Source organism: Cytobacillus sp. T106 (genome assembly GCF_040492155.1).
GTDB classification, from domain to species: Bacteria; Bacillota; Bacilli; order Bacillales; family Cytobacillaceae; genus Bacillus_AB; species Bacillus_AB infantis.
In genome coordinates this window covers 57,672-115,342 of the sequence record NZ_JBEUMK010000012.1, presented here as the reverse complement: position 1 = coordinate 115,342, position 57,671 = coordinate 57,672, and the positions used below count along the sequence as shown (strand labels likewise).

53 protein-coding genes and 1 pseudogene (2 of these 54 cut by a window edge) are annotated in these 57,671 nt (G+C 45.9%); 37 read left to right on the top strand and 17 right to left on the bottom strand.

The window, feature by feature from the left end:
* The 5 genes from ABU165_RS19375 to ABU165_RS19355 all read left to right on the top strand — a co-directional run.
* Positions 1-252: the end of an MFS transporter gene (locus tag ABU165_RS19375; RefSeq protein ID WP_198018088.1), read on the top strand. 990 nt of this gene lie to the left of the window's left edge; 252 of the gene's 1,242 nt are visible here — the last part of the coding sequence; its start codon lies off the left edge, out of view; its stop codon occupies positions 250-252.
* A gap of 61 nt (positions 253-313) precedes the next feature.
* Complete coding sequence (locus ABU165_RS19370; RefSeq protein ID WP_318060609.1) at positions 314-793, top strand: NUDIX hydrolase; 480 nt, start codon at positions 314-316, stop codon at positions 791-793.
* Position 794: 1 nt separating this feature from the next.
* Positions 795-1,274, top strand: a complete 480-nt coding sequence (locus ABU165_RS19365; protein ID WP_129612296.1) for an NUDIX hydrolase — start codon at positions 795-797, stop codon at positions 1,272-1,274.
* Between the two features lie 62 nt (positions 1,275-1,336).
* Positions 1,337-1,720, top strand: coding sequence for a YhfM domain-containing protein (locus ABU165_RS19360; protein WP_318060608.1), 384 nt, complete (start codon positions 1,337-1,339; stop codon positions 1,718-1,720).
* 223 nt (positions 1,721-1,943) lie between these two features.
* Positions 1,944-2,405: an SRPBCC family protein gene (locus ABU165_RS19355; RefSeq protein WP_318060607.1), complete on the top strand. Its 462-nt coding sequence runs from the start codon at positions 1,944-1,946 to the stop codon at positions 2,403-2,405.
* 788 nt (positions 2,406-3,193) lie between these two features.
* Here ABU165_RS19355 and ABU165_RS19350 read toward each other — a convergent pair.
* The 3 genes from ABU165_RS19350 to ABU165_RS19340 all read right to left on the bottom strand — a co-directional run bounded on the left by ABU165_RS19350 (position 3,194) and on the right by ABU165_RS19340 (position 6,331).
* On the bottom strand, positions 3,194-4,111 hold the full coding sequence (locus tag ABU165_RS19350) for a nuclease-related domain-containing protein (protein WP_318060606.1): 918 nt from the start codon (positions 4,109-4,111) through the stop codon (positions 3,194-3,196).
* Positions 4,112-4,182: 71 nt separating this feature from the next.
* Entirely contained in the window at positions 4,183-5,757 is a 1,575-nt protein-coding gene (locus ABU165_RS19345; protein ID WP_318060605.1) for a histidine kinase N-terminal 7TM domain-containing diguanylate cyclase, read from the bottom strand.
* A gap of 148 nt (positions 5,758-5,905) precedes the next feature.
* Positions 5,906-6,331 carry a VOC family protein gene (locus ABU165_RS19340; protein WP_311224420.1) on the bottom strand — a complete coding sequence of 142 codons (426 nt, stop codon included), beginning with the start codon at positions 6,329-6,331 and terminating at the stop codon, positions 5,906-5,908.
* Positions 6,332-6,473: 142 nt separating this feature from the next.
* Between ABU165_RS19340 and ABU165_RS19335 the strand changes: the two genes are divergently transcribed.
* From ABU165_RS19335 to ABU165_RS19295, 9 genes are all read left to right on the top strand, one after another.
* A complete protein-coding gene (locus ABU165_RS19335) occupies positions 6,474-7,754 on the top strand; it encodes an MFS transporter (protein ID WP_009790806.1) in 1,281 nt (426 codons plus the stop codon).
* 152 nt (positions 7,755-7,906) lie between these two features.
* Positions 7,907-8,305 (top strand): MarR family winged helix-turn-helix transcriptional regulator, encoded by a 399-nt coding sequence (locus ABU165_RS19330; protein ID WP_318060604.1) that lies wholly within the window; start codon positions 7,907-7,909, stop codon positions 8,303-8,305.
* A gap of 30 nt (positions 8,306-8,335) precedes the next feature.
* Positions 8,336-9,934, top strand: coding sequence for an MDR family MFS transporter (locus tag ABU165_RS19325; protein WP_318060603.1), 1,599 nt, complete (start codon positions 8,336-8,338; stop codon positions 9,932-9,934).
* A gap of 117 nt (positions 9,935-10,051) precedes the next feature.
* The gene (gene kynU / locus ABU165_RS19320; protein WP_318060602.1) at positions 10,052-11,323 is read left to right on the top strand and encodes a kynureninase; all 1,272 of its coding nucleotides are present in this window, start codon (positions 10,052-10,054) and stop codon (positions 11,321-11,323) included.
* Positions 11,324-11,336: 13 nt separating this feature from the next.
* Positions 11,337-11,960 carry an arylformamidase gene (gene kynB, locus ABU165_RS19315; RefSeq protein WP_094767272.1) on the top strand — a complete coding sequence of 208 codons (624 nt, stop codon included), beginning with the start codon at positions 11,337-11,339 and terminating at the stop codon, positions 11,958-11,960.
* Between the two features lie 15 nt (positions 11,961-11,975).
* On the top strand, positions 11,976-12,674 hold the full coding sequence (locus ABU165_RS19310) for a tryptophan 2,3-dioxygenase family protein (RefSeq protein ID WP_306010464.1): 699 nt from the start codon (positions 11,976-11,978) through the stop codon (positions 12,672-12,674).
* A 272-nt stretch (positions 12,675-12,946) separates the two neighbouring features.
* The gene (helD, locus tag ABU165_RS19305) at positions 12,947-15,268 is read left to right on the top strand and encodes an RNA polymerase recycling motor HelD (protein WP_318060601.1); all 2,322 of its coding nucleotides are present in this window, start codon (positions 12,947-12,949) and stop codon (positions 15,266-15,268) included.
* Positions 15,269-15,394: 126 nt separating this feature from the next.
* The gene (locus ABU165_RS19300) at positions 15,395-15,742 is read left to right on the top strand and encodes a hypothetical protein (RefSeq protein WP_101547645.1); all 348 of its coding nucleotides are present in this window, start codon (positions 15,395-15,397) and stop codon (positions 15,740-15,742) included.
* A gap of 69 nt (positions 15,743-15,811) precedes the next feature.
* Positions 15,812-16,003: a hypothetical protein gene (locus ABU165_RS19295; RefSeq protein ID WP_009790816.1), complete on the top strand. Its 192-nt coding sequence runs from the start codon at positions 15,812-15,814 to the stop codon at positions 16,001-16,003.
* Positions 16,004-16,038: 35 nt separating this feature from the next.
* Here the strand turns inward: ABU165_RS19295 and ABU165_RS19290 are convergent, their stop codons facing one another.
* Complete coding sequence (locus ABU165_RS19290) at positions 16,039-17,415, bottom strand: dipeptidase (protein WP_318060600.1); 1,377 nt, start codon at positions 17,413-17,415, stop codon at positions 16,039-16,041.
* 218 nt (positions 17,416-17,633) lie between these two features.
* On the opposite strand from ABU165_RS19290, the gene ABU165_RS19285 reads away from it, so the two are divergent.
* The 13 genes from ABU165_RS19285 to paaX all read left to right on the top strand — a co-directional run bounded on the left by ABU165_RS19285 (position 17,634) and on the right by paaX (position 31,715).
* Positions 17,634-21,047, top strand: coding sequence for a hypothetical protein (locus ABU165_RS19285; RefSeq protein ID WP_318060599.1), 3,414 nt, complete (start codon positions 17,634-17,636; stop codon positions 21,045-21,047).
* A gap of 120 nt (positions 21,048-21,167) precedes the next feature.
* A complete protein-coding gene (locus ABU165_RS19280) occupies positions 21,168-21,923 on the top strand; it encodes a TraR/DksA C4-type zinc finger protein (protein ID WP_101547648.1) in 756 nt (251 codons plus the stop codon).
* A gap of 839 nt (positions 21,924-22,762) precedes the next feature.
* Positions 22,763-23,191, top strand: a complete 429-nt coding sequence (locus ABU165_RS19275) for a hypothetical protein (RefSeq protein WP_009790820.1) — start codon at positions 22,763-22,765, stop codon at positions 23,189-23,191.
* Positions 23,192-23,445: 254 nt separating this feature from the next.
* Positions 23,446-24,780: a phenylacetate--CoA ligase family protein gene (locus ABU165_RS19270; RefSeq protein ID WP_101547650.1), complete on the top strand. Its 1,335-nt coding sequence runs from the start codon at positions 23,446-23,448 to the stop codon at positions 24,778-24,780.
* A gap of 18 nt (positions 24,781-24,798) precedes the next feature.
* On the top strand, positions 24,799-25,755 hold the full coding sequence (gene paaA, locus ABU165_RS19265; RefSeq protein ID WP_148949559.1) for a 1,2-phenylacetyl-CoA epoxidase subunit PaaA: 957 nt from the start codon (positions 24,799-24,801) through the stop codon (positions 25,753-25,755).
* 15 nt (positions 25,756-25,770) lie between these two features.
* Complete coding sequence (gene paaB, locus ABU165_RS19260; RefSeq protein WP_148949558.1) at positions 25,771-26,136, top strand: 1,2-phenylacetyl-CoA epoxidase subunit PaaB; 366 nt, start codon at positions 25,771-25,773, stop codon at positions 26,134-26,136.
* The gene (gene paaC / locus ABU165_RS19255; RefSeq protein ID WP_187445382.1) at positions 26,105-26,932 is read left to right on the top strand and encodes a 1,2-phenylacetyl-CoA epoxidase subunit PaaC; all 828 of its coding nucleotides are present in this window, start codon (positions 26,105-26,107) and stop codon (positions 26,930-26,932) included. The genes paaB and paaC overlap by 32 nt, the downstream gene beginning before the upstream one ends.
* 16 nt (positions 26,933-26,948) lie before the next feature.
* Complete coding sequence (gene paaD / locus ABU165_RS19250; protein ID WP_148949557.1) at positions 26,949-27,449, top strand: 1,2-phenylacetyl-CoA epoxidase subunit PaaD; 501 nt, start codon at positions 26,949-26,951, stop codon at positions 27,447-27,449.
* Between the two features lie 37 nt (positions 27,450-27,486).
* On the top strand, positions 27,487-27,795 hold the full coding sequence (locus ABU165_RS19245; RefSeq protein WP_009790826.1) for an EthD family reductase: 309 nt from the start codon (positions 27,487-27,489) through the stop codon (positions 27,793-27,795).
* 13 nt (positions 27,796-27,808) lie between these two features.
* Positions 27,809-28,582 (top strand): enoyl-CoA hydratase/isomerase family protein, encoded by a 774-nt coding sequence (locus ABU165_RS19240; protein ID WP_318060598.1) that lies wholly within the window; start codon positions 27,809-27,811, stop codon positions 28,580-28,582.
* 70 nt (positions 28,583-28,652) lie between these two features.
* On the top strand, positions 28,653-29,507 hold the full coding sequence (locus tag ABU165_RS19235; RefSeq protein WP_318060597.1) for a 3-hydroxyacyl-CoA dehydrogenase: 855 nt from the start codon (positions 28,653-28,655) through the stop codon (positions 29,505-29,507).
* A 4-nt stretch (positions 29,508-29,511) separates the two neighbouring features.
* Positions 29,512-30,714 carry a thiolase family protein gene (locus tag ABU165_RS19230; RefSeq protein ID WP_318060596.1) on the top strand — a complete coding sequence of 401 codons (1,203 nt, stop codon included), beginning with the start codon at positions 29,512-29,514 and terminating at the stop codon, positions 30,712-30,714.
* 125 nt (positions 30,715-30,839) lie between these two features.
* Positions 30,840-31,715, top strand: coding sequence for a phenylacetic acid degradation operon negative regulatory protein PaaX (paaX, locus tag ABU165_RS19225; RefSeq protein WP_306010471.1), 876 nt, complete (start codon positions 30,840-30,842; stop codon positions 31,713-31,715).
* 402 nt (positions 31,716-32,117) lie between these two features.
* On the opposite strand, the gene ABU165_RS19220 is transcribed toward paaX, so the two are convergent.
* The 4 genes from ABU165_RS19220 to ABU165_RS19205 form a co-directional block, all read right to left on the bottom strand.
* Entirely contained in the window at positions 32,118-33,629 is a 1,512-nt protein-coding gene (locus ABU165_RS19220; protein ID WP_009790831.1) for a glycine betaine uptake BCCT transporter, read from the bottom strand.
* Positions 33,630-33,813: 184 nt separating this feature from the next.
* A complete protein-coding gene (gene sat, locus ABU165_RS19215; RefSeq protein WP_318060595.1) occupies positions 33,814-34,950 on the bottom strand; it encodes a sulfate adenylyltransferase in 1,137 nt (378 codons plus the stop codon).
* 5 nt (positions 34,951-34,955) lie between these two features.
* Complete coding sequence (cysC, locus tag ABU165_RS19210; RefSeq protein WP_009790834.1) at positions 34,956-35,594, bottom strand: adenylyl-sulfate kinase; 639 nt, start codon at positions 35,592-35,594, stop codon at positions 34,956-34,958.
* Positions 35,585-37,348 carry an SLC13 family permease gene (locus tag ABU165_RS19205; RefSeq protein ID WP_318060594.1) on the bottom strand — a complete coding sequence of 588 codons (1,764 nt, stop codon included), beginning with the start codon at positions 37,346-37,348 and terminating at the stop codon, positions 35,585-35,587. The genes cysC and ABU165_RS19205 overlap by 10 nt, the downstream gene beginning before the upstream one ends.
* Before the next feature lie 243 nt (positions 37,349-37,591).
* On the opposite strand from ABU165_RS19205, the gene wecB reads away from it, so the two are divergent.
* Genes wecB through ABU165_RS19185 form a run of 4 tightly spaced genes read left to right on the top strand, consistent with a single transcriptional unit; the run spans position 37,592 to position 41,400 of the window.
* Positions 37,592-38,683, top strand: coding sequence for a non-hydrolyzing UDP-N-acetylglucosamine 2-epimerase (gene wecB, locus ABU165_RS19200; protein ID WP_318060593.1), 1,092 nt, complete (start codon positions 37,592-37,594; stop codon positions 38,681-38,683).
* Positions 38,676-39,665: a polysaccharide biosynthesis protein gene (locus ABU165_RS19195; protein WP_318060592.1), complete on the top strand. Its 990-nt coding sequence runs from the start codon at positions 38,676-38,678 to the stop codon at positions 39,663-39,665. Before wecB ends, ABU165_RS19195 begins: the two co-directional genes overlap by 8 nt.
* Positions 39,662-40,489: an SDR family oxidoreductase gene (locus ABU165_RS19190; protein WP_318060591.1), complete on the top strand. Its 828-nt coding sequence runs from the start codon at positions 39,662-39,664 to the stop codon at positions 40,487-40,489. The genes ABU165_RS19195 and ABU165_RS19190 overlap by 4 nt, the downstream gene beginning before the upstream one ends.
* Positions 40,486-41,400, top strand: a complete 915-nt coding sequence (locus ABU165_RS19185) for an NAD-dependent epimerase/dehydratase family protein (RefSeq protein ID WP_318060590.1) — start codon at positions 40,486-40,488, stop codon at positions 41,398-41,400. Before ABU165_RS19190 ends, ABU165_RS19185 begins: the two co-directional genes overlap by 4 nt.
* A gap of 14 nt (positions 41,401-41,414) precedes the next feature.
* Here ABU165_RS19185 and ABU165_RS19180 read toward each other — a convergent pair whose 3' ends face one another.
* Positions 41,415-42,119 (bottom strand): glycosyltransferase, encoded by a 705-nt coding sequence (locus ABU165_RS19180; protein WP_318060589.1) that lies wholly within the window; start codon positions 42,117-42,119, stop codon positions 41,415-41,417.
* 158 nt (positions 42,120-42,277) lie between these two features.
* Here ABU165_RS19180 and ABU165_RS19175 point away from each other — a divergent pair, with 158 nt between their 5' ends.
* On the top strand, positions 42,278-43,507 hold the full coding sequence (locus tag ABU165_RS19175; protein ID WP_148949546.1) for a glycosyltransferase family 4 protein: 1,230 nt from the start codon (positions 42,278-42,280) through the stop codon (positions 43,505-43,507).
* A gap of 41 nt (positions 43,508-43,548) precedes the next feature.
* On the opposite strand, the gene ABU165_RS19170 is transcribed toward ABU165_RS19175, so the two are convergent.
* From ABU165_RS19170 to ABU165_RS19145, 6 genes are read right to left on the bottom strand one after another with little or no spacing between them, the layout of a single operon-like run.
* Positions 43,549-44,007: a dTDP-4-dehydrorhamnose 3,5-epimerase family protein gene (locus ABU165_RS19170; protein ID WP_009790843.1), complete on the bottom strand. Its 459-nt coding sequence runs from the start codon at positions 44,005-44,007 to the stop codon at positions 43,549-43,551.
* The gene (gene rfbD, locus ABU165_RS19165) at positions 43,997-44,848 is read right to left on the bottom strand and encodes a dTDP-4-dehydrorhamnose reductase (RefSeq protein ID WP_148949545.1); all 852 of its coding nucleotides are present in this window, start codon (positions 44,846-44,848) and stop codon (positions 43,997-43,999) included. The genes ABU165_RS19170 and rfbD overlap by 11 nt, the downstream gene beginning before the upstream one ends.
* Positions 44,845-45,801, bottom strand: a complete 957-nt coding sequence (gene rfbB, locus ABU165_RS19160; protein ID WP_148949544.1) for a dTDP-glucose 4,6-dehydratase — start codon at positions 45,799-45,801, stop codon at positions 44,845-44,847. Before rfbB ends, rfbD begins: the two co-directional genes overlap by 4 nt.
* A 2-nt stretch (positions 45,802-45,803) precedes the next feature.
* A complete protein-coding gene (rfbA, locus tag ABU165_RS19155; RefSeq protein WP_224951885.1) occupies positions 45,804-46,691 on the bottom strand; it encodes a glucose-1-phosphate thymidylyltransferase RfbA in 888 nt (295 codons plus the stop codon).
* Positions 46,692-46,731: 40 nt separating this feature from the next.
* The gene (locus tag ABU165_RS19150) at positions 46,732-47,370 is read right to left on the bottom strand and encodes an acetyltransferase (protein ID WP_318060588.1); all 639 of its coding nucleotides are present in this window, start codon (positions 47,368-47,370) and stop codon (positions 46,732-46,734) included.
* Positions 47,367-48,488 carry a DegT/DnrJ/EryC1/StrS family aminotransferase gene (locus tag ABU165_RS19145; protein WP_318060587.1) on the bottom strand — a complete coding sequence of 374 codons (1,122 nt, stop codon included), beginning with the start codon at positions 48,486-48,488 and terminating at the stop codon, positions 47,367-47,369. Before ABU165_RS19145 ends, ABU165_RS19150 begins: the two co-directional genes overlap by 4 nt.
* Before the next feature lie 1,137 nt (positions 48,489-49,625).
* On the opposite strand from ABU165_RS19145, the pseudogene ABU165_RS19140 reads away from it, so the two are divergent.
* From ABU165_RS19140 to ABU165_RS19130, 3 genes and pseudogenes are all read left to right on the top strand, one after another.
* Positions 49,626-50,426: pseudogene (locus tag ABU165_RS19140) on the top strand (hypothetical protein); the annotation flags it as partial.
* A gap of 99 nt (positions 50,427-50,525) precedes the next feature.
* Entirely contained in the window at positions 50,526-50,828 is a 303-nt protein-coding gene (locus ABU165_RS19135; RefSeq protein WP_222928999.1) for a hypothetical protein, read from the top strand.
* A 1,276-nt stretch (positions 50,829-52,104) separates the two neighbouring features.
* Positions 52,105-52,461, top strand: a complete 357-nt coding sequence (locus tag ABU165_RS19130) for a hypothetical protein (RefSeq protein ID WP_148949539.1) — start codon at positions 52,105-52,107, stop codon at positions 52,459-52,461.
* Between the two features lie 1,013 nt (positions 52,462-53,474).
* Here the strand turns inward: ABU165_RS19130 and ABU165_RS19125 are convergent.
* A complete protein-coding gene (locus ABU165_RS19125; protein ID WP_318060586.1) occupies positions 53,475-55,004 on the bottom strand; it encodes a glycosyltransferase in 1,530 nt (509 codons plus the stop codon).
* A 187-nt stretch (positions 55,005-55,191) separates the two neighbouring features.
* Between ABU165_RS19125 and ABU165_RS19120 the strand changes: the two genes are divergently transcribed.
* Positions 55,192-56,052, top strand: a complete 861-nt coding sequence (locus tag ABU165_RS19120; RefSeq protein WP_148949537.1) for a glycosyltransferase family 2 protein — start codon at positions 55,192-55,194, stop codon at positions 56,050-56,052.
* Between the two features lie 19 nt (positions 56,053-56,071).
* The gene (locus ABU165_RS19115; protein ID WP_148949536.1) at positions 56,072-56,812 is read left to right on the top strand and encodes a glycosyltransferase family 2 protein; all 741 of its coding nucleotides are present in this window, start codon (positions 56,072-56,074) and stop codon (positions 56,810-56,812) included.
* 86 nt (positions 56,813-56,898) lie between these two features.
* On the opposite strand, the gene ABU165_RS19110 is transcribed toward ABU165_RS19115, so the two are convergent.
* On the bottom strand, positions 56,899-57,671 hold the 3' portion of the coding sequence (locus ABU165_RS19110) for a coiled-coil domain-containing protein (RefSeq protein ID WP_318060585.1). It continues 79 nt past the right edge of the window; the window shows 773 of its 852 coding nt (coding positions 80-852); its start codon lies off the right edge, out of view; the stop codon is at positions 56,899-56,901.

Sequence of the window (57,671 nt, the reverse complement as noted above, 5' to 3'; positions counted from 1 at the left end):
CTTCAGGCCATCACCGCTAAATCGCTTCCTGCCCATTCAAGAGGAAAGCATCTATCAGTCCTTGGACTGGTGGGGGCGGTTGGAGGGATGATCTCCAGTTTATTTATCTGGGCAATGGCATATATACCGGAAATAGGGATTACTTTTATTTTTGTAGGAATGGGGATTTTTTTGGTGGGGGTTTATTGGAGGGTTTATCATATTTCTGAAGATACCCCTGAAATCCAACTTAAAATGACCAAAGTTGGATAGTATCTTGCGAAATAAACCTATGCGTTATAAAAAAGCCAACAAATTTTTCGGAGGTATATCTATGTCAGAAGTCGCAATAAGATGCACAGGCATTGCAGCAATCTTAATTAAAAAGCTTGAGAAGGAAAGCAAGGTATTGCTTTTAAAAAGAGCCGGAACTGTTTTGCCTGATGCCTGGTGCTATATTGGCGGCAGCATAGAGGATGGTGAAACCGCCTGGGAAGCGGCTTTAAGAGAGATAAAAGAAGAAACAGGCATCTCGCTGCCCTATCTATATGTATCCAACCAATACGATCAGATATACTCTGCGAAAGACAATTATATTTACATGGCGCCTGTTTTTGTCGGCTATGTTCCGGAGCATCAGGAAGTTATCTTAAATCATGAACATTCAGCTTATAGATGGATGTCATTTGCGGAAGCGATTGAAACCGCCTCATTGCCGGGGAATGATGCGGTTTTGATGAGTGTGGAAAGACACTTTGCTAAAAAGAGTCCTCCTGACTTTTTACGTGCAGGCAAACTGGTGGTAGCCCGCTGATATGAAATCAAAAATGCACCGGGCTTATGGTGTGTATGGCCTCTTTTTCAAGAAAAACAAACTCCTGGTGATAAACAAAAAAGGCGGTCCATACACCAATCGCTATGATCTGCCGGGAGGAAGCCTTGAGGATTCAGAAAGCCTGGCTATGGCTTTAAGGAGAGAGTTTCTTGAAGAAACAGGCTTAGAGATAGAATTCATCCGGAATATCGGCGTTATTGATTTCATGCTTCCTTGGGGTTGGAAGGAATATACCCATGTGCATCATATCTGTGTTTTTTATGAAGTCGAGGGGACTGGCAGACTGACTCAGCCGCTGGAGTTTGATGGTCAGGATTCGTTTGGAGCCTTGTGGCTTGCTGAGTATGAAGCAAGCTGGGATAATGCGTCGCCATTGGTGCTCAAAGCATTTGAATGGCTTAGGACTAAAAAGCTGAGTGTTGATGCAGAGTGCTATGATGATTGGGAAGTGAAGGGCTAGTCGAAAAATCTTGAAGTAACCTCTTGAATGGAAAAACGTCTAACCTGTTAGAGGTGATTTTTTTGAAAAAAAGACTCCTGATTATTTTGGCGGCATTTGTTCTTTTAGCCGGCTGGAACCTGTGGCCGGAGAAGGTTGAGAAAGTGGAAGTGTATAAGATGCATGCATTAGAAGGGGAAAGGTCCATTACAATTTCCGACACTAAATCAGTCCAGATATTTAGGAATGCCTTCAGGAACGCTAAGAAACAACCTGGTATCGCAGATATGGCGGAGCCGGATTACAAAGTAGCTATGGGGAATAAGATTTATTTTCTCTGGATTGGTGAAGGTCATGGGACAATTATGAATATTGATGATACACATAAAATCTATGCGCTTTCCCGTCGGTCCGTTGATAAGATTGGGAGAGTGTTAAGCAGGCAGGATAAGTTCTTATTTTTTTAGCTGAGTACAAACAGATATAGCTGCTTGCAGGTAAGGACATCCTGTATTAGTTAAAGCTTTCAGAGACCATGCAAGGAATATCTATACACCTCATTAAGAAGAAGAGTTATTTAGAAAAATTATTTGACTCCTTAACTGGAAAGGACAGTTCTCTTTGGAAGACTGTCCTTTTTTTGTTGTTGAGTTAAAATAGTGTTAATGAAAAAAATGAGGAGTCTCCATTATGCCAATCATCAGACATTCACAATTCATCAAAGCACCAATTAAAATATGTTTTGACCTTGCCAGAAGTGTTGAAGTACATACGCAAACAACATCTAGAACACAGGAAAGGGCAGTTGGAGGAGTGACCAGCGGATTGCTTGAAAAAGGCGATATGGTAACTTGGGAGGCCGTGCATTTCGGTATCAGACAGAGGCTGACGGCCAAAGTGACAGTTATGGAAAAGCCTTTTCGTTTTGTCGATATCATGGTGAAAGGCGCTTTCAAGTCGTTTGTTCATACTCATGAATTTTTCGAGGAAGCTGAAGGAACGGTGATGCTTGATACTTTCCAATATGAATCGCCTTTGGGACTGCTGGGAATTGCTGCTGATAAGCTGTTTTTGGAGAGGTATATGCGGGAGTTTATAGTGTTTAGGGCTGAGGGGTTGAGGGAGTTGGCTGAGAAGGGGGGAGGGCTTTAGGTTCTAACAAAATGATGGGGTTAGGCAGGTAAAAGATCATGACATTTAATCAAAATAAAAAGAGAATAATAGACAGGATGCGTCTCCACAGTCAAAAAATATCTGACAGAGATCCTAAATAAAGTATATGAAGCACTCTAACCAAAGAAAAGTATACTAGGGTGCATCAAAAAGAAGATTTGAGTCACTCTAATCAAAGAAAACTAGACTAGAGTGACTTAAAAAGAGGATATGAGTCACTCTGGTCAAAGAAAACCAGACTAGAGTGACTTAAAAAGAGGATATGAGTCACTCTGGTCAAAGAAAACCAGACTAGAGTGCCTCAAAAAGAGGATATGAATCACTCTGGCCAAAGAAAACCAGACTAGAGTGCCTCAAAAAGAGGATATGAATCACTCTGGCCAAAGAAAACTAGACTAGAGTGCCTCAAAAAGAGGGTATGAGTCACTCTGGTCAAAGAAAACCAGACTAGAGTGACTCAAAAAGAGGATATGAATCACTCTGGCCAAAGAAAACTAGACTAGAGTGCCTCAAAAAGAAGATATGAATCACTCCGACCAGAGAAAACTAGACGAGAGTCCCTCATGAAGAAAGTAAGAGTAACACTAGCCAGAGTAAACCTGAATCAGAGTATATCAAGAAGAGAAGAGTCACTCAACTTAACTAGTATTAAGAGTAAAAACAAACTAAATACTGAAAATTTAAAAAGAGGTTCCACGATGAAAACCAGAAACCTTGTACTACTACTCAACACCTTTTCATATATCCTTACTTCAATCCCCGAAAGTCTAACTGCGCTCTATAAAGTGAGAAGAATAGCCATGTCCTTTTAAATCATAATGGCTGGATAGTGCCTTCCGAATGGTTCTATTGCATTTAATAACCTCACACCACTCATAAATACCATTAGTCGTTACTTTCCTATCCGGAAAAAGTAGCTTATAATCTTCTGCAGCACGTATAATCGCTGTGGCATAGCTTTCTTTTCCTCCGCAGTGATTGCATTTCAGATTTTTCCCATCAAAGTACTCATACAGCACCCCACACCCCCTACACCCAATCCCCTTCCTCAACCCCTCCCACCCATACTCTGGCACAGATGAAAAAGGTGATTTATCAAGGTGGGCAGCGGCCAGTCTGTCTGCGAGTTTGGTATGTGCTGATGACAGTTTCAGTGAGGTATCCTTCTTTAGAGGACCGGCAAAGCGGTTGAGCTGCGGGTGGAATACGGCAGGGAGGTTGAGAGGGGCTTGATAGAGCTGGAATTCCGGGTTGATGAAGATGAGGTGGGATTGGATTTTGGTTTTGCAGCCTATTTCCTGGAGGAGCCGGCGGAACAGCTGCTCGTTTCTTTTGAGCTGCAGGAGGGGGTTTTTGATTTCGGTTTTTGAGGCGGTGAACCATTGGTCTCCTTCGGCCACAAAGTCGCCTTCGAAGTTTTTGACTTCAAAGAGATAAACGATGTATGCGGTGATCAGCAAAGAGTCGATTTGAAATAAGGTGTTGTTCATTTCCAGCAGCAAATCGTTTAAAATCAGGCCTCCTTCTGCTGCAGAGAGCAGCCATTCATCAAATTGAAGTTCGCCCTGGTAGCCTTTCTCTAAATTAGAATAGTAAGTCTCATCCTTAGTTGACAAATCCATACGGGAATTCAATGCCCTGAAAAGACGCAACTCACGGGGTTCTGTCCGGGTTTTTACAATCAATCATCATCACTCCTTTTGTCATATTTTAACATAATTAAAAAGAACAGGTGCAAATAAAAGCCTGTTCCCGCCTATACTTCCGTCAACTCTGTTTCCCTCACAAACCGCTGAACATTATTTCTTCCATTCCTTTTGGCAGCATACAAAGCCTGGTCTGCTTCTCTCATCAGAAATTGAATAGGATCGTCCAAAACCTGCGGAAAAAGAAACATATGTGAAACTCCTAAACTAAGCGTTGCATGCACATTAACCTGGCCCAACTTGGTGTACTGTTCTGCAACATTGAGTCGTATCGCTTCAGCTAAATCATAGGCTTCGTCAAAGGAAGTATCCGGGAGCAGAATGATAAATTCTTCCCCTCCGTATCTGCCTATCACATCCGCAGCGCGAATGCTCTCTTTGGCAACCCTCGCAACATGGGAGAGTACAAAATCCCCAGTCTCATGGCCATATTCATCATTAATTTTTTTAAAATGGTCGATGTCAAACATGATTAAGGAGACATCCCCCCCATTGGGACTGATGCCCCCCAGTGATTCCAGCGATTGCTTCATAAAATAAGTCCGGTTGTAAACTTGTGTCAGGCCGTCAATGGAAGCGAGTTCCTTCAGTTGTTCCTGTATCAGGATTTTTTCAGTAATGTTAACAAATGAAATAATCCGCCCAATTTGATGGCCATTTTTATCCTCGACATCTGACATTTGAACCTGGTGGTGGATTTTTTTTCCATCCTGAATCCACTCATAATCGCAGTCCATCCCATTCTCTATAATTTCCTCAAGTATGCGGAATCCGGAAAATGCCTCTTTAAATGGCTTGCCGATCACAGAAGGCTTGAGGAAGGGCATGATAGGAACCATCGCTGAGTTGTAATCAAGGATGGCTCCCTTCCGGTTCAGGACAATCACGCCTTCTTTCATTCTGTCAAAAACAGTATCTCTTAATATCGGGGTAACATCGAACATTTTGAAAGACATCAAAGCGACCCAGTGGAAAAGATAAGATAAGCTCATGGAAACGGGTCCAAGATCAATGCCATAGGGGCTCAGGTCGTTTAAGTAAAAATAATTTGCAAGAATCGGGAATACCAGACCGGCAGCCATGGCCATTAACTGGATTCTGAACAGGAGGGATGCACCTTTTAGCCGAAGAAGCAATGTCAGGACACTGACCGTCAGACAGATGAACATATAAAAAGCGTGAACATAAAAGAAAGGGCCATATTCCAGATCGGCAATCGGGAAGGGGGCATCATTTCTCAGCTCAACAGCCTTATAGTACAGATGGTGAAGGCCATTTGTGGCATGCATGAAGATGGTTGCACTGGGTAAAAGGAAAAGAATATAAATGACCCAGGGCTTCAGCTTTTGCCCGGCATATTCAGCACACATTAAGAAGATAAAGGCAGGAATAAAGGGCATGACAAGATATTCCATACTTAACCATAGTTTGATGCCCTTCAGTGTGGAACTGGACAGTTCAAATACATAGAAAAAGGAAAAGAGCGACGATAAGATGGTCGCGATGATATATGGTTTAACACCTGGAGCGCCTTTTAGCTTATAGAAGGCAAATAGGCATAAACATAAGCTCAAAACTCCTGAAAGAGCGACTAGCGATTTATATAAAATCAATTCATTGGTCATGTTATATACTCCAGTAGAATAAATCTTTTGATAGATTATTAATCATATAAAGTATACTTGAAGACCTATGAGACAGGAAAGGACTTTTGTCATTTAAAGGATGAAAAAGAAAAAACCGCCTCCTTTTTAACTGAGAAGGCGGTTTTGCTTATTCATTTGCGATCCCTGGATAATCACAGTACTCAATGATGGTTCCTTCTGTATCAGCAGGATTCAGATACACGAGCCTCCTGCCATGCTTGTTTGTCCTGAGGGAATCCTCAAGAATCCGGATTCCGCTGTTTTTCAGGTCAGCGATTGCCTCCATTAAATCAGGCACCCGGTAGGCGATATGGTGGACGCCTTTCCCTTTTTGCTTGATGAACCTGGCGATGGGGGAGGTTGTATTATTGGTAGGTGCCAGGAGTTCGATCCGGTCGCCATTAACCTCTAGTATGCAGACTTCGCTTTCGACTCCTGCTGCTTCACTTACATATCTGTCAATCAGTTCAGCATCCAATATGTGTGTGTAAAATTTGAGGGTGCTGTCTATATCTCGTACGGCTATTCCAATATGATCCATTATTTTTTCCACAAGTATGGCTCCTTTCATTCCCTAACAGTGTAAAGGATGGAAGCCTTGTTTACAATTCATCTGAAAAATTCACAAAAAATGTATAAAAAGCACTTGCAACGGTTTTGCTGAGAGACTATGATAGCTAAGGAAATTATTGTTTATGAAAAATTCTACAATGAAAGAAGATGTATATATGGCCCGATCAGCTTCGGCTGTCGATGCAAATGAGAAGCTCAGCATCCGCAATGGGATTGCTACTACTGTCATTTTGAACATCAGCACCAATTATTTTCCTCTGTTTGCGATCAGTGTACTTGGCGTTTCGAACTACCAGGTTGGATTGATCAGCTCCCTGCCTCAGTTTATAGGAATTTTTGCCATGGTGATCGGCTCCCTGCTTATAGGCAGGATGGAAGAAAAGAAGCGGCTTACTGCATACTCCTTCCTGGCCGCGCGTTTTTTCCTTTTAGCGATGTTTTTGCTTGTGTATCTGCCTGAGGAGATGAGAGGGTGGATATTTGTCCTCCTTGTCGGCCTGATGAATTTTCCAGGTTCGATTGCCAATTTGAGCTGGCAGTCCTTCATCGGCGATCTGATACCTGACAGCCGCCGGAGCGGTTTCTTCTCCGAGCGGAACAAAGTAATGACCATTGTCGGCATGCTTTCAACTTTCGCCATCGGCATTCTTCTGCAGCAGTTTGACCAGTCCAATTCTCTGCCTTTCCAGGTTTTATTTTTAGCCGCGTTTTTGATTGGACTGGCGGAAGTGTACTATTTGTTCAAGCATGAAGAGCCAAAGTCCAGCAGGAAAGCGGAGAAAAAACTAAGCATCGGCCTTCATGTTTTCAGGCACAAGCCTTTCTTGTTTTTTATCATCTGCAGTCTTTTCTTTAATTTCGGGTGGCAGATGGCCTGGTCGCTTTTCAGCATCTATCAGATCAAAATTGCCGGCGCCACGGCACTTTGGATCAGCCTTTTCACTGTTGCGAATCAGCTTGCCCAGATTGTGAGCTTTAAATGGTGGGGAAGGATGGCTGATAAACACACTAATGCGAAAATGATGATTCTTGTATCTTTGGGTATGGCATCGGCACCTGTGCTGACAATCCTCTCGCCGAATATGGTGTATCTGGTTATCGTCAATTTCTTTTCCGGTCTGTTTGTTTCAGGCACCGTGCTGCTGCTCTTCAACCAGCTGCTGGAGGTAACTGAAGAGGAAACACGCAGCATCTGTATTTCGAACTATAATATTCTGCTGGCCCTCGTCGCCTTCATTGCGCCGCAGTTTGGTGTATTCCTTCTTGAAGCGGCCGGCATGAATGCTGCTATGACAGTTTCTTCAGTCCTGAGAGGAGCAGGTGCGATATTCTTCTTGTGCCTATTCGTCTATTTAAGGAAATCAAAGGGACATTCATTAAAACTAGCCAGAAATATTTTTTAAAATAACCAAAACCAAAAGCTTGAAAAGCTTTTGGTTTTTTTATGTTGACAAAAAGAAAGCATAGGATTATAGTTGCTTAAGTTAATAGTTCACAAAGTTAATTATTTATCTGGTAAATGGAAGCAGGGGGGATACCAATTAGCAGGGATAGATTGATTTACGACCTGATTGCAACAGTGAGAGGAACTGTGAAGAAATCAAAAGCAGATTTTCATGGCCTTTTTGACGGGTATATTCCTTTTAATGAATTCCTTGTTCTCAGGAAGCTTGCAGAAAAAGGGGAAAGTAAGGTCTCCCAGCTGGCGGATGAGCTCGGGGTCTCAAGCAGCCATATAACAGCAGTCAGCGAAAAGCTGCTTAGCAAAGGACTGATCGTGCGGGGCGGAAGCGAACACGACAGAAGAATTGTATGCTTGTCCCTGACAGATGAGGGAAGAAAGATGGCAGCAGAGCTGGAGCAGGTTTCCAAGGATTATTTTGAAGAAAAGCTCCGTGATTTATCGGATGAAGAACTTGCTCTGACAAGCAGCCTGCTGGGCAGGGTCCACTAAAAAGAGACATCATAAGAGGTGAAGCAAATAATGGAACATTTGAGCCAAAAAGAAAAAATTACGATTATGATCGCCATCATTGCTGCAATGTTCTTTGCCGCAGTCAATCAGACAATCGTAGGCAACGCCCTTCCAAAAATCATATCCGACCTGGGCGGACTGGATTATTACAGCTGGGTTTTCACGATTTATATGCTGACCAGCGCCATTACAACCATACTTGTCGGGAAACTGTCTGATATTTATGGACGGAAGCCATTTATTTTAATTGGAATTATTATCTTTTCTATCGGCGCCTTTTTATCGGGAACGTCCTCTGATATCTTTGACCTGATTACATACCGCGGCATCCAGGGCTTTGGGGCCGGTATGATCATGTCTACTGCCTTTACTGCCGTAGGAGACCTTTTTGCGCCCCGCGAGAGAGGGAAGTGGCAGGGGGCGATGAGCGCTGTGTTCGGGATCTCCAGTGTCTTCGGCCCGACGCTCGGCGGTTATATTGTTGATAACCTGGAGTGGAAATGGGTATTCTGGGTATTCCTGCCGCTAGGCATTGTCGCACTTGCATTGATTTGGAAGCTGTTCCCGTCACAGGAAAAGAAAAAAGGGGAAAGCGTCGATTATGTTGGGGCAGTATTTTTGACAGCCACCATCGTTCTCACTTTATTAGGATTCTCCTGGGCAGGAACAAAATATGACTGGGGTTCATCACAGATTATCATGCTGTTCGGCGGTGCTGTGATTGCACTCATCTTGTTCATCCTAATCGAAAGAAAAGTCAAAACACCGATTCTGCCGCTATATTTATTTAAGAACGGTATCTTTACAATTTCAAATATCATTGGCTTCGTCATCGGGGTATCCATGTTTGGAGGCGTCATGTATGTGCCTTATTTCATCCAGGGTGTTCTTGGATATTCAGCCACACACTCAAGCTTCCTGACGATGGCCATGACTCTGGGGCTGGTTTTCGCCAGTGCCCTTGGCGGCCAGATCATCTCGAAGACAGGTAAATATAAGCTGCAGGCAATCATTGGGTTATGCATCTCTGCAGTAGGATTGTACTTATTATCACGGATGGATGCAGATACTTCCCAATATGCACTTGTTGGATTTCTGATTCTTGTAGGATTTGGTATCGGGATCGGCATGACGGTATTCACGCTGACTGTCCAGAATGCGGTTGAGCAGAAATTCCTGGGGGTTGCCACCGCGACATCCCAGCTTTTCCGCTCAGTCGGCGGAACTGTAGGTGTTGCTATAATGGGAACACTTTTGAATAACCGCATGGAAGACAAAATGACCACCATGTCACAGAATCAGAATACCAATAATATGGCTGCTTCTCCTGAGCTTGCGGGGAAACTGGAGTCTCTGAAGAACCCTCAGCTTCTCCTGGATCATGAGAAACTGGCCCTGGTTAAGTCTTCGCTGCCGGCAGAAGCTGCTTCCCTGTTCGAGCATATCATTTCAATGCTCAGGGAGGCGCTCAGCTATGCATTGTCGGGCGTGTTCTTATTTGTCACCATCACGATGCTGGTGGCAGTCATTCTGACCTTCTTCCTGAAGGAAATTCCTCTCAGGAGTGCAGCGGATACAAAGGCACCCGAGCCTGCAAAAGGTGAATAAATAAAAAGATGGGGGCCTGGCTGAGCCAGGTTCTTTTTCCATTTACCGGGTTAATTCAGAATATTGACAATACCCTTATTCTGGCTTACCTTTTAAGAAGAGCAGGGAGGGAATCACTTGGAACAATTAAGAGAGAGAGCAGATTATTTGGATAGCCAGGATCCGCTCCGCAAATTTGCAGAAGAATTTTACATAAAAGAAAATATGATTTATCTGGATGGCAATTCACTGGGGCTTTTATCATCAAGGGCAGAAAAAACACTCTTCGATATGCTTGATTCATGGAAAAACTTAGGCATAGACGGATGGATGAGCGGGGAGAATCCTTGGTACTATGTATCCGAAAGATTGGGGCATAGGTCAGCAGCGTTGGTTGGAGGAGAGCCTGGAGAAGTGATTGCAACCGCTTCCACCACAACGAATTTGCACCAGCTTGTCGCAACCTTTTTCAAGCCGGAAGGCAAGCGGACCAAAATATTGGCTGACGAATTGAACTTTCCATCGGATATCTATGCGCTGCAATCACAGCTCAAGCTGAAGGGTCTGCCGCCTGAAGAGCATCTCGTCCAGGTAAAGAGCAGGGATGGGAGAACAATCACTGAGGAAGATATCATAGAGGCGATGACGGATGAAATCTGCCTGATCATCCTTCCTACTGTTTTATATAGAAGCGGACAGCTTCTGGATATAGAACGGCTGACAAAGGAAGCCCACAAGAGGGGCATCCTTATCGGCTTTGATGCGTGTCACTCTGCTGGGGCGGTTCCGCACCATTTTTCAGAATGGGGCACAGATTTTGCTTATTGGTGCAGCTATAAATATATGAACGGCGGGCCTGGGGGAATCGGAGGCCTTTATGTGAATAAAAAGCATTTTGGCAAAATGCCGGGCTTATCCGGCTGGTTCGGGTCGGATAAAAGCCGGCAGTTCGATATGGAGCATACTTTCAAACCAGCTCATGATGCAGGCGCTTTTCAAATTGGGACGCCTCATATTTTAAGTGCCGCTCCGCTATTAGGCTCGCTCGATATGTTTGAGGAAGCCGGAATCGATAGAATCAGAGAAAAATCCTTGAAAGCTACCGGCTACCTGATAGAATTGGCAGAAACTTATCTGTCCGGTTATGGGCTTACAATCGGAACGCCGAGAGAAGATATGCGGCGGGGAGGGCATGTTGCTCTTGAGCACCCGGATGCTGCAAGGATCTGCAAAGCCTTAAAAGAAAAAGGTGTGGTGCCGGACTTCCGTTCTCCTAATATCATCAGGCTCGCACCGGTAGCCTTTTATACTTCGTACAATGATATCTGGAGGGCTGTGTCGATTCTAAAGGACATCATGGAGAACAGATTATACGAAAAATATGAAAACAAGCGAGAAATCATCGCATAAGGAGTCATAAAAGATGATCATTGATATTTCAAGGAAGCTTCACAAGGGGATGCCTGTCTGGCCGGGAGACACAGCGTTTGCCTATGAAGTCAGCTGGCCAAAGGAAGAGAGCGGCTCTGTGAATGTCGGGAAGCTGACCATGAGCATACACACAGGTACTCATGTGGATTCCCCTTTCCATTTTGACTCAGCAGGGAATCGGATGACCGATATACCGCTTGAAGTATATATAGGAAAAGCGTTAGTTGCCGATCTTGCAGGCGCAGCCAGCATCGGGAAAAAAGAGCTTGAAGGAATTGATCTTCACGGCGCTGAGAGGCTTCTATTAAGGACGGAGTCATGGAAGGATGCCTCTGTATTTCCGGAAGAAATCACTTTTTTAAATCCTGATATTGCACCATTTTTGGCTGAAAAAGGCGTCAAGCTTATTGGCATGGATGTGCCTTCTGTTGATAGGCTGGACAGTAAGGAGCTTCCCGCCCATCATGAGCTCCAGCGATGCGGGATCCATATACTCGAGGGGCTGGATTTAAGTGAAGCAGAGCCGGGGGTCTACGAATTGATCGCACTTCCCCTTCCGATTGAATATGCCGATGGAAGCCCGGTGCGCGCAGTCCTCAGAAAATATCCTGATTGAAATGGGAGTGATACAGTGAAAGAGGAAAGCAAACAGCTGTCTGACTATGAAAAATACATCCGCACACAAGAACTGCTCAGCCTTCAGAAGGAAGAAGAAGAGCTCTGCTGCGAGGATGAGCTTACTTTTCAGACAGTCCACCAGATTGCAGAGCTGCACTTCAAACTGATCCTTCAATATTTGGACCGGTCATGCAAGAGCATGCAAAAAGGAGATGCCGAAGGGGCAAGTCTTATGCTTGACCGGATCAATGAGCATTTGCGCCAGCTTCCGCCTGTTTTCGATCTCGTAAAAGCCATCACACCTGCCGATTATCATACGATCAGGCTGTTCCTTGGAAGGGGCAGCGGCCAGGACTCGCCGGGATTTAATGCTATTTTAAAAGAAGGACCTAAGCTTTGGGAACCGTTCGAAAGGCTGTTAAAGAAGGAAAACAGGACTCTGCTCCAGCTTTTAGAAACACCTGACGGCAATCGGACGCTTTATCGGCTTCTGAAGACTCTGCTGACATTTGACGAGTATTTCCAGACTTTCCGCCATTCCCATATCCAGCTGGTCAAAAGGATGATCGGCCTGCGGACGAAAAGCCTGAAGGGCATTCCAGCCCAGGCCCTGGAGCGCGGTGCCAGGCATGAATTTTATCCGCTTGCCTGGGATGCTGTCTGCAAGCTGACTGATCTTACAGGATCCAGCTATGATCCTAAGCCTTTATAGATAGTGAAAATAGGGCTCCTGCTGTTTTGCAGGAGCCCTGGCATTAGTTTTTATTGAAAAAGTGAACTGAATAGAGCAGATTCAAAAATACAAAAAAACAAGACCGGCTAAAAACAGCGGTCTTGTTTAATATATGTATTAGTGTTACAATGAAGAGCGGTCTAAAAAAGCCATTTGAAAATATATATCATTATCTAATTAAATAGTAACACAGAAACACAAGTGGTGTCAACTAAAAACGGCCGTAATTTTTTCCGGGGAGTGTTTTTTTTATGAGCAAACCAGGCGATAGCAAAGAAATGGAACAGCATCGGGTTAAAGAGATCATCGGGATTGCAGACAGCAAGATGCACAAGCTTTTGGGTAAAGGGTCTGCAGCAGGCTCAGATGTGCTTGAACTCAAAAAAACATTCTGGGAAGATGTTACAGTCAATCTGGATGAGCCGGATGATGTGATTGAGACATTTACGAGCATCAAGCAGCAGGCTGAACTTTTATCTGAAAGGGAAAGGACCAAAAGCCAGCTTGACCGGCAGCTGAGTACATTGGCAAAAATCAAGAATTCTCCTTATTTCGGAAGGATTGATTTCCATGAGGAAGGAGAAAAAGAGGAAGATGTCATCTATCTCGGAATATCCTCTCTTATGGATGAAAAAGATGAAAATTTTCTCGTCTATGATTGGCGGGCTCCGATTTCAAGCATGTATTATGATTATGCTCCCGGCCCCGCCCAATACCAAACGCCAGAAGGAACCATTGAAGGAGAAATGCTGCTGAAGCGGCAGTTCATCATCAGGGGCGGTAAGATTGAAGGAATGTTTGATACAGGGCTGACGATTGGGGACCAGCTTCTTCAGGAAGTTCTCGGCAATAAGGCGAGCACCCAGATGAAGTCGATTGTAGCGACCATTCAGAAAGAACAGAATGAAATTATCCGCAATGAAAACAGCAAGGTGCTGATTGTCCAGGGAGTCGCCGGAAGCGGGAAAACATCGGCTGCGCTCCAGCGTGTGGCCTATCTGCTTTACAGGCACAGAGGCACCCTTCAGGCGGACAATATTATGCTGTTTTCTCCCAATTCTCTTTTTAACAGCTATGTTTCCACCGTCCTTCCTGAACTTGGCGAGGAAAATATGTCACAGGCAACCTATCAGGAATATATAACGCGAAGCCTCGGCAGGGAGCTTGGTGTAGAAGATCCTTTTGATCAGCTGGAATCTATCCTTTCAGAAGAAGAGTCTCCTGAAAAAGAGATGAGGAAGAAGGCAATCAGGTTCAAGTCTGATACCGGATTTGTTGAAATGATTAATGCATATGCCGGGAAGCTCTCGGAGGAAGGGCTGCAATTTGAAGACCTGCGCTTCCGCGGCGCGACTCTTTTTTCCCATGAAGAGATCAGCCAGTATTTTTACTCACTGGATAAATCCATCTCCATCCCAAACCGGATGCAGCTGACTAAGGACTGGCTGCTGCAGGAGCTCCGGAAAATCCAAAAAGCAGAGCGAAAAAAAGAATGGGTGGAAGAGGAAATTCAGCTTCTTGATAAAATGGATTATCTGGAAGCCTTTAAAAAAGCACAGCAGAAGCAAAATAAAAACGGTGAGAACTTTGATGAATTTGAACAAGAGCAGAAGTTCCTTGAGAACATGGTGGTCAATAAAAGATTCAAAGGACTGAAAAGCAGGGTGAAGAACCTAAAATTTCTTGATGTATTCGCAACCTATGAGCAGCTTTTCCGCATAGATCACCTAATGGATGAATCTCTTTTACCGGAAAACTGGGATGCTGTCTGCGCGATTACCACAGCAAATTTGAATAGGGAAAGAATTCCATACGAAGATGCCACGCCATACTTATATCTGCAGTATCTCCTGGAAGGGAGAAAGCAGGATACGGGGATCAGGCATGTGTTCATTGATGAAGCACAGGATTATTCTCCTTTCCAGTTTGCTTATATCAAAGAGCTGTTTCCCTACAGCAGGCTCACTCTTTTGGGCGATGTGAACCAGGCGGTGTATACTCATTCCATCGGTGCTACGACGCTGTACCATGGCCATGAGGAAGAAGCGAAGACCATCGTGCTGACAAAAAGCTACCGCTCTTCCAGGCCAATTGTAGAATTTACAAGATCTTTTATCAGCGGCGGGGATCTTGTTGAGCCATTCAATCGGGAAGGAAGGCTTCCTGCTGTAATATTTGAAGAAGACAGGGAAGCTCTTCATGCTAAGATTGCTGAAACAGTGAATAGGCAGCTGAAAGAGGCTCATAAATCAATCAGCATTATCTGCAGAACGGCAAAAGAGAGCAAGGAAGCGTTTGAAGGCTTGAAGGAACTGCTGCCGGATGTGCGGCTGATCGAAAAGGGAACCCTCTCCTATGAAAAAGGCGTCACCATCATTCCGGCTTATTTGGCAAAAGGCATCGAGTTTGACACTGTCATTATTTATGATGCTTCTGCCTATGATCATGAAAGTGACCGGACCATTTTTTATACTGCCTGCACGAGGGCCATGCATGAGCTTGATATTCTATATACAGGCAGGAAAAATGATTTTATCCTTGAAGTGGACCCGAAATTATATACGACTAAGTAATTTCTTGAAGGCGTTGAGCACAGACTCAATGCCTTTTTCCATGTTTTGCAGATTAAAAAGAGGTTTTGGGCGTTTCCATTAGGGAAAAATGCGAAAGAGATGCCGGAAGGAGAGTGAAGATACATAATGGCTGAATCAAAAGTGGCAGGCGTATTTTCTTCTGCAGATGAAATCATCGGGAAAGCAGCGGATGCTTCATCCGCAGAAAGCTATATAGTGGTGTGCAGGGATAGTGAAGAGGGTGACAAGCTGAAAGAGAAAACAGGATTGCAGGTTGAAATGGTTAAACATTCACCTTCAAATGATGGTCCGGTCTTCCGGAATCTTGCTACAGCGTTTGAACCGGATGGAGAAGAACCGGCTCTTTCCAGTGTTCTTGGGAGACTTTCAGACCTTGGCCTGTCAGACGTGGACGCCCGGGAAGTCCTGGGGTATGCAGAAGATGGGCTGCTTGTACTCTTAAAAACAAACTGAACTATCGCGGTTTGGAGACCTTCCTTCCGGTGAAGGCAATCATATAGAATAAAAGAGGAGATGTTAGCAATGGAAAATTTTAAAATTGTTTACACATTTGAGAAAGGCCTGGAGGTCATTGAGGAGATTGAGGCCGAAAGCCGTTCTGAAGTTATTGGAAGGATCAAGGACCTTGAAGGATTTATTGAGTTTACCGACAAAGAGGAAAATTACCACCGTTTCAGCTTTGATGATGTAAAATTGGTTTCTATCAGGAAATAAAGAAAAGGCGCTGAAAAGCGCCTTTTCCTATGGTCTCAAAACCTTTCTTCCGACAGGTCAGCCCAGTAATGGCAGAGGGTCTGCATGCCTTTATCAAAGTTCTCAAGATGGAAGTGCTCATTGGGAGCATGGAAGTTTTCTTCCGGCAGACCGAAGCCCATCAGGACGACGGGCAGACCCAGAAGCTGGTCGAAAACGGAAACGATCGGGATCGATCCCCCTCCGCGGGTGAATGCCGCCGGCACACCGTATACTTTTTCATAAGCTTTTCCGGCAGTCTGGATGGCCGGGTGGTCAAATGGAGTAACATAAGGCGCTCCTTTGTCAAATAAGGAAACGCTCAGTTCTACACCAGGAGGAGTATGCTTTTTGATATGTTCCTCGAGCAGGCGGGCGATTTCATCTGGGTCCTGGTTGGGGACAAGGCGGCAGGTGATTTTGGCTGATGCCCGGGAAGGGATGACCGTTTTGATCCCTTCACCCTGGAAGCCTCCGCCGATTCCATTGATTTCCAAAGTCGGCCTGACCCAAAGCCTCTCAACAGTTGAGTACCCCGATTCCCCAAACAGCTCCTTTACGCCGGCTTGTGATTTAAAGCTGTCATCCTCTAAGCGAAGTGCATCATAAGCCTTTTTTTCCTGCTCGGTCAATGTTTCCACCTGATCATAGAAGCCGTCGACCAATATTTTACCGTCAAAATCATGAAAGGAAGACACAATTTTAGCCAAGGCATGTATCGGATTTTGCACCGCTCCTCCATATAAACCTGAATGCAGATCAGCATTTGCTCCTTTCAAGTCAATCTGCAGCCCGCAGAGCCCCCTTAGTCCATAGCATATGGAGGGCCTGCCTTTTTCCATCATGCTGGTATCCGAAATCACCGCTGCATCTGCAGAAAGGAGCTCTCTATGCTCCTCAGCGAATTTTGGCAGATTCGGACTCCCGATTTCCTCTTCACCTTCTATGCAAAACTTAAAATTGACAGGTGCATTTCCAGTCACCTTCAACAGTGCTTCAAAAGCTTTTATATGCATGAAGACCTGTCCTTTATCATCGCTCGCTCCCCTGGCAAAGATTTTCTCATCCCTGATTTTGGGATCGAAAGGCGCACTTTCCCAGAGCTCAAGCGGATCGGCCGGCTGGACATCATAATGGCCATATATCAGGACAGTCGGTCTGCTTTCATCCCTTATATAGTCTCCGTATACAACCGGATGGCCGGAAGTATCATAGATATTGACATTCTCAGCACCAGCTTTTTCAAGCGCTTTCGCCGTCCATTCTGCTGCCTTTCTGACATCTTCCTTATGATCAGGCAGGGCGCTGATGCTTGGAATCGATAAAAACTCCGTCAGCTCCTGCAGGTGGGTGTCGCGTTCTTTTTTCAAATAATCGAATACATTGTTTAGCATAGCAGCCTCCTATTTCTCTGTACGGGCTGGGTATATTCCCGCAGCCGGCAGAGCCTTCGCAAATAAATGCTTTATATTCTCCATAGCGGTTAAGAAAACCTCCCTCTTGCAAAAATTCTGTCAATTTTTTAAAAAATAGTTTTAAAAATGATTCATTTGGTGTAATATTACACCAAATGAATATGATGGAATTTTAATCCACAGAAGGGGGCATATCCTTGGGTTCTCTTACCAAAGAGCATGAAAAGCAAATTTTCCAAAAAGAACTGTATAAACTGAAAAAGCAGGAATTCATTGGTCCGGACGATTACAGCCGGGTGCTTGAAGCCCATCTTTCCTACTATCAGTCACTGGAATTGGATGCAGTGGAATTGAAAACGGCTGAGCAGCCGAAAAAGGAAGAGAAGGTGATCACTGCACCTGCGCCTGTATCTGTACCTGAAAAGCCTTCTGCTGAAGAAAAAACACGGAGCCCCGAGGAAGTGCGGGAACGGAATATATCAATGACGCTGAATCTCGGTGTTGTGCTGCTCCTGGTTGGAGGGCTTTTTGTCGCAACCAGCAATTGGGATGAAATGAGCGACTGGATGAAGAGCGGTTCCATCGCACTTGTTTCATTGCTGTTCTTCGGGATCTCCCTTGCAGCCGGGAAGCTTCTTGGAATACAAAAGACTGCTCTTGCCTTCAATGTGCTGGGGAGCTTGTTTCTGCCCATCTTTCTGCTGTCGGTAAGCTGGTTCGGTCTCATGGGCGAGTATTTATCTTTTTATGGTGAGGGGAGCTATTTTTATGCTGCTGCAGGAGCTTTAATCCTGGCTCCGTTTTATGGTTTCCTTGCCCGGCAAATGGGTTCAAGGCTTTTCGTCTGGTTTGCTTTCTCAGCATTAACATCGGCTGCCGGCTTCCTGCTGCTTGCACTGGGGGCAAGGCAGGATACCTTTTATTTAGGCATGATGATTTATAATGCGGGACTGATTGCCCTGTTCCTGAAGGGGCGGAAAAAGAGTATTTCTCCCCTGTTCTTTAGGGAGCTGGCTTATATCGTCCAGGCAAGCCTGATTTTGTCTACTGTTATGATGCTGGCTTTTTATCAGAATACTTTTAGTGTTGGCATCAATCTGCTTCTTGCAGCTGTTCTCTTTATGGCGAGTGTGTATGTTTCCGGCAGGAAGGAATATCATTATGCGTTCACACTGCTGATTGTTATGGGGATATACCAGCTGACGGAAAATTCCCTGCTGGAGTTTCTTAGCCCGGCAATTTATGCTGCTGCCGGTGCAGGGTTTATGTTCCTGCCAAAAATGCTCAGGGAAGATGAAGGCTGGAAGAAGATATTCAACTGGACGAGTGCAGCTGTGTCTCTTTTTGTCTTCTTATTGATAAGTGCAGAGGCAGCGCTGGCAGGATTGAATGAACCGTCCATTAGCATGCTCCTCGCTTACCTGATTCTTTCCGGCCAGTTTTTGTTTTTGGCTGAAGGAAAAAATGGTTTATTTGCTTATTTTAGCCCTGTTTTTCTATTCGCGGCATCATGGGAGCTGCTGTTATTGGCTGATAGATTTTTCTCATTCAAAAATTTTCTATTGCCTGTTTTTCTATCGGGCGCTGTTATATATGTTATATTCGGCATCCTTAAAACACCGGTATTTTTTCGTGTTATCAGCCAAAGTTCGCGTGATATCGGACTGGGTGTAATGGGCATCTGCATGCTGCTGTCCGCAAGCTTTGCCTGCTGGGGCAGGCTAGGCGTTATGCTGATGCTTCTCAGCGTCCTGTTCTGGATGTCCCGAACCGCTGAAAAAAGGCAGGAGTTCAACGAAGCTTTGTCATGGGCAGTTCCTTTGTCCTTTGCACTTGCCTTCTTCTCCTGGGGGGAATGGCTGCGGACCAGCTGGCCATTTTACAGAGAGACACTCGGATTTGCGATGAATGCAATCCTGGCTGCAGCCAGTTTGGCGACAGGCATGCTGCTGAATAGGAAAATTGAGCCGGCAAAGAGTAAATATATTTTTTTTATTTCACAGGCCTTTTATTCGGCAGCCGTTCTATCTGCGATCTTCCTCCCGCTGAATGAGTGGGCCAGAGCAGCGGTATTGGTTTGCGGAATAGGGATTTATTACAGACTTCATAAAGCAGTGAAAAATAGGCTGTCATCTTATCTGATGCCGGCAATCGTGTTTGCAGCATATTTTGCTCTTTTAACTGCCGTCAGCAAGGCTGTGCTCTTGCCTGAAATAGTCCGATGGATAGAGATTGTCATGCCGGGCATTGTCCTTGCCGGAATTTCGGCTTTCTTAAGGAATAAAGAACAAATGCTATTTCGTTCTTTTGCATGGTCAGCCCATATTTATCTTCCGTTTGCATTGGTTTTGACCTGGCTGCTACATAGTGAGCATGCTTTCATCAGTTTGGCTGCTGCAGGTGCGGTATATTGGATCAGTTCCCGGCAATCCCCTCGTGAGTGGCAGACGAAAGCCTTTTTGTACAGTGCTTGCTTTTCACTGTTTTTGTTTTTCTATTCGCTTGACCTTTTGATTTTTGAGGGAAGCAGCAGGCAGTATGTTTTTCTGCTCTCAAGCTTTGTGACCTACGGGCTTTCACGCCTAATGTCAGAGGAAGATCAAAAGCGGCTGCCTTATTATCTTGTCCCATTCTCCTTAATCGGCCTTGCATTCTCGGTGCTGGTGTATCCTTTTGGACTGGCGGAATTCTCCTTATCTGTGATATATGGTGCTGCTATCTTATATTATATCCACAGCAGAAGGTGGGAGCTCCTGAATGGTGTTCCGCTGGTCCTCATCTGGTTTGCATCTATGATGTATGTTACAGCATCTGGTATGGGATCTGTACTCTGGATGCTGGTTATGGGCGGAATGGGGGCTGTGTTGATCTTTATCGGCCAATTTCTTTACAAACAGCTTTATGAAATAACGGAACGGAGTTTGAGGTTTGACAGCTATACACCCGCCGGCCTGCTTTTCCTGGCAGGAATGTATCCGGCGGAAGGCGGAATTCTTACGGAAATGCTGCCGGGCATTCTCATTTCTTTGGCATTATGGTCTCAAGGCAGGCGGATGCCGCAGGAATGGGGCTGGATTCCTCCCGCTGCCGGTGCAATGTTTTTGCTTCAGCCATACTTTGCCCTTGTAGAATATTTGCCGATCCCTCAAGTGCTCAGCAGGGAGGCATATGTGCTTCCTTTCATTGCAGTTAGCATACTGATAAGACTGATCCTGAAGGGGCGTTTCCCGGACTTCATCAGCAAGCTTCAATGGGCAGTGCTTGCTGTGTCAGCCGTTCTTCTAGTGGAGGACGCTCTTGCAGGCTCAACCATTCAGGATGCCCTGATCATTGGAATTTTATCGCTGCTGTCCATTTTTGGCGGGCTGATCTGGAAGATCAAATCATATTTCTTCACAGGCTTTGCCGTTCTTTTACTTAATGTATTGATGCAATCCAGGCCGTTTTGGGGCAATCTGCCATGGTGGGCGTACCTTCTGATCGCCGGAAGCCTTTTGATTGCAGCTGCAAGCTATTATGAATGGAATAAGCAGAAAGTGGCAAAAGGTGAGACTGGCGTACTGGAACGTTTCCGAAAAAGGATCATCCAGGTTCTGAAAAAATGGAAATAAAGAAAGGGAGGGCCCAGCGGCCTTTCCTTTTTTGTTCATTTAACACTATTTAACACTCATGAGATTGCACCGTACATCCCAAAATATAGGTAGAACAAAACAGAAGGGAGAGATGGAATCTTGCTTACTAAAGACGAAATAGCAGCGTTCCGTTCCCAGCTATTGCATGAAAAAAAAGATCTCGAAGAAAGATTTCAGTCCAATGACAATTTCGACCTGACAAGGGACCATCCCCATGAATCCGTCGGGGAGCTGTCCAGCTACGATAACCATCCTGGCGACGAAGGAACTGAGCTATACGAACGCGAGAAAGACCTGGCGCTGAATGAGCACTATAAGCTTGAACTGAGCAATATACTCAAAGCGCTGCAGGCGATTGACCAGGGGACCTATGGCATTTGTGAAGTATGCCATAAAGAAATTCCAAAAGAACGCCTGGAAGCTCTGCCGAACACAACGTACTGCAAGGAGCACAGCCCTGACCAGGTTACTTCCCATGAAAGGCCGATCGAAGAAGGTGTGCTGATGCCTCCTTTCGGTAAATTCGATATGGACGAACAGGATGAAAATGTTTCATTCGATGCAGAGGACGCATGGCAGGAAGTCGAAAGCTGGGGGAACTCCGAAACGCCTTCCGACTTTATTGTTCCGCATGACCATTATAACGATACCAATATAGAAGCAGAGGAAAATATCGGTTATGTTGAGGATTATGAAAACTTCATCGGTACCGATATTGAAGGCAAGAACATCACAGTATACCCAAGTGCACAGCATGAAAGGTATGAAGAGGCCCTTGATGAAGAAGGCATCATGACAACCTTCGGCGACCTTCCTGCCTATGAACATGATCCATATGTCGAAGACGAAAGCTGACTCTTAGGAGTTGGCTTTTTTTTATGTGAAGGGTGCAGGACAAGTAGTTTTCCGTTTTCTTTGTGGCTCAACAGATACACCGTATCTGCCGAAAACAGGGGTTAATGATTTGGCATGGATTTTTTTCAAGGATATAATAAAAGAAACATAAAGGGATGAAAGATAATTTTTAGCCAAAAGGGAACTGGAACATTCTGAACAAGGAAAAAGCCGTACAGAGGTCTTAGAGGAGCAGACTAGAACCCCCTAAGCAGGAAAAAGAGGTATAGAGGGTCTTAACGGAGCGGAATAGGACCCTCTAAACCGAAAAAATCAAATCAGAGGGCCTCAAACGAGCGGAATGGAACCCTCTAAACTAAAATAATCAAATCAGAGGGCCTCAAACGAGCGAAATGGAACCCTCTAAACTGAAATAATCAAATCAGAGGGTCTCAAAAGAGCGAAATGGAACCTTCTAAACTGAAATAATCAAATCAGAGGGCCTCAAAAGAGCGAAATGGAACCCTCTAAACTGAAATAATCAAATCAGAGGGTCTCAAACGAGCGAAATGGAACCTTCTAAACCGAAAAAATCAAATCAGAGGGCCTCAAAAGAGCGGAATGGAACCCTCTAAACTGAAATAATTAAATCAGAGGTCCTCCAACGGTCAAACTCACCCCCTTCTGCTAAAAAATACAAAAAGCTTCCATCCAAACAGGCTGCTTTTTATTGAAACCATATAATCCTGATAACATACATACAAAAATGATTACATTACTTTTAAAAAAATGGAAGGTGCTTACAGACCAGTGCTGCGATGTTTTAAAAGAAGTATATAAAGCTGGGAGAATACAACTATATGAGCAAATTAAGCGGTATCGATTTTTCGCATTTTGAAAAGCAATCCATTGTCAATGTTATTATTGGCTCAAATTCTCTGCTTGAACTGGAGCTGACAGCAGGCGGCCTTGTCGCTGAGTGTCCATGGAGGCTCCAGCGCGAAAATAAAATCATGGCTGGAAGCAGTGATTCCCGTGAGGTTCCTGCCAATGTTCAGCTGAAAGAGTCTCTCATCGGCTGTCAGGTAATTGAAGTGATTTTTATGGAGGAAGTTAAAATGCTGCGCATCGCTTTTTCCGGCTCAATAGTTCTTGACTTATTTCATGACAGCTGCCATTTTGAGGGATGGGAATTATACAGTGAGGATGGGTTTACCTTTATTTCACTGCCTGAAGGGGACTTTTCTCTGCAGGAATTATGTACAACCCAAGGCCAATGCGGGGAATAGTGAGTTCAATCATATAGCCGGCAGGAGATCAAATTCTCCTGCCGGCTTTTAGATTCTATAAGGAAGCTTCGAATGAGTGACTGAAGACTGAGAAAAAAAGAATCCTCCATCTGGCATAATATTTAACGAGGATTGAATTTTCTGAAAAATAATTTGACAACGGATTTTTTTCAGGTTATCTTAATGGTATAACAGATATTAAACGAGACGATTTTTTTACGTTATATGACGGAAAGGGAATAGGAGGGTGCCCTTTGATTCTTCATAGCATTGAAAAATCGGGCAGAGATGTGATTGAAGCCGTTCAATTGGAAGGGCTTAAGATTACAGCAGCAAGAGTTTTTCACGAAGTGCCATTTTACAGGCAAAGATTTTCTGAAGCTAACCTGGTGCCACAGGATATTCAGACGCTAGAAGATCTAAAAAAACTGCCATTTACAGAGAAAGCAGATTTAAGGAGCCAGTACCCGTTCGGCCTTTTTGCTGCTCCGATGGATAAAGTGGTCCGTCTGCATGCTTCTTCTGGCACGAGCGGAAAGCCGACGGTTGTCGGCTATACAAAGAAGGATATTGAGATTTGGACAGAGCTGGTCGCCCGTGCCATTGCGCTGGGTGGCGGAAGACCTGGCGAACGGCTGCATAATGCATATGGATACGGCCTTTTTACGGGGGGCCTTGGATTGCATTATGGCAGCGAACATCTCGGAATGGCCACTGTACCTGTCTCAGGCGGCAACACGGAACGGCAGATCATGCTCATTCAGGATTTTAAACCTTCCGTTATATGCGGGACTCCTTCTTATATATTAAGTCTTGCTGAAAAGATGGAGGAAATGGGTATCGATCCTGCAAGTACTTCGCTGAAATACGGCATATTCGGAGCAGAGGCCTGGTCGGAAGAAATGCGTAAAGTTCTGGAGATGAAGCTCGCCATTAAAGCCTGCGACATTTACGGCTTAAGCGAGGTTATGGGTCCTGGCATCAGCATGGAATGCCATGAGGCACAGGATGGGCTGCATATCGCTGAGGATCATTTCATTGCGGAGGTGATCGATCCGGAAACTTTGGAAGCGCTTCCTTTTGGGAGTGAAGGGGAGCTGGTCTTCACAAGCATTTCAAAAGAAGCCTTTCCTGTTATCCGCTACCGGACCGGTGACATTGCCAGCCTGTCAAAGGAAACGTGCAAGTGCGGAAGGACCACTGCCAGGATGTCGAGAATAAGGGGCAGGATCGACGATATGCTGAACATTAATGGCGTGAATGTTTTTCCTTCCCAGATAGAAAGCTGTCTGGTTGGCCAGGAAGATATCTCCCCCCACTATCAGATTGCACTTCATTCCGGCAAGGCGCTCAAATCACTTGTCCTGCATCTTGAATTGGAGGAAAGGTCCTATTCAAAGATGGGCGGCGATTTACAGTCCGATTATGCGGAAGCTATCCGAATGAGGCTTAAAAACCATTTACAATCTCAATGCTATATTTCCATTTCCGTTGAACTTCATCCGCCGAAAAGCATTCCCCGGTCCGAGGGGAAAGCTGTGAGAATAATTAATAACAAAAATGCTCCTGAAGCTATAAGCGGGATTTAATAGAAGGAGGCTGACAATATGGCAGGACAGCTGTATTCTTCTTTAACCGAAGAGGAGAAGCTGGGAAACTTTATGGAAAGGATTTCTAATGGGGAAAAAATAGAGGCGGATGACTGGATGCCCGATGATTACAGGCTCACACTCATCAAGCTGATCAGCATGCACGGAATAAGCGAAATCATGGGTGCCCTGCCTGAAAAGGAATGGGTCCCTAAAGCGCCGACTCTAAAAAGGAAGCTTGGCATCATGGCCAAGGTCCAGGATGAAATGGGCCACGGACAGCTTTTGCTTCGGGTTGCAGAGGATCTGATGCTGCCGCTTAGCAAAAGCAGGGAACATATAATGGAAGATCTTTTTACAGGGAAGCTCAAATTCCACAATGTCTTTCATATGGAGGCTCCTACATGGGGGGACGCCGGGCTTATAGGCTGGCTGGTCGACGGTGCAGCGATCATCACCCAAACGAATATGCTTGGTTCATCTTATGGACCTTATGCAAGAGCATTAAAACGAATCTGCGCTGAAGAGGTTTTCCATGCCCAGCATGGTGAGGCGATCATCATGGCATTGGCCGAGGGGACAGAAAAGCAGAGAGAAATGGTTCAGGATGCTGTCAATCGCTGGTGGGAAGCATTATTGATGTTTTTCGGCCCGGCAGATGCCCGGGCGACCGGTACGTCCAAGCAGGATATTACGATTAAGTATAAGATCAGGACGAAAACAAATGAAGAGCTGCGGCAGGATTTCTTTTCGAAGTATGTGCCAAGGATCCTTTCACTCGGACTGACTATACCGGATCCGACCCTGGGATACAGTGAAGAAACAGGATGGACATATAAACAGCCTGACTGGAGCCGCTTTAAAGAAATTATCAGCAACAGCGGCCCGAAATCGGCTGAAAGGCTGAGTCTGCGCCGGGATGCCTATCAGTCCTCCCAATGGGTCCGGGATGCACTGAGTGTGCAGGCTAATTAAGAAAGGAGGGAGCATGTGCCTGCTTCTGAATTTTACAGTGAATACGAAGTGTTCAGCAAAAAAACGGATACGGCACCAATGCAGCATCAATTTTCGCTGATGGCGCCAAATGAAGAGCTTGCCCTTGTTTTTGCACAGGAAAATTTCATGAGAAGAGAGCCGGTTGCTGACATCTGGGTCGTCAAGCGTTCACAGATACGCAAGATGGATCCGGAGGAGAGGCTCACCCTTCAGCGGCTCGATAACAAGGATTACAGGACTGCAAAAGGATACGGATATTTAAAGAAGAAATGGCGCCAGTACGAACAGAATATGCTGGATGAAAAAGAAATTCTTTCTTGGGGAGGGAATGGGAACATTGACAGGCGAACTGAAGGCTGAGCAGCCTGGAAATAAAGCTTCCAGGGCTGCCATTGAACTATTATACCAGCTCGCGGATGATGATTTCATCCTTTCATACCGCGGTTCAGAGTGGCTCGGCCTTGCTCCGCACATCGAAGAGGATGTTGCTTTTTCCTCTATCAGCCAGGACACCATGGGGCATGCCAGTATGTTTTATCAGATTCTGGAGGAAATGGGGGAGGGAAGTTCAGATAATCTCGCCCATTTAAGGAAGGCTGAAGAAAGAAGGAACAGCATCCTTGCCGAAAGGGCGAATGGGCCGGGCCATTATCTGCAGAATCCCCAGTATGATTGGGCTTTTGCTGTTGTCCGTAACTTTTTCTATGTATACGCAAAGAAAGTGAAAATGGAATCGCTGAAAACTTCCTCCTTTCTTCCGCTCCGGACAGCTGCCGTAAAAATAAGCATGGAGCTTCACTACCATCTTCTTCATTGGAAAACCTGGTTCCTGCAGCTGATGCAGGCCGGCGGGGAGGCGAGGAGGCGCATGGAGGAAGCGGCATCTGGCATCTATACCATGATGGGGGATCTCTTACATCTGGGTCCGCTTGCAGAAGAAATGCAGGCCGAGGGTCTGATAGCCGGGGAAGAGCAGCTGTTAATAAGCCTGGAAGCAAATCTGTCCTCCGTATTTGAAGCAGCCGGCTCTCTTTTCCCCCGCCAATTCGGGCTTGATTTGGGGAATGGAAGAGAAGGCCAGCATACAAAAGACTTAACAGAAGCTCTGGATACACTTTCTGAAGTGTACAGAAGCGACCCGGCAGCCTGCTGGTGAAAAAGGAAGTGCAGATATGGACAACGCCGGAAACGAGCTCGAGCAATCTATTCTTAGAGCACTGAATGTAGTCAAAGACCCGGAAATCCCGGCTGTCTCCATTATTGAACTTGGAATGGTCGAAAGAGTGCAGGTGGAGGAAGAAAGAATATTGATTGAACTCCTGCCTACCTTTCTGGGCTGCCCAGCCCTTGAAATGATTCAAAGCAGCGTTGAAGAACAACTAAGGTATTTGGATCTCGAACAGTCTGCTGAAGTGCGTTTCATCTATGATCCTCCCTGGACTTCTGACAGGATTTCTGAAAAGGGCAGAACGCATCTGAAAGAATTCGGCATCGCGCCGGCCCCGGAAAGAGTGGAAGAAACCGGAGTGTGGAAGGTGGATTGCCCTTACTGCGGCTCTCCTTACACCTCCCTTGAAAATATATTCGGGCCGACTGCCTGCAGGAGCCTGCTGTACTGCCGTGCATGCAGGAATCCTTTTGAAGCCATGAAGCCGGTATCCAGCCTTTTATAGGCAATAATAAACTTATAGATTGAAAGGATGATAGAAAATGGTAAAACTGATCGCGCTTTACAAACACCCCGAAAATAAGGAAGCCTTCGATGAGCATTATTTTAAGACGCATGCGCCACTTACAGCCAAGATACCAGGGCTTAGGGAAATGAAGGTTACCAGAATCACCGGCAGTCCCATGGGTGGAGAAGGCAAGTATTACCTTATGTGCGAAATGTTTTATGACAGTCATGAAGCACTCAAAGCTGCCATGAAAACGGACGAAGGAAAAGCCTCCGGAAAAGATGCCATGTCATTTGCAGGCGATATCATCACCCTGATGATCGGCGAAGAAACAGAAGAATAAGGGGGCGCGTCCCATGTATCAGACTATCATTTATGAAGCTGAAGGTAAGATTGCCTGGATCAGGCTCAACAGGCCGGAAAAGCTGAACGCTTTTACGGCAGATCTCAACAGTGAAATCGGGCAGGCTTTGCGGGAGGCGGGGTCTGACCCCAGGATAAGAGCGATTGTCATAACCGGTGAAGGCAGGGCTTTCTGTTCAGGGGAGGATCTGGGCAGTATCAGCGAAAACACAGATCATGGGGAAATTCTGCGGAAAAGGTACAACCCGATGGTCATGGAGCTGTATCATTGTGAAAAGCCTGTCATTGCAGCAGTAAATGGTGTTGCCGCAGGGGCCGGGATGAGCCTGGCGCTCGCCTGCGATTTCCGGCTTGTCTCGGATAAAGCAAGCTTCATTCAGTCTTTTATACATGTCGGCCTTATTCCTGATGCAGGCAATATGTTTTTCCTGCCCAGGCTGATTGGCCAGGCAAAAGCTTTGGAGCTTGCCTTGCTGGGGGAAAAAGTGACCGCTGAAGAGGCTTTGCGGCTGGGACTGGCGACAAGAGTTATCCCTCACGAAAGCTGGGAGGAAGGTGTAAGATTGTTCGCTGATAGAGCAGCCGCCCTCCCGACTGCAGCCGCAGGATTGATTAAAAAACAGCTTAAGGATTGCTGGAAACTGAATCTAAATGACTACCTGGAAGAAGACGCCAAAGGTCAGCGGATGGCCGGGCTGACGAGAGACCATCAGGAAGGTGTTCAGGCTTTTCTCGAGAAAAGGAAGGCAGCTTTTATAGGCATGTAGCACATGCTTACCATTTTGGCACTCGCTCTTGGGTGCTTTTTCTTTTCAATTCACTTACGGGGGGATAAGGATGAAAAAGATAGTGGTCATCGGCTCCGGGGTCATGGGCAGGGGCATTGCCTATGTTAGTGCAGCCAGCGGTTTCCAGACTGTCTTGGTTGATATCAGCGATGCCCAGCTAAAGGATGCTGAAAAAGAAATCTCATCTATTATGCAAAAAGGTGTGCAGAGGGGGAAGATGACAGAAAATGAGGTTTCAAACACTTGGGAGAAGCTGCATTTTTCAGTAAGCCTGGCAAGCAATGCTGCCGAGGCCGATCTCATCATTGAAGCAGTCCCTGAAAGGCTTGATATTAAGAGGAACATATTTGAAGTAATCGATCAGCATGCTTCAGAAGACTGCATTTTTGCTTCAAATACATCGACAATGAGCCCGACGGAAATCGGCTCTTTTACCGGGAGGCCGGACAAAGTGCTGGCCATGCATTTTTTCAACCCGGTCCATAAAATGCCTCTTGTAGAGATTGTCAAAGGGCTTGAGACGAGCGATGAATCTGTGGAATTTATACGCCAGACTGCCGAAGAGATGGGCAAAGAAACCGTCATCATCAATGAATTTCCCGGGTTTGTTACCAGCCGCATCAGCGCCCTCGTCGGCAATGAAGCCTTCTATATGCTGCAGGAAGGGGTAGGGACTGCTGAGGAAATCGATAAAGCAATAAAATTGGGGCTTCATTATCCTATGGGGCCATTTGAACTGGGGGATTTGGTAGGCCTGGATACAAGGCTGAACAATCTGAAATATCTTCATGAAAAGCTTGGTGAAAAATACAGGCCGGCACCTCTCCTGGAGCAGTACGTTAAAGCAGGCCGGCTTGGAAGGAAGTCCGGCCGCGGCGTATATGAATATGGGGAAAGGAGATGAGGTGATGAGGGAAGCTGTCATCATTGATGCTGTCCGCACTCCGATCGGCAGGTATAAAGGAAGCCTGAAAAATGTCCGGCCGGATGATCTTGCAGCTGTGGCGATAAAAGGATTGCTGGCAAGGAATCCCCGGGTCCTGCCTGCAGATATTGAGGAAGTTGTATTGGGAAATGCCAATCAGGCTGGTGAAGATAACCGGAATGTCGCCAGGATGGCGGCCCTTCTGGCAGGGCTGCCGGTCGAAACAGCAGGTACGACGGTTAATCGGCTCTGCGGTTCAGGTCTTGATGCGGTAAATTATGCGGCAAGAGCGATATTGGCCGGTGAAGGAGATATTTTTATCGCAGGGGGTACAGAAAGCATGACAAGAGCTCCCTTTGTCATGGCCAAGCCGGAAAATGAATTCCAGAGGGGGAACATGCAGCTTTACGACACAACGATCGGCTGGCGTTTTACAAACCCGGCATTGATGGAGATATATGGAGCAGAGTCGATGCCGGAAACGGCTGAAAATGTTGCAAAGAAATTCGGGTTAACCAGAGAAAGGCAGGACCTTTTTGCATTTGAAAGCCAGATGAAGGCGAAGGCAGCGATGAAGGAGGGAAGACTGACCGATGAAATCATCCCCGTTGAATTAATAAACAAAGGTGAGTCCAAAACCTTCTCAAATGATGAGCATCCGCGCCCGACTACTACCTTTGAGAAGCTTAGCCAGCTGAAGCCCCTGTTTTCCGGAGGCACAATAACGGCAGGAAATTCATCCGGCATCAATGATGGGGCCTCTGTCCTTTTGCTGATGAGTGCGGAAAAAGCGGCTGAGCTTGATCTTAGCCCGCTTGCCAAATACTCAGCTTCAGCGGTTGCGGGTGTTGACCCTTCTATCATGGGAATCGGCCCTGTGCCGGCAGTTAGAAAGGCTATTGAACGGGCCGGGATTTCAATCGAAAAGATAGACCTTATCGAGTTGAACGAGGCTTTTGCAGCCCAGTCGATTGCCTGCATTGAACAGCTTGGCCTTGATCCTGCCCGCGTTAATGTAAATGGAGGCGCCATCGCGTTTGGCCATCCCCTTGGAGCAAGCGGGGCCAGAATTTTGGCTTCACTTGTCCATGAAATGAAAAAAAGGAACAGCCGCTATGCCATGGCGGCGATGTGCGTCGGTGTAGGGCAGGGAATTGCATCGATCCTGGAGCGGTGGGAAGAATAAGAACCAGCTGTTTTAAAAATAAGAATTTTCATGTAATATATAGATATTGCACAAAAGAGGCCGGGCCATCCGGCTCTACAGCAAGGGACAGCATATGGCAGAGGGAAAGAAAAGGATGAAGAGCTTTGAATACAAGATCGATGATTTTTACATTGTATGGAGATTATATCTCACACTACGGAAGCAAAATCTGGATAGGCAGCCTGATCAGGCTTTTAAGTGAATTCGGCCATAATGACCAGTCGGTGAGGGCTGCAATTTCCAGAATGAATAAGCAAGGATGGGTGCAAGCCGAAAAGGCTGGCAATAAGAGCTATTATTCTTTGACCGATCGGGGCCAGAAAAGAATAGAAGAAGCGGGAAAGCGGATCTTCAAGCTTAAGCCTGAAGAGTGGGACGGCAAATGGCGCATGCTTATGTATACGATACCGGAAGAGATCAGATCTGTCAGGGATGAACTGAGAAAAGAGCTGGTCTGGAGCGGATTCGGCTCTTTTTCCAGCAGCTGCTGGATTTCTGCAAACAATCTGGAAAAGCAGGTTTCCGACTTGATTGATAAATATAAAATTGAAGATTATGTTGATTTCTTCATCGCTGAATATGAAGGCCCCCATGAGAACAGCAGGATTGTGGCGAAAAGCTGGGACCTGGACGAAATCAATGGGAAATACCAGAGCTTCATTAGTGAATACAGCGAGAAATATATTATCGCCAAAAGCAGGATCCAGAAAGGTCTTATGACAGATGCCGACTGTTTTGTAGAGAGGACGGGGCTTGTCCATGAATATAGGAAATTTCTTTTCGTCGATCCGGGCCTTCCCGCGGAGCTTCTTCCGGTTCAGTGGCTCGGGGCCCATGCTGCTTCGCTCTTCAGTGATTATTATAAAGAACTGGCGGAACCCGCCTCCCGGTTTTTCGAATCCGTTTTTAAAGACGGCAATGAAATTGGGAGCAGGGAAGATGATTATGACGTTTTGGATCATCCTTATATACTTGAATGAAAAAAAGAGACCTGTGAAGGTCTCTTTTTTTGGCTCTGTCTCGTAAAGAATGTTGCTTTCAATAGTAAAGATTAGTTTTCATAAAGAGAGATCTCTTCATGCCCCCCACAAGGTATCTTATGCTGGGCCCGCAGGACGCGGGTCATGCAGGCGTTGCCACAGGACGTGGCGCCTTTAGCCTGCACTTCTTAATTCTGAGCAAGCGCCCTCCGCTTTTCTATTGTCCAGATCCAGCGCCAGAGCCTCGAGTCATAAGCTACGCAAGAATTAAAGACAAAGATCGCCTTTTATTCTTGCGCGTCTTATGCTGGGCCCGCAGGACGCGGGTCATGCAGGCGCTGCCACAGGACGTGGCGCCTTTAGCCTGCGTTCCTTAATTCTGGGCAAGCGCCTTCCGCTTTTCTACTGCTTCCGTCTTTTTATCTGACCGATCCCCAGTTCTTTGGATTCCTTATACAATGCTTTGATAAGGGATATGGTCATGAGGGCCATGATGATTGAGAACGGGAGAGCGGCGACAATCATGGTATTCTGAAGTGCCTGCAGCCCGCCGCTGTACAGGAGTACAAGAGAAATGACGGCAAGCAGGATGCCCCACGTAAGTTTAATTCTGTTGCCGGGCGTATGGGACCCGTTTGTTGTCATCATGCCAAGGACATAGGTGCCGGAGTCAGCTGACGTAATGAAAAATGTACTGACAAGAATGATGGCAATGATGGAAAGGACCATTCCAAGCGGAAAGTTTGAGAATACAGCGAAAAGGGTTTCCTCGGTTGCCAGTCCGGAAATTGAAATATTCTTCACATGCTCAAGATACATGGCCGAGCCGCCGAATGTGGAAAACCACAGAAACCCGATGACAGTCGGCACGAGAAGGACGCCAAATACAAACTCCCTAATACTGCGTCCCTTGGAGACGCGGGCAATGAATATGCCGACGAAAGGCGACCAGGCAATCCACCAGGCCCAATAAAAGATTGTCCATCCATTAATCCACTCACGTGAGTCAGGATCCAATGGAGCAATCCGGAAGCTCATCTGAAGGAGAGACTGCAGATAGGTCCCGATTGTATTGGTGAACAAGTTCAGGATGAACAGGGTAGGGCCAATGAAAAACATGAGAACGAATAAGACCAGGGCCAGTCCCATGTTGGCATTGCTGAGAATCTTGATGCCTTTTCCAAGTCCCGACCAGGCGGAAATCATGAAAAGCACTGTCACGATGGATATGATGATCAGCTGCACAACAAAATTGGAAGGGATGTCAAAAAGGAAGGACAGGCCTCCGTTTATCTGGACAGCTCCAAAGCCAAGGGTGGTGGCTACACCAATCACGGTAGCAAGGACAGCGATAACATCGATGACCTTGCCCAGCGGGCCTTTAACGGCATCGCCGAAGATAGGCTTCAGGGTTGCGCTGATCAGTCCGGGTTCGCCATGCCTGAAGTTAAAATAGGCAAGTACAAGTGCGACAATCCCATAAATAGCCCAGGCGTGGATTCCCCAATGGAAGTAGGTAAACCTCATAGAATCTTTCAATGCTTCCGCAGTGCCGGTCTCTCCGGTTGGCGAGCTGACAGCATAATGGGAAAGAGGTTCGGCCGCTCCCCAGAAGACCAATCCGATACCCATCCCTGCGCTGAACAGCATGGCAAGCCAGGTAACCCTTGAAAACTCAGGCTTGTCCTCAGGTTTTCCAAGCTTCAGCCTGCCGATCGGGCTGATCAGGAAGTAGAGGCAGACAATGACCAGCAGTGTAACCAGAATAAGATAATACCATCCGAAAGCGTTGCTGATGAAGTCCTGGAGTCCGGCAGTCACACTTTCAAGCTGATTTGGTGCAAAAATGCCAACAAGTACAAGTACAAGTAATAATAGTACGGATATGTAGAATACCGCGAGTTTTTGCTTCAAAATTTATTCTCCCTTCTTTCACAGATAACAGGCCTTCTTCATCAGTCGAGCATATGTATATTGTTTTCGAACGCTGATGGATTATGTAATAAAGAAAGGCCCGTATCTAAAGTATTTTAGCAAAGCCCCCTGAAAAATAAAAGGAAGGGGGCTTCTTCAGCAGCTGAAGGCATATACGCCAGCTTCATTTCCTCATACCCTCCGAGAGTATGGCAAAAACCTCCGGACGGCTGAACTTGGAAGGAAGGGGCTGACCTTTCCTCAGCATTTCCCTCACCTTTGTCCCTGAAAGGTGGAGATGATGCTCTGGGCCGTGCGGACAGGTTTTGGCTGAAGCCATCTGATCGCAGGTTTTGCAGTAAAAGCTGTGTTCAAACGGCATGATGATGATTCCCAGCTCTTCTTCGGTAAACTGCAGGAAGATATTTTGAGCATCATAAGTCCCATAATAATTGCCGACACCGGCATGATCCCTTCCTACAATAAAATGTGTGCAGCCATAGTTTTTACGGACTATTGCATGAAAAATGGCCTCCCGCGGCCCCGCATATCTCATGCTCGCCGGAAATACGGCGAGTATAGCCCTGTCTGAAGGATAATAGTTGTCAAGAAGGACTTTGTAGCTTTTCATCCGCACATCTGCTGGGATATCATCTTTTTTCGTTTCTCCGACAAGGGGGTGCAGCAGCAGTCCATCAGTCATTTCCATGGCTGTTTTCTGGATGTGTTCGTGCGCCCGGTGAACAGGGTTCCGGGTCTGGAAGCCGGCTGTTGAGTTCCAGCCTTTACTGTGTATCTTTTCTCTCAATTCTGCAGGGGTGAATAGGTACTCTGCCCATTCCGGATCAGCAGGTGGGAATTTTACAAGGGTAACCTGGCCGGCCAAATAGACATCACCTCGCTCAAAAAGCTTCTGAACCCCCGGATGATGCCGGTCATCAGTCTGGAATACTTTTAATGCTTCCTCTCGTTTATCAGGCCGGTAGATTTCACTGAGCTCTATAAGACCATAGGTACTTCCCTTAAATGTAAGCCGTAGAAAATCTCCTGGGGAAAGAGAGGAAGCCATTGCTTCATGAATCGTTAAAGTGATGGGAAGGCTCCAGACTGTACCGTCGGCCAATCTCATCTTTTCAAGAACAGAGCAATAGTCTACTTTAGTCATAAAGCCATTCAGCGGACTGTACGCTCCAGTAGCGATCAAAACAAGGTCGGATAAAGCTGCCTCATCCAATTCTGCTTCCTTTTCAATTTCCTCCCAGCTTCTCTTCAAATCGACTTTGTTGATCAGTGTTCCACCGTGAGGTATGCTGCAGGGCATTCTTTTCACTCCTCTTTAAAAGTCTTCAGTTCATAAACATCATCTAAATACTTCATTACGGATTGAACGCATTCTTCCAAAGAATGCTTTCCTGTATGCAAAATGATCTCAGGCTTCTCGGGCTTTTCATAGGGATCGTCGATGCCCGTAAATCCTTTGATTTCGCCATTTCTGACTTTTTTGTACAGTCCTTTAGGATCCCGCTTTTCGCATTCTTCTACAGGGCAGTCAATATAAATCTCAATGAATTCCCCTTCATCCATCAGTTCCCTGGCCATCTTTCTGTCTGCTTTATAGGGAGAGATGAGCGATGCAAGCACGACAAAGCCTGCATCTGAGAAGAGTTTTGCCATTTCGGCAGTCCTCCTGATATTCTCCTTCCGGTCTTCCTGGCTGAACGATAAATTTCCATTGATGCCGTGGCGCAGATTATCTCCATCCAGCAAATAGGCCTGGATTCCCCGTTTGAAAAGCATTGCCTGGACCGCGTTTGCAATCGTTGATTTTCCTGATCCTGACAGCCCGGTAAACCAAAGGACAGCACTTTTATGCTCATTTTGCTTTTGCCGGAGACTTTTGGTTATGGCTGAGCAGTGCCAGGTAATATGTTTCTCTTTCAAAGGAACACTCCTTTCTAAAGCCATCTAATATAAAGCATGGTAATGGCGGCTGCCATTGAAATGAAGCTTAAAGGCAGTCCGACTCTCATATAATCCGTAAATCTGTATCCGCCGGGACCGTATACAAGAAGATTGGTCTGATAGCCGATAGGGGTTAAAAAACTGCATGAAGCGGCAACGGCAGTAAGCATGGCAAACATAGCCGGATCTATCTGCAGGCTTTCTGCCATCGTGTAGCCGATCGGGAACATCAGGGACGCTGTAGCCAAATTATTCAGGATTTCGGTCATGAGCATAGTAAGCAAATAATAGATGCAAATAATGCCAAGCAAGCTCAGCTCATCCTGCCATTTAAGGAGAAATGAAGCGGCCTGTGATGCAAGGCCGGTTGATTCAATTGCTTTTCCGAGGCCGATGGAGCTTCCCATCAAGATAATGATCCGCCAATTCACCGCTTTCAGTGCCTCTGAAAAAGACAGTGTCCCTGTGGCAATGATAAGCGCAGCTGCAAGGAGAGCCAGATGATAAATGGGTGCAGCCTGAATAAGCGAGCATATGATAAAGCCTGCAAGGATCAGCGATACTGAGAGCTTCTGCCTCCGGCTGTTCTTAGCTGCAGCTGAGGAGGAGATAAAATAAAAATCGTCGCTGCCCGCCCATATTTCGCCAAAACCCTGCCTTGCCAGGAGGATGAAGGTATCTCCCTGGGCAGCTGTCAGGCTGCCAAAGCCGCTGGAGATGAGTTCTCCCTTTCTTTTCACACCCACAATAACAGCCTGGTACCTTGAACGGAAATGGATATCCTTGATTCTTTTATTGACGAGAAAGGAACCAGGGGGAATTCCCACTTCAAATAATCTGCTCCCTTTCCGTTCAGGGTGGGAAGAGGGTCCGGCCGGCCAGGGCTTAAGCCCAAGAAGATGAACGGAAGGGAGCGCTTTTTGGGGATCTCCTGAAAACACCAGAAGATCCCCAGCCTGAACCACTTCATCATTGGCGGCTGGAGTTTTAACTATGTCACCTCGGATGATCTCAATCAGGAATAAATGGTTTAGATTCCGCAGTAAAGCTTCTGTCACCGTTTTTCCGGCCAGAGGGGAGTCATCAAGCACTTCATAATAATGAATATGAAGATGCTCTTCTTCTTCAAACATTTGGATGTTATGCGACCTGTCGGGAAGAAGGCGGTGTCCGAAGACAATCATATAGAGAATGCCAGCCGCAGCTATAGGGACCCCGATGACGGAAAAAGAAAACAAGTGGAATCCTTCCCCGCCTCTCTCAATCATGAGCCCGTTAACCAATAAATTTGTAGAAGTGCCTATCAGTGTAATGGTCCCTCCGAGAATGGAAGCATATGAAAGTGGGATCAGCACCTTTGAAGGCTGGATCTTGTTCTCAATTGCCCACTTTTGCAGAAAAGGTAGAAAAAGAGTCACCAATGGAGTGTTGTTAATGAAAGCCGAGGCAGTGCTTACCGGCACCATGATACGAAACAGTGCTCCAGGCAGTGTCCTGCTCCTGCTGAGAAATCTGCCGGCAGCATCCTGTATCAGCCCGCTTTTTGAGACGGCAGCTCCTGCTATAAATAAGAGGGCTACGGTATGGACGCTTGTGTTGGAAAAGCCGGATAAAGCCTCACCGGCGGGCAGGATGCCGCTGACAATCAAGAGGGCGAGGGTTGAAAAAACGGTCATTTCAGCAGGCAGCCATTCTTTGACAAGGACAAAGAACATGATGGCCAGCAATACACAAAGAACAGCAGCGGAAAAGGGCATCGGCAATTCTCCTTGAAATCATGAGTTTTAATATTTTATGAGAGTATATCAGGATTGTACATGGCAGGAACCTAGCAGGAGCATCTTCTTCTGCAGTCATGTTCATTGCCTTAGTCATGGAGGGCGTATGCCCCCTGAATCAAATTGATAGAGATGCCTAGAACCAACAAACTATACAAGCATATTTTAATAACTATATAACTGTGTTTTTCGGGAATGCAGGACAGGGAGTGGAATAAAACGATGAAAGTAATGACCATCTTGGGTACAAGACCGGAGATCATCCGGCTGAGCCTTATCATCAACAAGCTGGATCAGTTATGCAGCAGGCATATCCTTGTGCATACCGGACAGAATTTTACAGGCAATCTGAGTGATGTGTTTTTTCGGGAAATGAAGGTGAGAACGCCTGATGTTATTCTCCTGGATAAGCAGCATTCTCTCGGGGAACAGCTGTCAGCGATATTCTCGGGACTTGAGAAACTCATCCTTGCCGAGCGCCCTGACCGTGTCCTTGTGCTTGGGGATACAAACAGCGGCCTTGGAGCCATTATAGCTGAGAGGATGGGAGTCCCTGTCATTCATATGGAAGCAGGCAACCGCTGCTTTGATCTTGAAGTGCCTGAAGAAAAAAACCGCAAAGTGATTGATGCAATCTCTACTTATAATCTCCCCTATACGCCTCAAAGCAGAGAAAACCTGCTGAGGGAAGGAATTCCTTCCAGCAGAATCATCGTGTCAGGAAATCCAATATATGAAGTGCTTCAGCATTATAAAAACGAGATTAATCAAAGTCCTATACTAGACGAATTAAAACTGGAACCAAAAAGCTATTTCCTGGCGACCATCCACAGAGCTGAAAATGTCGACCGGGGGGATCGGCTTAAGGAAATCATGAAAGGAATGAATCTTACGGCACAGAAATTCCAGCTCCGCATGATATGCAGCATCCATCCGCGGACCAGGTCGAAGCTGTCGCAATTAGAGTCACTTGACATGCATCCCCTGGTGGAGTTTCATGATCCATTTGGTTTCTTTGATTTCGTGAAGCTGGAGAAAAATGCTTTTGGTGCACTTACCGACAGCGGCACTGTCCAGGAAGAATGCTGCCTTTTCCATGTGCCTGCAGTAACCATTAGAAAAACAACGGAACGGCCGGAAACGATTGAATGCGGAAGCAATATGGTATCTGGCTTGAAAGCTGAAGACATCCTGAGGTGCGTGGAGGTCATGGCTGCTTCTGACAGGAATTGGAGTTTTCCGGTCGGCTATGAACAGCCCTCTGTATCTGACAAGGTCATTAAAGTTCTATTGGGAGGAATGGAAAATGTTTAAGGATAAAACAATTCTGGTTACAGGGGGCACAGGTTCATGGGGATATGAGCTTGTCCGGCAGCTCCTTGCAGAGAATCCTGGGGAAATCAGGATTTTCTCGCGAAATGAATCCAATCAATTCACCATGAAGCAGGAATTTGACAATAATCCGCGCCTTCGTTTCATGATCGGCGACATTAAAGAAAAGGATGAAATGACTGAGGCCTGCTGCGGGGTGGATTATGTGTTCCATCTGGCGGCGCTTAAGCATGTCCCTGTCTGTGAGGATCAGCCGCTTGAGGCCTTGAAAACGAATGTACACGGCACCCAAAATGTCATTGACGCGGCCATTCATAATAATGTCGAGAGCGTTATCTATATCTCAACGGATAAAGCCTCCAATCCTTCTAATTTCTATGGGCTTTCAAAAGCCATGGGGGAACGTCTCATCATCCACGCTAATACACTTCATACAAATACAAAATTTGTCTGCATTCGCGGAGGGAATGTGCTTGGAACCAACGGAAGCGTCATTCATGTATTCAAAAAGCAGATCATGTCAAAAGGGAAAATCGGCATTACAGATTTGGAGATGACACGGTTCTTTTTGACTCTCGAGGACGCGATCAAGCTTGTTTTCAAGGCAATAAAAGAAAGTGCGGGCGGTGAAATCTTTGTTATGAAGATGCCTGCCTGTAAAATACTGGACCTGGCTTATGTGCTGGCAGATGAAGCCGGGAAGCAGGATATCGAGATCGAAGTGCTGGGGACACGGCCGGGTGAAAAGATCCATGAGCTCCTTCTTTCTGAGTATGAAGCAAGCACAACGGTCGTTTTTGACGAGGAATACTTTGTTATTCTGCCGCCAATCCATATTCCGGGGCTGAAAGAAGCCTATTCAGCCTGCAAGCCTGCTGAACTGGAAACCTATAATTCCAGCAAAGGACTCATGGGCCGGAAAGAAATCAAAGAAATGCTGAAGAAGGGCGGTTTTATTCAGTGAAGATACTGATCCTTGGGGGAAGGGGCATGGCAGGCCATGTGATGGTTGCCTATCTTAGGGAAAACACTGATTACCAGGTTTTTTTTACCACAAGGGACCGTGCTGATAGGGAAGGCATTTATCTGGATGCAGCGGATTCATCTATGCTGGAAAAAGTAATAGATCAGCTTAGGCCTGATATCATCATCAACTGCATCGGCCTGTTGAATGGCCAGGCAGCCCAGGATCCCAAGCTCGCTTTTCAGCTGAACGGCCTTTTGCCCCACCAGATTGCAAGGTTTGCAGAACGCTATGGGGGAAGGCTCATCCATATCAGTACAGATTGCGTGTTTTCCGGCGGGATAGGCAGCTATAAGGAAGAAGATACACCTGATGGGACATCGATTTATGCCCAGTCCAAGCAGCTTGGGGAAATTGTGGACAGCAGGCACCTGACAATCAGGACCAGCATCATCGGACCTGAGCTGAAGGATGACGGAATTGGCCTGTTCTTATGGTTCATGAAGCAGCAAGGCAGGATCAATGGGTATACGGAAGCCTTATGGAACGGCGTCACAACACTTGAATTGGCCAAAGCAGTGAACTGCATGATTGAAACTGGTCTTAGCGGCCTGTGCCATCTGGGCGGCGAAAGGAAAATATCAAAGCATGATCTGCTTGTATTGATCAAGGCAATATTTAATAAGGGCGGAGTAGTAATCGTTCCGGACAGCGGTTTTGTGCTGGACAGGACCATTGTGAACACAAGAACAGATTTTGACTATCATGTCCCTGGCTATGACGAGATGCTCCTTGAGCTGAAAGATTGGATGGACAGACATTGAAAGACGCAAAGAGAATCCTGATTACAGGGGCTTCAGGTTTCACAGGCAGGCATGCCTGTTCTTATTTCAGGAAAAAGGGTTTTTTTACAGCAGCTTCTGTGCATCGCGGAAATTTGCAGGAAAGCGAGGCAGATCAGATAGAAATCTGCAATCTGCTTGATAAAAATTCTCTGGATCAGCTTGTCAAAAAAACTGATCCCGGGTATGTCCTTCATTTGGCAGCCCAAAACCATGTAGGGAAATCCTGGGAGGATCCTTCTGCTTCCTTTGAAGCGAATGTGCTTTCAACACTATATCTGCTGGAAGCACTCCGCAGGTTAAAGCCTGAAGCCAGGGTGCTGGTCACAGGTTCTGCGCTGCAGAGCGGCTCTGAAGATCATCCGCATCCCTACAGCCTTACAAAGTCGATGCAGACATCACTGGCCAGGGCATGGGAGTCTCTTTTCAAAATGGATGTGATGATTGCTAAGCCCTGCAATCTGATCGGCCCTGGGAATTCAAATGGAGTTTGCTCTTTATTTGCAAGCAGGATTGCCAGGATGGAGTCAGGGCTTGAGGAAAAAGTGCTTTACGTAAACAGCCTGCAATCGAGCCGGGATTTCCTGGATGTTCGGGATGCAGTTCGGGCATATGGATTCATATTGGAAAAAGGGGAGCGGGGAGGTATGTATGATGTGTCTTCAGGCGGCTCCCTTACTTTAGGGGATGTGGTCAGCTATTTAAGATCATATGCCAAAACTGATTTTAGAGTGGACTCAAAATCCTCGGAACCTGATTCAGAGAAGTATGCGCTGGATCCTGCAAAACTGAAGGATCTGGAATGGATGCCGGAGATCAGCAGAGAACAAACCTTTGAGGACCTGTTAAACTACCAGCGCGACAGGATCAGTAGATCAAAGCGGAGCTCTTAGGATGAGGCTGGATCTTATTTCAGTTTACTCAAAAGAAAAGCTTCATATTTTTTTCTGACCTCAGCGAATTCTTCCATCAATTCATCGTGATGCTTTACAGTTCCCATGTTTTCATGGTATCTGTGATGGACCAGCGGAGCATTCAGGAATTGAAAATCTGTATGATGAAGCACGCGGAGCCACATGTCATAATCCTGGGTGTACAAAAGGTTTTCATTAAATAACCCAGTTTTTTTAAACAGACTGGACTTCATGATCACAGTGCAGCCGTTAATATGGCAGGATGTTCTTAAAAAAGAATAAAAGGCTTTTTGATCAAAGATGGTCTTTCCTGCAGATTGCTGTATAATGACTGATTGATTATTGATAATATGGAAGTTTGTATAAGAGGCACTGGCATTTAACTTTTTCATATATGCCATCTGCAGTTCTGTTTTACGCAAATCAAAAAGATCATCTGAACTGAGCCATGAAAAATATTCCCCGGTCGAATGCCGGATTCCCAAATTGACCGCACTTGCTGTTCCGCCATTTTCCTTTTCCAGGTAGATGATCCTGTCACGGAAAGGAGCTATTTTTTCAATATGCCTGTCTGAACCGTCATTGACAACGATAACTTCTTTGTTTGGATAAGTTTGATTAACAGCACTCGAAATGGACTGGGCTATATATTCATCATTATAAAATGGAATGATAATGCTCACTTTAGGCTGTGTCATAGTAAGTGCCCCCTAACATAAATTAACAATAGACTGTTATATATATACGCCAGAGAATCGAAGGGTATGCGCCGCCTTAGCTTCCATCCGGCGGGACATAGACGGAAAAGAGAAAGGATGACTTGAATGAGAAAGTATGCTGACTGGTGGGCTGGCACATGAAGATCTTGATTACCTCCTTCTATCCCCTCCCGTATCCGGGTGGGATCTGGACATTTGTTTCAAAGCTTAAGGAACGCCTGGAAAGTATGGGGCACCGCATTACCATTCTGAGCCTGAATCAGGACACCCTGAATTACAGGATTCTCGGACAGCCAGAGGAGCTGACAGAACAGCAGGTGTCAGCAGGTTTATATGAAAAGGTAAAAAGGGCTTACCCTCGGCAGAATACGGGGAGCTATATTTTCCAGACAGAGATATCCAGGGGCTTCCTGGAGCTGGCTGCACTTCATTACGGGCTGGATGGCTATGATGTGATTTATGCGCAGGACGCTATGTCAGCAGGTGTCATCGGCAGGATTAAGCCAAGAGGAGTTCCCCTTGTTATGAGTGCCCATGGGTATTTATCTGGCGAGATCTTTCACTATCTGAAGAGCCTGCGGCCAGTTGCGCCAGATCAGGAACTTCTCCAGACTGATGTGTATAATTTCTTTCATAATCTGGAAAGGCTGGGCTATAACTCCAGTGACTTAATCCATTCACAATCCGAATGGATGAGCAGATTGATCATTGATGGCTCACAGGTGCCTGCTGATAAGGTCATCCAGTTTCCGTACGGTATGGAAACTGACAGCTTTATCCGGGCCATTCAAGGAAGCGGAAAACTAAATAAAAGGGGAAAAAAAGTCATTCTATTTACGGGCAGGCTTGTCACTTTAAAAGGTCTGCACACTTTAATACCGGCGCTTGGCAAACTCTCTAGGGAGAGGCAGGATTGGGAATGCTGGATTCTTGGCGAGGGAAGTATAAGAGCAGAATTAGAACAGGCATGCAAAAAGTTTGGGATTGATGGTTCTGTCAGATTCTTCGGTACAGTCGAAAATGTTCTGCCCTACTTGAATAGTGCAGACATCTTCGTCCTGCCTGGGCTGCAGGATACACAGCCTCATTCTGTCATGGAAGCACAGCTTGCCTGCCTGCCGGTTATTGTCAGTGATGCTGCCGGTTTGCCAGAGATGGTCCAGCATCAGGTGAATGGAATGATCTTCCCTGCAGGAAACAGTGAAGTGCTGCTTATGCAGCTCAGAAGTCTCCTGCAGCATGATAAAAAACGGCTTATGATGGGTGTGAGTGCCCTTCATTGGGCAAAAGCAAAATGGAGCTATGATTCTTTAGTTACTAACATTCTTTCCATGTTCAACAGAGCAATCGCGTTAAAGCATCTATAAAAAAGAGCTGGCCTTTATATGAAAGGGCCAGCTTCTTTTTGCTATCTATTTCTGGTCTCCCAGTCAAATCCGATGGAGGGATCATCCCACGGGATCCTTTTTTCATCTGGTGCAGCAGGGTTATAGGATTTTGTCGTACAATACACGACCGTAGCCGGATTCTTGCCTAGCACCCTGTAGCCATGGGCTACTCCTTTGGGAATCAGGAGAATCATGGGATTATTTTCACCCATATAATACACATTGGTTTCACCGAATGATCTCGAGTTTTCCCTCAGATCATACAGGACAACCTGCGCATTGCCTGATGGAAAGAACCAAAGGTCATCCTGCTCTTCATGATAATGGAAGGCCTTGATCACTCCTGGATAGGAGGTCGACCAGGAAAGCTGGCCGAAATGGGACAAAAGGTTTTCATCATCGCGCACCACTTCTGCAAAAAATCCGCGGTCATCACAATGCTTGATTAGCTTTTTCGTTATGACACCCTCAATTTGCATCACTTTCAGCCTCCTTTGCCAAATAGTCGTACAAGGCATCCTTCCAGTTCCTCATAAAAAACCCGCAGCTATTCAATTTCTTATTGCCAAGCACCGAATATGGCGGCCTGCGGGCAGGAAGGCCATAAGCCTCTGTCGAAACGGGTTCTATTTCTGCACCGCTTTTTAAAAATACCGCAATTTCCTTTGCAAACTCAAACCAGCTGCAGCTTCCCCCGTTGGAAACATGGTAAATGCCGGGAGCCTGCTCTAAAAGAAAATAAACGGCTTCGGCCAGATCTTTTGTGTAGGTAGGAGAGCCCATCTGGTCTCTTACGACCTCCAGTTTGCTTTCGGTTTGCAGCAGCCGGGCGATGGTGTTGACAAAATTCTTGCCGCCATGTCCGTAAAGCCACGAAGTCCTGATAATCAGGGTATCCGGATTGGCAGCCATGGCCAGTGTTTCACCGGCCCGTTTGCTTTCTCCATAAGCATTAAGGGGGAAAGGAGGATCCTGTTCTTCCCACGGGACGGATTGATCACCGGAGAAAACATAGTCTGTGCTGATATGAATGAACCTGGCCTGCAGCCTTTTCGCTTCCCGCGCCAAATAAAAAGGAGCAATAGCATTGATAAGGAATGCTTCCTCTCTTTGGGTTTCACAGAGGTCGACAGCCGTAAATGCTGCCGCATTGATCAGCACTTCCGGCGCCACTTCCTTCATCCGCTCAGCTGTGGAATATGCATCTGTAATATCCCACTCGTCCCGTGAAAATGGTAATACGCTGCATCCAAGCCGGGCAAGTGAGGAAGTCAGCTCCCTTCCCAGCTGGCCGCCAGCTCCTGTAATCGCAATTTTCATCCTGCATATCCTTTCAGCCGGCTCTTATACCAATCAACGGTTCTTTCAAGTGCCTGTTCAAGCGGAGCTTCCTGCTTCCATCCCAGTTCAGACTGGAGCTTGGAAGAATCAATGGCATATCTGCGGTCATGGCCTTTCCGGTCCTCCACATATTCTATCAGGCTGTCAGGCTTTCCGAGGAGGTCCAGGATATGCTTCACAACCTCTATATTTGTCTTTTCATTGCCTCCGCCGATATTGTAGACTTCGCCCAGTCTGCCTTTTTCAAGAATCAGCCGAATGGCTCTGCAGTGATCATCTACATAAAGCCAATCCCTGATTTGCAGACCATCCCCGTATACCGGGATTTTTTCATTATTGAGCGCTTTGCGCACAATGGTCGGTATGAATTTTTCGCTATGCTGGTAGGGTCCGTAATTATTGCTGCATCTAGTGGTGATGACAGGAAGCTTGTAGGTTTCCCGGAATGAACGGACAAGGAGGTCGGAGCTTGCCTTGGTTGCAGAATAAGGATTGTTCGGCATAAGGGGGGAATTCTCTGTAAAAGCGGACTGGCCTGCTTCAAGGGTCCCGTACACTTCATCCGTAGATATATGAATCATTTTTGCCGCACGGCCTTTAAGCATATTTAATAGAAGCTGATAGGTGCCGCTGATGTTGGTCTCAATGAACAGGCTGGCATTCTGGATGCTGTTGTCGACATGCGATTCTGCAGCAAAGTGGATGATGCTGTCATAGTGCCGGTCAAAGGCCATTTCAAGTTCCTGTTCATTGGCAATATTGCCTTTAATGAAACGGAAGCGGGGATGACTGTAAAGTTTCTTCATTTCTTCCGGATGGCTGGCGTAGGTAAGTGCGTCAATGACCGTAACGCTGACGGAAGGATCTTTCAGGGCAAGATGGACGAAATTAAGTCCGATGAATCCCGCAGCACCTGTTACTAGAAGTTCCATGGCTAACTCCTTTCCTGAGTAGAATCAGATTTAATGAGCCTTTCAAGATATTGGCCGTAGTCGTTCTTCTTTAAAGGCTTAGCAAGATCAAGCAGCTGGTCTGCGGTGATAAATCCTTTTCTGTAGGCGATTTCTTCAATGCATGATATACGGATATTCTGTCTGCTCTGGATCGTTTCGATAAAAGAAGAGGCCTCCATCAGTGATTTATGGGTGCCGGTGTCCAGCCAGCTGAAACCCCGGCCAAGCAGCTCAGCCCTGAGGGTACCCTGCTTTAGATATAGCTCATTAACCGAGGTGATTTCGTATTCCCCCCTGGCCGACTTTTCAATGCTTTTTGCAAAGTCGACCACCTGGTTGTCATAGAAATACAGTCCGGTTATGGCATACTGTGATTTCGGCTTCAGCGGCTTCTCCTCAAGTGACACGACATTCTGGTCTTTGTCGAACTCTACCACGCCAAAACGCTCGGGGTCCTTTACCTGGTACCCGAATATCGTCGCTCCTTTGTTACTGCTCACAGCCTGTTCAAGGATTCTGGTAAAATTATGGCCGTAAAAAATATTGTCTCCGAGAATCAAAGAAACAGAATCTTTTCCGATGAAACTCTCGCCGATGACAAATGCCTGAGCGATTCCTTCAGGTTCCGCCTGGATGATGTAGCTCAGGCTGATGCCAAGCTTTGAACCATCTCCAAGGAGGCTTTGAAAGCGCGGGATATCCTCCTTAGTCGATATAATAAGAATTTCTTTTATTCCTGCCAGCATCAGGACGGAAAGAGGGTAATAGATTAATGGTTTGTCATATACAGGAAGCAGCTGTTTGGAAACTGCTTTTGTCAGCGGATAGAGGCGTGTGCCATGGCCGCCGGCAAGTATGATGCCTTTCATGCTGTTCACATCCTTTACAATTGAAGACCTCCCCAGGGTGCTATTCTTCCAGCCTCTTTTTAAAGACTGCAGGCACGCCTGCATATAAAGACTTTTCCGGTACATCATCCTTTACGAAGGCACCGCCGCCAATAATGGACCACGATCCGATTGCCGCTTTTTCTATGATCGAGGAGCCTATCCCGATATAGGCACCTTCCTTTATCGTGACATTTCCGGCTATATTTGCTCCGGGGCCAATGGTTGCAAAATCTTCTATTTTATTATCATGGCTGATGTTCGCACTCCGGTTGATGATGACATGGTCGCCGATTGTGACATTGGTTGTCATGATGGTTCCTTCACATATAATCGAACCAGAGCCGATTTTATTCCTTTTGGAAATATAGACACCAGGATGTATAAGCGGCGGGGCAAATTGGAAGCCTGCCCTTCGGGTCATTTCTGAAAATCTTTTCTTAAGAGCAGGATTTCCTACACTGGAGCACAGAATATTTGCTTGGTCTCTTAAATGCAGGATATCATTCAATGTTCCAAGCACCTCGATATCATCGACAAAATGCCCTTTCATTTCTGGCCTTTCATCCAGAAAACCCTCTACCTCTATGCCTAACTGCCCGCACAGATGGAGCACTTCACGGGCATGGCCGCCACATCCCCAGAGGATCAGCTTTTTCATTGGCTGAGTCCTTTCGAAAGAACGCCAGCAACCCTGTGTACATCCTCTTTTTCCATTCCCTCCCAGAGGGGGAGACTGAGGATCCTGCCCGAAAGGCTATCGGTTACCGGCATTCCAGTCCTTTTGAATGGAGAAAATAGCTTCTGCTGGTGGCAGGCAGGGGAAAAGTAGGTGCGCGCTTCAATGCCGTCTGCTGCCAGCAGCTTGATATACAGCTCACTATATTCCTTTTCAGGACAAAGGGCGGGCATAAATTGATGGGCAATTGTGCCTTCAGTGTGCTGCAGCTTCCAATTTTTCAGGGACGGCAGTGACAGAAAAGCTTCCTTATACCATTCATAAATCTGCTGCCGTTCCTGCACCTTTGCCGGATAGGCATCCAATGTAGCTAGGGCTATCGCTGCTGCATATTCTGACAGCTTGCTGTTCAATCCCATCTGGACGGATTCCCGATCTTCAGAAAAGCCGAAATTGCCTGCCCTCCTTAGTTCCTGTATAACGCCTTTATTCCCGCTGTACAGCAGGCCGCCTTCGCCTATTCCAAAAGACTTGGTTGCATGGAAGCTGAATACACTTACTCCGGGAAAGTCTTTTGAAAATGCGCCTTGTTTGCCGATGGAGCCGAAGCAGGGAGCTGCATCAATCACTACAGGAATGCCAGAGTCATGAAGCTGAATATAGTAATCTAAATTTAAATTAGTGCCAAAGGTCGCATATGGGACAACGACCGCTGTCTCGTCCCCAAGATTGTCCAGTGCTTCTGCAAGCAGGGACTCATTCATGCACCAGCTGTCTTCATCAACATCAATGAAAAAAGGCTGCAGTCCGCACCACATGGCCGCCAGGGGCGTTGCTGAGAAGGTAAAGCTTGGCATGATAGCATAGCGGCCTTCTTTGCGCATGCTGCCGCTGATTGCGAGCATCAGGCCGATGGTTGCATTATTAACTGTAAGTACTCCGCCTCTTCCATCGAAATTCTCGGCAATCACCCGATTTTCGAATCGGGTATTTAAAGGCCCGTAGTTGCTGTACTTCTTCGTTTTTTCAATCTGGCTGAAATATGGTGAAAAGGATTCCTGTTTAACCAGGTTTGGCTGTAAAAACGGAATTTTTTTCATAAGGTTCCTTACCAGCTCCGTTTCTGTGATAAGTGAAAAAGGGGGGCTGTTTTACATAAGAATTGCTTAATTGGCTTTGGATAAGTCAGCTCCTCCAGCCATAAGTTTAAAATGTCAATTACATAAAATATAATTTAAGAGCAGATTTCTAAATCCCTTTAATTAGTAGAAAGATAAAAAGCCAAACTGGAATTCTTGTTTTAATGAACTGATTTTTCTTGTAAGCAATTCTATTTTAGGGGGAGGGATTATCTGGGTATTGTAGTGATATTCGGATAATATCTTTTTGCAGCCAAATTATATTATGATTAATTTTCTGCATAAGTTCATAAGATTAATACTTTTAGTGGAAATGCTGATGTATGAGAAAAAGGACTGTTTGCTTTTTAAACATTAAATTAAAAGTGCCGGAGAAGCATAATCAAAGCTGATTTTTAGTTTCCGAATCTGTATTTGCTTACTCAAATTTGAAACATGCAGGTGAGAACCATTTTGCGGGCGAATCTGCCTCGTAAAAGTTCAGTACGGCTCAGCGGCTTATTATAATTAGCTTTTGCAGTAATTTTCAGAGTATCAATAATTACAGTTGCCCTTATAAGGTAAAATGTGCCAATTAGCTAGACGTAAATACAAACTCCATGTTTTTCATCGAATAGTATGGTCATAGAAGGCATAAATTATGTGACTTCTTATGTGCGTACAAACGTTAATCCCTTGTGTAATGGCCTTTTTAAAACTATTCGCATAATTGGGGTTAACCATTGAAAAAGGAGGTTCAGATAAATGGCTTTACTTTCAACAGGACCGGTTTCCAACATTCCGGTCGCTGGGTCGAGACCAACCAGATCAGTTCTGGTAAAACTTGACAACAGGAGCAATGCAAGTTCCTCTACTGTTCTTATTCAAGGATACAATTTAAATGGGACAAGAAATCTGTATGTATTGGAGCAAATATCTCTGGCTCCAAACCAAGTTGTCACACGGGAATATTTTGCTAATTTTGACGGCTTTGAATTTGTCTTTACTACTGGAGGTTCTGCAGAAGGAGAAACGCAAATTTCCGTTTGGGGCAGGGATCTTTCAGGCCAGCTAGTTGCTGCACACCGACTTGTCGCAGATGAATTATTAGGTTCTAACGCTGGAGTACAGGGACCGCAAGGACCTCAGGGGTCTGCTGGTGCACAAGGGGCGCAGGGGCCGCAGGGAACTGGCGCTCAAGGACCTCAGGGGCCACAAGGATTTACAGGTTCTGCTGGTGTACAAGGGCCTCAGGGACCTCAGGGAACCGGAGCACAGGGTCCGCAGGGAGTGACTGGTGCGGCGGGTGCCCAAGGGCCACAAGGATCTACAGGTGCTCCTGGAAGTCCTGGACCACAGGGTGATCAAGGGCCGCAAGGTAATACCGGAACAGCTGGAAGCCAAGGTCCACAGGGGCCAACAGGAAACACTGGTGCTACAGGAAGCCAGGGACCGCAGGGGCCGCAAGGTGATACAGGAAATGCAGGTGTTCAAGGTCCGCAGGGGCCAACAGGAAACACTGGTGCTACAGGAAGCCAGGGACCGCAGGGACCGCAAGGTGATACAGGAAATGCAGGTGTACAAGGTCCACAGGGACCAACTGGAAATACCGGAGCTACAGGAAGCCAAGGATCACAGGGACCGCAAGGTGATACAGGAATTGGTGGTGCTCAAGGTCCACAGGGGCCTCAGGGAAATACGGGAGCCACAGGAAGCCAGGGATCACAAGGGCCCCAAGGAAATACGGGAGCTACAGGAAGCCAGGGGCCACAGGGACCACAAGGAAATATCGGAGCAACAGGAACTCAGGGACCACAGGGACCGCAGGGGGCAACAGGAGCAACGGGAGCCCAGGGACCACAGGGGCCAACCGGCGCAACCGGTGCTCAGGGACCCCAAGGCCCACAAGGACTGTCAGGATCGGGAACACTGGTTTTTGTAAATAACACTGCTTCAGTAGCGTTAGATGTCACAGCTCCTTTCACTGAAACCGTAATCGCAATTGCTCCGGCAACGGCAGTGACAGCAGGGCAGAATATCAAGATAGACTATGCAACTGGAATTGAAGAAATCGTAAATGCCAACAATGCAATTACGCTTCAGATAAGGCTGTACAGAAGCGGCGTATTGCTTACGACAAGAACTTTGAGCCGGTCTCTGACTGCTTCTGGCGTGCAAAGATTCGATGTAGCAGACACTTTTGTAGATACTCCTCCTGTAAGCGGGACTGCAACTTATGAACTGCGCGTTCTCGTCATCACGGCAGTCAATGTTGTAAGTGGGTCTGCAAATAACAATTTCCTGAATCTTATAAAGTTTTAGGATAAAAAGAAAGGCAGCCCATCCAGGGCTGCCTGATTTGCATCAGGAATGTTAAAGGATTAATTTCATTAGACTTTGGCATAATAGATACATATCTTGATATAAAGGGTCGTTGGGATTTTGAGGGACACTGGTAAAGAGGGAGGCGGATGTATGCCAAAAAATGAAGGCCCACATTAGGCTGGACAGCGGGGAGGCTTTCTGTGATTGACACTGATTTTCCCGCCGAAGTGCCGGTTTCTTTGGAGCCTATACTGAAAGAACAGGAAAATTGATTGACTATTACGAGCAGTTTTAATAGGAATTTAGGTGTTAAGAATCCAGTTCATTCCTGCGGTAAAAAGGGAACGCACTGATTCTTTTGGCCTATCAGGGGCTGAATCAAACCTCGTGTGAAGGCAGCGGAAGGACGGACATCCATTCAGTTCCACTTCGTGAATACCAGGCACAGAGGCATCGCCCATTTTGTAGGCGCTTGAACTGTTCCTCACGTACAGCCTGCCGTCCGCAACTGCAAGTCCCCTCGCATATCCTTTAGTTTGGAATATTGCCTTGCTTCCAAGCCTGACTTCCCAATTGTACGAGCTCCAGTAGAGCAGCTGATCATCCAGTAATATAGGGCTTTGAGGCTGATGGACCTCATTCTGGAAATGAATTTCGATTTTTTAGAAATTGTTTAAGGAATATTCAACAAATCCTCCGGAAGGTGTGTCTTCTTCGCGGACCATTCCTCCTTAAGTAGTGCTGATCCATAAGCAAAATACCCAGCCTTTGGGATATCACTAAATTGTGCCTCTAATATTTGGAAATACCGCAGCAGCTTTCATGGAGAATCTTTCTGCAGTTCCACTTTTCCAAATCAACTTCATACAATCCTCCATTTGTATTGCAGCATGTTAAGAAAAGCTTACCGAAATTTGCAAACATTTCTTCCTCCCTATATGTACCCTTGTAAGATATACTTCCTACAGTTTATGCCGGAATATATAAGCTTTGAAAATACTTTGAGGTATGATCCTTCTTCCTTATGCAAGCAGTTTAAATGTGAACTATCAGAGCCTTAATTTGCAAAATTAGGCTAATAGAGCTTCACATAAAGCTAGGGTTGAATAAGATGGGGGTGAGGAAGAAATGTAAGTAGCTTTCTTCTCGATAGCCTGTACAGCACTTAAAGTTGATCATACAGTGGACTATAACAAATTATAAAACAAACAATCCCGAAGAAATCGTGCAGCTGTAGGCTAAAGATTATTCAGGTAAAAGGAGGTTTTGTAAAATGGCAGTCCTTTCAACAGGACCAATTGAAAATCCGGCTGTTGGCGGAGTCAGGCAGGTAACACAAATTACCGTTATTGCGGACAACAGAAGCTCTGTGAGTGCTTCTTCAGTTTTGATTCAAGGGTACATTTTGGATGGGACAAGGACTCTTTACGTTTCAGAAGTTGTGAATCTTGCAGCCAATCAAGTGGCTACGCGTAATTATTTTGGTAATGTAGATTCATTTGAGTTTGTTTTTACAACAAGCGGGCCAGCTGAAGCCAGTACCCAGGTATCTCTTTGGGGCAGATCAGCTGCAGGTTCACTCACATTTACACAGCGCCTGGTGTCAGACGAAATCTTAGGCCAATTTTAAAAGCAGAGAGTTCATAAAGAGGACATCAAGAAAACATGGATTGCATTGAGCAATTCATGTTTTTAATAAGGAGAAGGGGGTAATGGATTGGCTGTACTTTCTACAGGTCCTATTTCTAACCGCTGCAGCTGGAGGGAGGATTACCAGAACCATTTTAAAAAGATCGCTAATAGGGACAGTGTCAAATCTTCTATTTTTTTGATACAAGGATACAGATAGAATGGTTCACGGATCCTTTATGTCCTTGAACAAGTGAATCTGGCACCTAATCAAGTTGTGACTAGGAATATTTCGCCAACTTTGAAGGGCTTGAGTTCGTTTTCACAACAGGAGGACCGGCAGAAAGCAGCGCACAGATCTCAGTATGGGTCAGGAATGTCGATGGGCAGCTTGTCGCAGCACACAGGCTTCTCTCGGATGACTTGTCAGGCTCAAATCAAGTTGTGAAAGGACCGCAACGGGCAACTGGTGCTCAAGGAGCTCAGGGGGGGCCGACTGGGGCGTCCGGTGCACAGGGTTCCCAGGGTCCCCAGGGAGCTTACCGGGTCATCTGGCCCACAGGGTGCTACAGCTCACAAGGTGCAACAGGCAGCCAAGGTGCACAGGGACCAAGAGGGGCAACCGGAATACAAGGACCCAAAGGTCCGCAGGGACAGACCGGAGTTACGAGTACATAAGGTTCCCAGGGTCCTCAAGGAGTAACTGGAGCCCAAGATAGCCAGGGCCCTCAAATAGGTCTAGTTGTTTTAGATTTAGCACGAACTAGCTCTCCAACATTCCAACAATCCTGAAAACCTGGCATTAATTGTAACAGAACCATTTGCAGAAACTGCTGTTAAATCTAATAGAAGCAGTTAATATTACAGAAGTTCGAGCACAGAGTACGTTTATAAATACTATTAAATGCTAATTTGCTAAAACAGAAGCCTGTCAATAAAGTAATTGTGCAAATTGGGGAAAAAGAAAGTTAAAGAGCCGGCAGTCATACCGCCGGCCTTTTCTTTTTTGAATGATCAAGGCATTACAACAATCTTCTCTCTGCACGATGCACAATACTTGCCGTATTCAATATAAAACTCAATCGGATCTGCTGGTTCCATCGGCCACCAGCGGATGCTGCCGGAAGGCGCTTTGGAGGCGAAGAAATCGATGTCTGGAGGTACGTCCCCGATGATTATTACTTCCATATCGCTGAATCCATTATTCAACCCTTTATTTAATGTCTGGTACAGCTGTGCATGTTCTTTCTTTTCTGATGAATAGGGGATTGGGAATATGATTGATCTTTTCGAATCGTCTTCATGAATAATATGTGCCGTTTTCCTGGCAGGGTCGTCTGTTCCGGTCTCCCAGATCCTGCTGTAGGGCACTTGCTCCGGCATATCCAGATTTTTAATCTTTTCATAGATTCGTTCGTGATAGTAGTTCTTCAGCTCCCTGACCAGAATCTGTATTTGTCTGTTCCTTGTAAAGGTAGAATTATTGCCGCCTTCGTTTCTGTACTGAATGTAAAGCAGGTCAGGAACAGAGGCGTATTTAGTAGATAAGAACGTCCTGACTAAAAGGTCATAATCATCGCTTACAAGAAGCTCTTCCCTATGCCCCCCTACAAGATGATAGCATTCTCTTGTCCAGGCGCGGGGGTGGTTAGGCAGCCCTACCAGGTGGCGGATCGTATTGCCATTAATAGTTGTATGGCGCAGGATATTTTGCCAGCGGTTCATCGAGGGAAGCCAAATCCGGTAATAGACGCTGTAGCCAAACCCGCAGTCCCAGCCATACCAGTGGGCATGAAGATTTTCTGCAAACACCTCTGAACAGTCTCCATAAACAAAGCCGCAATCCGGATTCTCCTGGAAGGCACGTACTATTTTTTCCAGGCAGTCAGGAGTAAGCTCATCATCATGGTCGACCTCTACAAGAATTTCGCCGGTGCAAAGGCCTGCTGCATATCTTTTGATTGATCCAATATAGCCATTATAGCTGTCCTGCCTGTATCTGCGGATTCTTGGATCATCCATCTTACTTAAATATTCCCGATAGGTTTCTTCATCATCACCTGAATCATCGACTATAACCCATTCCCAGTTATCATAGGTCTGTCCCAGCAGTGATCTAAATGGCCGCTGAATTTTTTCTTTTGATCTGTAGGCAGCTGTAAACACAGATACAAGCGGTTTATCAGATGTGAATTTTGTCGGCGGCACGGTCTTGTCTTCAGGAAGCGGATCCGTTGACGAGAGCCAGCAATAAAAAAGATTGCCAGGTTCGATTTCTTCTGGGGACTTAAAATGGAGCCAGCGTTTCTTTTCGTGTTCTGGCATGGCAATTAGTCCCGGAAATTGTCTCCAGTCGCTGCCGATTGAAATATAAATTCTCGGCAATTTTGTGTGGATGTCATTAGGAGTATCTTCCCTGCCGCGCATAATGGTAAAGATATGATCCTCGTGCAATTTTGCTTGAAGGGTACTCATTTCGTCCAAAGGCACATCTTCTGCAACAAAAAAATAAGCCTTCAGCAAAGGGGTCATGTTATCCTGCATAGGTTATCTCCTATTCTATAAAGTGGCGTACTCTTCTATTATTTATATGCAAGCCCTCAGCCTTGTTGCAAAATCTGGGGAAGGGCGGATTTTCAGCAGATACTGGCAGAGGTCCGAACATGGGGAGAGGCTTATGAATAGAATAATTAAATCGAGAAATCTATAAGCGACCGGAAGGAGATATTATATGCCTTTGCCCCTTGTGAGCATTCTCATTCCTGCCTATAATCGGCCGGATACCCTGAAGACAGCGGTTGAGAGTGCCCTTAAGCAGACTTACCCCTGTATAGAAATCATTATATGTGATGACAGCTCCGACAGCAGGGTTCAGGAGATGGTGTCATCCTGTTTTAGCAGTGTGGACAATATCCGCTATTATAGAAATGAGAAAAACTTATTTTTGAAGAATTGGCATAAGCTGTTTGACAAGGCTTCAGGGGAATATATAAATTATCTGATGGATGATGATGTTTTTGATAAGAACAAGATAGAGAAGATGATGCACTTTTTTCAGGAGTTTCAGGATATAAAGCTAGTCACCTCCTATCGACAGACAATTGATGAGTTCGGGAATTGGCTGGCTCCTTTGTATGCAACAGAAAGGCTGTTCCAGGAAACCAGGGTGATGGATGGGAAAGTTTTTGCAGATATGGCTCTTTCCCGATGTTTAAATATCATAGGGGAGCCGACGACTGTTTTGTTTAAGAGGGAGGATTTAAAAGTGCCGTTTGGTGTTTTTGCCGGGAAACAATATTCACTTCTCAATGATATGGCTGCATGGCTAAACCTTCTTTCAGCTGGCAAGGCTGTATATATTCCGGAGACGCTCAGTTTGTTCCGCCTTCATGCCAGCCAGAATAATAATGTTCTTGGTCCGTCTGCGTTCAGTGAATGGCTGGATCTCATGGTTGCTGCAAGGGAAAAAGGTTTTCTATCCCTGGATGAACTTTATAAGCAAGGCCTATTAAACTATCGGTTCCGGGTAGCTGGCATTGAAAGGTACATCCAGGATATCAACCGGATTGATCAAATTTTGCAATGCTTATAGCAGGAGGGGAGGGGGACTTATGATCAATCAGGCTGCTGATAAGGTACTTGTTTCAATTATAATACCGTATTACAACTGCCAATATGTCGGGAGGGCTGTCGCAAGTGCACAAAGGCAAACCTATCCCAATATTGAAATCATTGTTGTGGATGATGGCTCTACCCTGTATATGGAACAGCTGGCCCCTTATATGAAGGGCATCAGATATATTAGGAAAAGCAATGGAGGAACGGCTTCAGCCCTTAATGAGGGAATCAGGCAGGCAAGGGGAAATTATTTTGTCTGGCTGAGTTCTGATGATGAATTGCAGCCCGCAAAAGTCAGAGCTCAGCTCGCTTTTATGCAAAGAAGAGGGTACATGATTTCATTTACCAATTTCAATAAGATTGACAGCCAGGGAAGGCTGATCGCTGCTTCACTCAATAAAAAATATACTGACCAGCTTACCTTTTACCGGGACTTGAAGGAATTTTGCCCAGTCAATGGATCAACCGTCATGGCCCATATGAGTGTAATGAGAAATATAGGGGCATTTAATGAGAAGCTGCAAAATACACAGGATTATGAAATGTGGATGAGAATCGCTCTGCATTATGAATTCGGATTTCTCGATGTCCCATTAACACATTATCGGGTCCACGAAAAAATGGGCAGCAAACTGCGTTCAGATGTATCCAGCGTGGAAATAGCCGCCCTTCAGGAAATCTACAGGCCCAAAATTGCTGAACATATAAGAAAGCTCGAAGCAGCGTCAAGATGAAGCTCTGTGTCAAGGATTATGTCGAAAAGATGGCCCTGGAGTCATCTTTTTTTATGAGAAAAAAGCATCCGGAAGATGCACGTGTTCTAGTGGTGTTTAAAGCTTTGTGAGGCTCTCGCTCTTCCGGATTCCAGCTTTGTGACTAAAGCCATAAGGAGGTCCATTTGTTCTTCCAGCTCTGCAATCTGCTGAAGGCATAGGGATATGGAGGCAGAGTATTCGTATACCTGGGTTTGGAGTTCTTTTAGCCTGTTTGCATTATTGGAAGCTTCAGTTAAGCGCTCGAATGAAGGGGAGGAAGCCTCAGAATTTGATATGGGATCTTGTTTAGCTGCTTTAAGTTGCATCTGAAGTTTTAGAAGCTCATTCATGGTAAACTGATGCTGGTTCGCTAATTGAGAATTTTCTTCAAGCAATCTATTTTGTTCAGCTAACATGATTTGGTGCTCACTTTGGTTAATTTCTAGAGTCTTTTTTGATTCCCCCAGCTCATTTCTTAAGTCAATCAATTCTGCCTGTTCATGTTTGGCAGTTTCTCTTAGCTTTTCCAGTTCTGCCTGCAGGCTATCTGTCTCCTCGTCACGGAAAATAAGCGTTTCTTTCAGTTCTTTTATTTGCCTGTCACTTTCTCGGCTATCCTTTTCGAGTTCCATAATATATTCCTCCAAATCACTGATGGAGGAAAGGTTATTTTTGGTATGTTCCTCAAGCTTGCGGGCAAAAGCATTTCTTTCTTTTTCGAGACACTCCGCTGATTCATCCAATTCCTTCCTGAGGCGCAGGTTTTCTTCTTTCAGCTGTTCTAACTGGCTGTAATGATAATCATCCTGATATTCTTTTACTTTTGCTTTATATCGGG

Bases quoted from the DNA above. Each gene is read 5' to 3' on its own strand.
- ABU165_RS19240 (WP_318060598.1), top strand. From the start codon at position 27,809: ATGTATCAGACTATCATTTATGAAGCTGAAGGTAAGATTGCCTGGATC.
- paaC (WP_187445382.1), top strand. From the start codon at position 26,105: ATGGGAACATTGACAGGCGAACTGAAGGCTGAGCAGCCTGGAAATAAA.
- ABU165_RS19325 (WP_318060603.1), top strand. From the start codon at position 8,336: ATGGAACATTTGAGCCAAAAAGAAAAAATTACGATTATGATCGCCATC.
- ABU165_RS19235 (WP_318060597.1), top strand. From the start codon at position 28,653: ATGAAAAAGATAGTGGTCATCGGCTCCGGGGTCATGGGCAGGGGCATT.
- ABU165_RS19120 (WP_148949537.1), top strand. From the start codon at position 55,192: ATGCCTTTGCCCCTTGTGAGCATTCTCATTCCTGCCTATAATCGGCCG.
- ABU165_RS19370 (WP_318060609.1), top strand. From the start codon at position 314: ATGTCAGAAGTCGCAATAAGATGCACAGGCATTGCAGCAATCTTAATT.
- ABU165_RS19295 (WP_009790816.1), top strand. From the start codon at position 15,812: ATGGAAAATTTTAAAATTGTTTACACATTTGAGAAAGGCCTGGAGGTC.
- sat (WP_318060595.1), bottom strand. From the start codon at position 34,950: ATGCCCTGCAGCATACCTCACGGTGGAACACTGATCAACAAAGTCGAT.
- ABU165_RS19115 (WP_148949536.1), top strand. From the start codon at position 56,072: ATGATCAATCAGGCTGCTGATAAGGTACTTGTTTCAATTATAATACCG.
- ABU165_RS19180 (WP_318060589.1), bottom strand. From the start codon at position 42,119: ATGACACAGCCTAAAGTGAGCATTATCATTCCATTTTATAATGATGAA.
- ABU165_RS19175 (WP_148949546.1), top strand. From the start codon at position 42,278: ATGAAGATCTTGATTACCTCCTTCTATCCCCTCCCGTATCCGGGTGGG.
- paaD (WP_148949557.1), top strand. From the start codon at position 26,949: ATGGACAACGCCGGAAACGAGCTCGAGCAATCTATTCTTAGAGCACTG.
- ABU165_RS19290 (WP_318060600.1), bottom strand. From the start codon at position 17,415: ATGCTAAACAATGTATTCGATTATTTGAAAAAAGAACGCGACACCCAC.
- wecB (WP_318060593.1), top strand. From the start codon at position 37,592: ATGAAAGTAATGACCATCTTGGGTACAAGACCGGAGATCATCCGGCTG.
- ABU165_RS19130 (WP_148949539.1), top strand. From the start codon at position 52,105: ATGGCAGTCCTTTCAACAGGACCAATTGAAAATCCGGCTGTTGGCGGA.
- ABU165_RS19245 (WP_009790826.1), top strand. From the start codon at position 27,487: ATGGTAAAACTGATCGCGCTTTACAAACACCCCGAAAATAAGGAAGCC.
- rfbA (WP_224951885.1), bottom strand. From the start codon at position 46,691: ATGAAAGGCATCATACTTGCCGGCGGCCATGGCACACGCCTCTATCCG.
- ABU165_RS19345 (WP_318060605.1), bottom strand. From the start codon at position 5,757: ATGACCAATGAATTGATTTTATATAAATCGCTAGTCGCTCTTTCAGGA.
- ABU165_RS19335 (WP_009790806.1), top strand. From the start codon at position 6,474: ATGAAAAATTCTACAATGAAAGAAGATGTATATATGGCCCGATCAGCT.
- rfbB (WP_148949544.1), bottom strand. From the start codon at position 45,801: ATGGAACTTCTAGTAACAGGTGCTGCGGGATTCATCGGACTTAATTTC.
- rfbD (WP_148949545.1), bottom strand. From the start codon at position 44,848: ATGAAAATTGCGATTACAGGAGCTGGCGGCCAGCTGGGAAGGGAGCTG.
- ABU165_RS19125 (WP_318060586.1), bottom strand. From the start codon at position 55,004: ATGCAGGATAACATGACCCCTTTGCTGAAGGCTTATTTTTTTGTTGCA.
- ABU165_RS19230 (WP_318060596.1), top strand. From the start codon at position 29,512: ATGAGGGAAGCTGTCATCATTGATGCTGTCCGCACTCCGATCGGCAGG.
- ABU165_RS19195 (WP_318060592.1), top strand. From the start codon at position 38,676: ATGTTTAAGGATAAAACAATTCTGGTTACAGGGGGCACAGGTTCATGG.
- ABU165_RS19275 (WP_009790820.1), top strand. From the start codon at position 22,763: ATGAGCAAATTAAGCGGTATCGATTTTTCGCATTTTGAAAAGCAATCC.
- ABU165_RS19170 (WP_009790843.1), bottom strand. From the start codon at position 44,007: ATGCAAATTGAGGGTGTCATAACGAAAAAGCTAATCAAGCATTGTGAT.
- cysC (WP_009790834.1), bottom strand. From the start codon at position 35,594: ATGGCTTTAGAAAGGAGTGTTCCTTTGAAAGAGAAACATATTACCTGG.
- helD (WP_318060601.1), top strand. From the start codon at position 12,947: ATGAGCAAACCAGGCGATAGCAAAGAAATGGAACAGCATCGGGTTAAA.
- paaA (WP_148949559.1), top strand. From the start codon at position 24,799: ATGGCAGGACAGCTGTATTCTTCTTTAACCGAAGAGGAGAAGCTGGGA.
- ABU165_RS19365 (WP_129612296.1), top strand. From the start codon at position 795: ATGAAATCAAAAATGCACCGGGCTTATGGTGTGTATGGCCTCTTTTTC.
- ABU165_RS19205 (WP_318060594.1), bottom strand. From the start codon at position 37,348: ATGCCCTTTTCCGCTGCTGTTCTTTGTGTATTGCTGGCCATCATGTTC.
- ABU165_RS19300 (WP_101547645.1), top strand. From the start codon at position 15,395: ATGGCTGAATCAAAAGTGGCAGGCGTATTTTCTTCTGCAGATGAAATC.
- ABU165_RS19145 (WP_318060587.1), bottom strand. From the start codon at position 48,488: ATGAAAAAAATTCCGTTTTTACAGCCAAACCTGGTTAAACAGGAATCC.
- ABU165_RS19355 (WP_318060607.1), top strand. From the start codon at position 1,944: ATGCCAATCATCAGACATTCACAATTCATCAAAGCACCAATTAAAATA.
- kynB (WP_094767272.1), top strand. From the start codon at position 11,337: ATGATCATTGATATTTCAAGGAAGCTTCACAAGGGGATGCCTGTCTGG.
- ABU165_RS19150 (WP_318060588.1), bottom strand. From the start codon at position 47,370: ATGAAAAAGCTGATCCTCTGGGGATGTGGCGGCCATGCCCGTGAAGTG.